Genomic DNA, 57,197 nt, shown 5'->3' on the forward strand with positions numbered 1-57,197 from the left:
AGTCGATCCGTGAGCGTATCGTTCCGGTGATGATCACCGTGGATCTCGAGCGCGATACGCTGGCACGACTGCGCGAGTACGTCAGCGCCTTTGGCGACGAGTTCATTGGCCTGGTCGGCACGCCCGACGAGCTTGAAGATGTCGCCAAGCGCTACGGCGTGGTGTGGCAGCGAAAGGAGGCGACTGATTCCACCATGGCCTACACCGTGGATCACACCGCCGGGCTCTTTCTCGTCAATCGGGAGGGAGTGATTCTTGAGCGAGTGCTTTATTCACCCACGCCGTCGGCGCTGGTGTCAGCACTGGATCGCGAGCTCGAGCGGGGCACGGGTTAGCCTGCGGCGTTGACTGAGCCTTCAGCCATAAAAGCGCCGCCCGAGGGCGGCGCAGTGCGGTCAAGGCGCGGAAGGGATCACTCGATGCCTAAAAGCTCGACGCGGAACGTGAGCATTTCGTTGGGACCGATCGGACCCTGGCCGTTTTCGCCGTAGGCGAGCTCGGAGGGGATGTAGATCATCCACTTATCGCCGACGCTCATCATTTGCAGTGCCTCCTGCCAACCTTCGATGACCTGGTTGACCTGGAAGGTGACCGACTCGCCGCGCTCGAAGGAGCTATCGAACACGGTGCCATCGAGCAACATACCTTCGTAGTTCACCTCGACGGTGTCCTCGGGGCCGGGCGATTCGCCGTCGCCGGACTCGAGCACTTCGTACTGAAGGCCAGACTCGGTGACTTCGACATCGTCACGCTCGGCGTTTTCGGCCAGGTACTCCTCGCCTTCCTGCTGGTTCATCTCGGCAATTTCCGCCGCCTGCTCTTCACGCTCCTGCATGGAGCGCTGCTGGAAGGCGACCAGGGTTTCCATCATCTCTTCTTCGGAAAGCGCCAGCTCGTTGCCTTCGAACACGTCGCGCATGCCGCTTGTGAAGGTATCGATATCGAGATCCTCAATATCCGCCTGCATGCTTTCGCCAAGCGTCACCCCAAGGCTGTAGGCCAGGCGCTGTTCGTCGGTTTCCGGCTCGGCGGCGGCGAACGGCGCCACCAAAAGAAGCCCGGTCAAAGCCGCGGTTTTGAACGTTGTAGAGACCATTGCTTTCATATGTAAACCTTCTTCAAGACGCTGTGCGCCGGCTGGAAAATTCTGGGTCGCAAACGCGTACGCGACGCCTGTCTGGCTAAGACCCCGTTGCGGGCCAAAGGTTTAAGACTGCAGGTTCAAGATTACACCACCAGGGTGGGACAGTGCGATGCCCCGGCAACGCGCTGTGACACGCTGCCCAGCAGCAGGTTCTTGTCGCCGTTGGTGCCCTGGGCGCCAATCACGGTCAAATCGCACTCGCGCTTTCGCGCAAAGCGCACGATGGTGCGCGATGGGCGCCCACCCTTGACGAAAGCGCGCACTCGGGTGGCGTCGGCACCAAGCTCCACCGCGAGCGCCTTGGCGTAGACGGCGATTTCCGTGGCGTACTCCTTGAGCGCGTCGTCGGGAATATCGAGCTTGCTCGGGCGCACCATGGAAAGCGACGCCTCGAGCAAGCTGTGATGTTTGAAGACGCAGAGCATGTAGAGCTCCGCGCCGGTCAACAGGTGCAGGCTTACCGCTTTCTCGAGCGCCTTGACCGCGCCCTTCGAGCCATCCACCGGTACCAGAATACGATGAAACATGGGTTTTTCCCCTTTTTATGACCCGGTCACCTAGCGAAAGGCCACGTCGCGCAGAAACAGCGCGATCTGCGGGAACATGATCAAAAGCGCCGCGGCGAGGATCAAAATCAGGATGAATGGCGGCGTGCCCTTGATCACGTCCCAGTATGGGCGCTTGAAGATCGCGATCGCGGTAAAGATATCGCAGCCAAACGGTGGCGTCGCCGAACCGATCGCCACCTGCAGCGTGATCAGAATACCTACCAGCACCGGGTCGAGGCCGGTCGCGGCTACCGCCGGCGCGAAAATCGGCGTAAGCACCAGAATCACGACGATCGGATCGACGAACATGCAGGCGACGAAAAACGATACGCAGATAGCGATCAGAACGCCGGTCGGCCCGGCGTCGTTGACGCCCACCGCCTCGAGAATGGCCTGGGGAATCTGGGCAAACGAGATGACCCAGGAGAAGCCGTTACCCACCGCCACCAGAATGAACACCACCGCCGTGATCAGCCCGGTGGACTTGGCGATGGTGTAGATATCGCTCATTTTCAGCGAGCGAAACACTACGAACTCCAGAAGCACCGCATAAAGCACGCAGGCCGCCGCCGCTTCCGTGGGGCTGAACACGCCGCCGTAGATACCGCCGACGATGATGACCGGAAAGCCCAGCGGCCAGAGCGCATCCTTCACCGCCAGCGCCCGAGCCTTCCAGCTCGAGCGCGGCTCGGTGGGGACGTCCTTGACGATGGCATAAACGATGCAGTACGCCGAAAACATGAAAAGAATCAAAAGTCCTGGCCCGATACCGGCAATGAAGAGCTCGCCGATCGACGTGCCGGAAATAACGCCATAAATGATCATGCCGATACTCGGCGGAATCAAAAACGCGATATCGCTTGCGTTGATGATCAGCGCCAGCGTAAACGAGTCCGAGTAGCCCGCTTTCAGCATCCTGGGGCGAAGCGGCGAGCCCACCGCCACGACCGTTGCCTGGGTCGAGCCGGACACCGCGCCAAACAGCGTGCACGACGCCGCGGTGCTGACCGCAAGCCCGCCCTTGATATGGCCGATGAAGGACATCACCATTTCGATCAAGCGGTTGGCGGACTGGCCGCGGGTCATGATATCGGCGGCGAGAATGAACATCGGCACCGCAATCAACGAGGCTGGCCGGATACCCGCCATCATCTGCTGAATCAGCGTATCCATCTGGCCAAAGCCGTTGAACATCATGTAAAAGCCAATCACCGCGGCGGTGATCAGCGGAATCATCATGGGAAAGCCCAGCAGCAGCAGGGCGATCATGGTCACTACCATTATCGTCGTCATCGTGTTCCCCTAAGCTCGCGTGGCCCTGGTTAAACTTCCGTTTCCGTATCCTTGTACCCATCCACCACGCCGGTCGAGAGATAGACATCGTGGCTGGTCAGGTTCTTGATGGCGGTCAGCAGGTATTGAATGGCGGTGATCAAAAACCCCATCGGCACCCACACATAGATCATCCACACCGGCAGGCTGAGCGCCGGCAGCACCCGCCCCTTGCTGTAGAGATCGAGGATGTAGATCACCGAGTAGTAGAGCAAAAAGAACATCACAAGCGAGGTGAACAGCGAAATCACGACCATTAGCACGCGGCGCCCGCCCACCGGCAGCGCATCGTAAATGGCCGACATGCGGATATGTCGACCGTGGCGAGCGGCGTAGCCGATCCCTGCGAAGGTGATCATGATGATGAGAATCCGGTTGAGCTCGCCGGAAAACATGATGCTGTTGCCGAACACGAATCGGGCAACGACGTTGATGACCGTATTCAGCGCCATTAGCAAAACCCCCAGCGCCAGAATCACTGATTCGACTTTGCTAATTGCGGTGTCGACCACCCCCAAAACGCCGGGCAGCCCCGAGCGGTAGTTGGCTTCTGCTTCCTCTTCGGTCATGGCTATTCTCCTGTCAGCGCCGCGCTTCGCTCGCTAAAACGAGCGGCATTGCGGTCAAAAGGCGCGGATAAAGTGCATGCAAAAAACGCATCCCCAAGGGCACTAAAAAGGGCAGCCGTGGCTGCCCCTTGCGTTACTCGAGATAGGCGTGCGGCGAGGCCGGTGGGATCATCGTCCCACCGACGACGACGCGCTTACTCGTTTTCAACGTTTTCAAGGTCGGCCTTGAACTGCTCGAGTAGCTCGCTGCCGCGCTCGCCGGTCATTTCGAGGAAGGCTTCCTCGACCTGCGGGGCACGCTCGCGAAACGCTGCAATCTGCTCGTCGTCCAAACGCGTCACGGTGACTTCGTCGGACGCCTCCTGAATTTTCTCCAGCGACGCCTCGGCCAAGCCCTGAACGTGCTCCATGGTTTGTTCGTAGGCGGCGTCGGTGGCGTCCTGAACCAGCTGCTGGTCCTCTTCGGACAGACCGTCGTAGAAGTCCTGGTTGGCCATCATCGCGGTGGTGAACCAGCCGTGGCCGGTGAAGGTCAGATGGGGCGACACTTCATAAAGACCGCCGGACTCGATCCAGAAGATCGGGTTTTCCTGGCCGTCGATGATGCCGGTCTGCAGGCCGCCGTACACTTCGCCCCAGGGCAGCGGCGTGGGCGTTGCGCCAAACGCGCTGTAGGTCTCGGAGAGCAGCGGATTGGTCATGGTACGGATTTTCTTGTTATCCATGTCCTCCGGCGAGCTGATCGGCTCGTCGGTGGTGATGACCATTTCGCCTTCCGGATACATCTGGAGAAGTTCGAGCCCCTGCTCGGCGTAGAGCTCGGGGAACATCTCATTGATCGCCTCACTTTCATCGAAGAACGTCAGAACGGTCTCTTCGTCGGTAGGCAGCAGGTAGGGAATGAAGAAGATTTGCGCTTCGGGAATCAAGGCGCCGGTGAAGCCGGGGGACTGGTTGACGAACTGCAGGATGCCGTTCTGGGTCTGCTCCATGATGTCGTCGGACTCGCCCAGCTCGCCAAAGCGATACACCTGAACGGTATGATCGGAGTTCTCTTCGATGTACCCCTTGAACGCTTGGGCAAACACGTCCTGAACGTCGCCTTCGTACTCTTCGTGGGCGTAACGCCAGTTATCTGCCTGGGCCGCGGCGCTCATGCCGAACAGCAGCGCGCCAACGCTTGCCGAGGTAAGAAGTTTGGACGTAACCGAACGCGTCGATAAAGCCTTGTAAGCTTTCATGCAGAGTTCCCCTTGAAGTGGTAAGCGCGTCACATAAAGCGCACAAATCCATTTTTAAATAACGGCTAGCGCAGCGTTGATGCCTTACCCGCTACGTTTGAAGCGGGCACGGTCGGATCACACGCCATGCGTTATTCAAAAATAGCTTAATTTGAGGCTAGCGCGCTGACTTGACCGGGTCAAGACGGGTGCCAATCACCGCCCAGGCGTTTTCGACCTCAATACAAGGCTTGTCAAAAACAGGGGCATCGGCCGCCAAATCACTCGAAAAGAGCTGATACTGCAGCCAAACGCTCGCGTTCCGCGATTCTTTATCGATCTCTTCAAGCGTTGAAATATCGCTTTGAGGCGCAAGCGCGAACGCCTGCCAGGCGTCAAGATTTTCTTTCTCGGCGGCAAGCTCGGCGTGCTTTATGGTGTCGCGCAGCGCCTTGATCGAGGCACTTCGTTGAGCCTGGCCCTTGAGCGTTTGGCGCAGCGCGCGAAGCGGCTGGGTGATCTCGCGCTGCCAGCGCAAGCGCGAGCGCCGCTCGTGGGCAAGCGCTGCCGGGGTCGCCATGAGCCCATGACGGTAGAGCCAGGCGTGGAACAGAAGCTCGCAGACATCGACGCCGGCCTGATCCTGCAGCGTCAGGCAGGCAGGTGTCACATCGTCGAGGGCGTAGAAGGCGCAGGCGAAATCCCAAAGCGGTGTCTGCTGCAGGCGCCTTGATCGGTTAGAATCACTCATCACGTTCGCCTCATTCGGGAGAAAGCATGATCGCACTGCGCCAGGTGGCCCTGCAACGGGGCACGCAAACGCTGCTGGAGGGCGCCGATCTGACGCTACACAATGGCGTCAAGGCCGGCATCATCGGCGCCAACGGCGCCGGCAAGTCGAGTCTTTTCAAGCTGCTACTCGGCGAGCTGGGCCCGGACCAGGGCGATATCGAAATGAGCGGCGGCCAACGCGTGGCCCACATGGCTCAGGAGGTCGAGGCGCTCGACCGTTCGATCATCGAGTACGTGCTGGATGGCGACGTGGCCCTGCGCCAGGCGCAGCAGGAGTTGAGCGATGCCCAGCGCGCCGACGACGCCCACCGCGAGGCGGAGCTTCACGGGCTGATCGAGACGCTCGACGGCTACACTGCCGAGTCCCGCGCCGCCCAGCTGCTGGTCGGCCTTGGCTTTTTGCAGGCCAATCTGACCCAGCCGCTGTCGAGCTTTTCCGGCGGCTGGCGCATGCGCGTGAACCTGGCGCGCACGCTGTTCATGCCCTCTGACCTGTTGCTGCTCGACGAGCCGACCAACCACCTGGACCTCGACGCGCTGCTCTGGCTCGAAAACTGGCTGACCCGCTACCCGGGCACGCTGCTTCTGATCTCTCACGATCGCGACTTTCTCGATGCGGTGTGCGATCACATCGTCCACATGCATCAGCAAAACGTCGAGCTTTACCGCGGCAACTATTCGCGCTTCGAGCGCACCCGCGCCGAGAAGCTCGCCCTGCAGCAGGCCCAGGCCGCCAAGCAGCAGGCGCGGCGCGAGGAGATCGAGCGCTTCGTCGCTCGCTTCAAGGCCAAGGCGACCAAGGCGCGCCAGGCGCAGAGCCGGGTGAAGATGCTCGAGCGCATGGAAGAGATCGCGATCGCCCACGTCGATTCGCCCTTTCACTTCACCCTGCCCGCCGCCGACAAGACCTCGCACCCGCTGCTGGTGCTCGACGACGCGCGGCTGGGCTATCGCGGTGACGCCGGAGAAACCGTTCAGCTCGACAAGGTCAACCTGACGCTACTGCCCGGTAGCCGCATCGGCCTGCTGGGCCCCAACGGCGCGGGCAAGTCGACGCTGATCAAGACGCTGACCGGCGAGCTTTCGCTGCTGGCCGGCAAGCGCGTGCCCGGCGAGCACCTGGCGATCGGCTACTTCGCCCAGCACCAGCTCGAGGGGCTCGACGTCACCGCCACGCCCTTCGTTCACGTGCAGCGCCTCTCCCCCACCGCCAGCGACCAGGAGATCCGCAACTTTCTTGGCGGCTTTGGCTTCAAGGGCGACGACGCCTTCGCCACGGTCGCCCACTTCTCCGGCGGCGAGAAGGCGCGCCTGGCGCTTTCGCTGGTGGCTTGGCAAAAGCCGAACCTGTTACTGCTCGACGAGCCCACCAACCATCTGGATCTGGAGATGCGCGAGGCACTGACCCAGGCGCTGTCGGCGTTCGAGGGCACGGTGATTCTGGTGTCCCACGACCGTCATCTCTTGCGTGCCACGGTGGACGAGTTCTGGCGGGTGGCGGATCACCGGGTCGAGCCCTTCGACGGCGATCTGGATGACTACCGCGCCTGGCTCAAGACGCGCCTGGAAGAGAGCCGCCGTGAGGAGCGCGTCGAAAAGAGCGAGCGCCAGGCGCAGCAGCCAAGAGACCGCAAGGCCTCGCGCAAGGCCGCCGCAGCGCTACGCGAAAAGCTGCGGCCGCAGAAAAAAGCGCGTGACCAGGCCGAAAAAGCCATGGAGGCCGCCCAGAGCGCGCTCGAGAACGTGGAAGAGACGCTGGCGGAGCCGGCGCTCTACACCGACCCGGCGCGCAAGGCACAGCTGACCGAGGCGCTGGCCGAGCAGGCGCGCTGCAAGGAGCGCGTGGACAGCGCCGAGCAGCAGTGGCTCGCCGCCGAGGAAGCGCTGGAAGCGATGGAGGCGGAAATCCTCGAAAGCGAGCGCTAGCGGCTTTTCACCTTGGGCTTTTAACCCTGGGCTTTTAAACCTGGCGACTTTCGAGCATGAAGGTGACCGGCCCGTCGTTGGTGAGCGTCACCTGCATGTCGGCGCCGAAGCGGCCGGTCTCGACCAACGGCCAGGCCGCGCGGGCGCACTCGACGAGATAGTTAAACAGCCGCTCGCCCTCTGCCGGGACGGCGGCACTGGAGAAGCCCGGCCGCAGCCCCTTGCGGGTATCCGCGGCCAGCGTGAATTGCGACACCAGCAGCAGCCCGCCGTCGACCTGTTGCAGGTTGTCGTTCATCTTTCCCTCGGCGTCGCTGAACACCCGATAATGAAGCAGCTTGTGCAGAATTTTCTCCGCATCCGCTTCACTGTCGCCACGCTCGACGCCGATCAGCGCCAGAAGCCCCTGGTCGATGGCGCCGATACGCTCGCCGTCCACGCTCACGGCGGCGTGCGTCACCCGCTGAATCAGTGCTTTCACAGGCTACCACCAGCGATGAAAGTGATGGACCGGCCCGCGCCCGTGACCGACCTGCAGCCGCTCGCTGGCCTCGAGGGCTGAGTGAAGCCACTGTTTGGCCTCGCGGATCGCCTCTACCGGGGCGTGCGCGTCGGCCTCCAGAGGGAGTCTTGCCAGACACGCGGCAACCGCTGCGGAGAGCGCACAGCCGGTGCCGTGCAGGTTCTGCGTATCAATGCGCGAGGCGGGAAGCCAGGCGTGCTCGGTGGGCGTGGCCAGAAGATCCGGGCAGGTCTCGCCGGTCAGGTGGCCGCCCTTGAGCACCACGAAGGGCGCACCAAGCGCGGTGAGCCCTGGCAGCATCGCCTCCATCTCATCCGGCGTTTTGGGCGAGGCGGTGTCGAGCAGCACCGCAGCCTCGGGCAGGTTCGGGGTGATCACGTGGGCCAGTGGCACCAGCACGTCGCGCACCGCGCGAATGCCTTCGTCATCGACCAGGATATCGCCGCTTTTCGCGACCATCACCGGGTCGAGCACGATCCAGCGCGGGCGATGCTTCTCCAGCACCGCCTTGATCACCTCGGCGACCTCGCGACTGCCGACCATGCCGATCTTCACCGCGTCGATGGTCACGTCCTCGAGCAGATTCTCAAGCTGCACGCGAATCATTTCCGGCGAGACCGGCTCGACCCGGGCCACGCCCTGGGTGTTCTGGGCGATCACCGCGGTGATCACGTTGGTGGCGTAGACGCCGAGGGCCGAAAACGTCTTCAGATCGCCCTGCAGCCCCGCGCCACCGGAGGGGTCGGAACCGGCAATGGTCAATACCTTCGCGATATGCGTCATGGTCAATGTTACCCCGTGCTTACATGACCGAGGGAAGCCAAGTGGCGATCCCCGGGAATAGCGACAGCGCCAGCAGCATACCCAGCTGCAGCAAAATGAACGGAATCACGCCCTTGTAGATGGCCGAGGTCGGCACACTCGGGGGGGTGACGCCGCGCAGGTAGAACAGCGCAAAGCCGAACGGCGGGGTCAAAAACGAGGTCTGCAGGTTCACCGCGATCATGATGCCGAACCAGATCGGGTCGACGCCCATGGCCAGCAGCACCGGGCCAACGATCGGCACCACCACGAAGGTGATCTCGATGAAATCGAGAATGAAACCGAGCAGGAAGATCACCAGCATGACGATGATCGTCGCGCCGACCACGCCGCCGGGCATGGACTCGAACAGGCTCGTGACCAGCTCCTCGCCGCCATAGGCGCGAAACACCAGTGAGAACAGCGCCGCGCCGATCAAAATCAAAAACACCATGCTGGTGACCTGGGCGGTAGAGTAGAGCGTCTCCTTCAGCATGGTGAAGCTCACGCGCCGGTTGGCCACCGCCAGTACCAGCGCGCCAAAGGCGCCCACGGCAGAGGCCTCGGTGGGTGTTGCGAAGCCGCCTAGAATCGAGCCCAGCACCGCCACGATCAGCAAAATGGGCGGCACCAGCCCCTTGAGCAGCAGCGGCCAGATCGAGCCCTGGTGATTCAGCTCCGCCTTGAGCTCCTCACGATCCACCGCCGGCGCCGATGACGGCTTGAGCCACGCCAACACCAGCAGATAAACGATGTAGGTTACGACCAGAATCAACCCCGGCACTAAAGCGCCGATGAATAGATCGCCGATGGAGAGCGTCTTTGGGCTCCACACGCCCATGGAGAGCTGCGCCTGCTGATAGGCGTTGGAGAGCACGTCGCCCAGCAGCACCAGCGCGATCGACGGCGGAATGATCTGGCCAAGTGTACCGGTGGCGCAGATGGTGCCGGTGGCCAGCGCCGGAGAGTAGCCGCGCTTGAGCATGGTCGGCAGCGACAAAAGCCCCATGGTGACCACGGTGGCCCCGACGATGCCGGTAGAGGCCGCCAGCAGCATACCGACGATGATCACCGACAGCCCCAGCCCGCCGCGCAGCGAGCCAAAAGCCATCGCCATGGCGTCGAGCAGCGTTTCGGCGACGCGAGATTTCTCCAGCAGCACGCCCATCAGCACGAACAGCGGCACCGCCAGGAGCGTCGTGTTGGTCATGATGCCGTAGAGGCGGTTGGGCATGGCGCCCATCATGTGGGGCTCGAAGGGCACGTCCACGCCCAGTGATGTGAGCGCGTAGCCGATACCGGCAAAGCCAAGCGCCGTGCCGGCCAGCGACAGCGCCACCGGATAGCCCAGCATCAACACGCCGCACACGGCGGCGAAGAGCACCAGCGGCATGAAGTCCAGTATGACGGCCACTAGACGACCTCCTCGTGCTCATGAGTGGGATTGGGAAGCGCGCCGCGAATGATCAGCGTCTGGCGAATCAGCTGCGCCACCGCCTGCAAGAGCAACAGCGCCACCATGGCGAGAATCAGCGACTTCAACAGATAGACCGCCGGGATGCCGGCGTTGGGCGAGCGCTCCATGATCGCCCAGCTGGTCAACACGTAGTGGAAGCTGCCGATGGCGATGAACAGCGACACGGGGACGAGCAGAAACAGCGTGCCCAGCAGGTCGATCCAGGCCCGGGCTCGGCTGGAGAGCTTGCGGTAAAAGATGTCTACCCGCACGTGGCCGTCGTGCTTGAGCGTCCAGGCCGCGCCGAGCATGAACACCGCAGCGTGCATGTACATCACCGACTCCTGCATGACGATGCTGTTGGCCCCGATCACGTAGCGCAGCACGACGATGGCGAACTGCACCAGCATCATGATGATGATCAGCCAGGCGACCGCTCGCCCGACGCCTTCGGTCAGCCCATCGAGCCAGCGTAAAAGCCGCGGCTCAAAAGAATTTGCACGCATGGAGGTGTCCTGCCTTCTGAAAACGACTCGAAATGATCGCCGATTCTATCCCCTGCGTCATCCCCTGCGACCTCAAGCCCCCCTTTTTACGACCATTTACCGAGCAAGGGCCATCGAAGAGCTGCTTCAAGCGCGATGGTCAGGCCAGAGGCGCCGGGCGATGAGCGGCTTCGAGTGATCGTAGGCAGGCGGCAGGCAGCGGCAATTCCACCGCCACCGGCAGGTGATCCGAAAAGAGATGGTCGAGCACGCTGACGTCGGCGGCTTCCAGGGTTTGCGACAGCAGAATGTGATCCAGCGCTCGGCGCGGCTGCCAGGAGGGGTAGCTCAAAAGCGGCTTGACCGGATGCAGCGGCAGCGAAGCGCTAAAGCGCTCGTGGGCGTGAAGCTGCTCCGGGGTGCAGTTGAGATCGCCCATCACCACCACGTGGCGAAGCGGGGCGATGATGTCGCTTAGATAGTTGAGCTGGCGCACCCGGCCGCGATGACTCAGCGCCAGGTGCGCCACGAAGATATGCAGCGCGTCCGGGCCGTTGCCGAAACGCACGTGGATCGCCCCGCGCCCGGGAAGCGTGCCGGGCAGCCGGTGCTCTTCGATACGGCTGGGGGTGAGTTTCGATAAAAGCCCGTTGCTGTGCTGGGCGATACGCCCCAGATTGCGGTTGAGCTGCTGAAAATGGTGGGGAAACCCGGCCTGAGCGGCCAGGTATTCGACCTGATTGATACGGCTGGAGCGAAAGCTTCCGCCGTCGACTTCCTGAAGCCCCACCACGTCGAACTTGCCCAACACCTCGCCCATGACGTCGAGGCGCTTGACGCGGCGCGGATGGGGCAAAAAGTGCTGCCAGCTCCGGGTGAGGTAGTGATGGTACGCCGAGGTTTGAATGCCGACCTGCAAATTGAAGGTCAGAAGTCTCAGCGTACCGCTCTCCCAAAACGGACTTTGCGCTTGCTGCGCGGCGTCGTCGGCGGAGAAGCCCGACACGATTACTCGGCGCGCTCGCTGCGAACCTGCTCGATCAGCGCCTCGGCGACGACCGGCATGTTGTCCGCGCCGCCGGCAGTGCTCGGGGTCACCACGAAGCGGCCATCGACGACCAGCGCCGGCACGCCCATCAGGCGCATTTCGCGCATGCGGCTGTTGGCGCGATTGGTTTCGCTGCGTACCGGGAAGGCGTTGAGCGCCTTTTTGGCCTCGTCTTCGGTCACGCCGTAGTTGGCGAAAAACGCGGCGATGTCATCCTCGTCGGTCAGTTGCTGACCGTCCTGATGGATCGCATCGAAGAAGTCCTGATGAAGCTCCTCCTCGATTCCGAGCGACTGGGCGGCGTAGAAGGCGGTGGCATGGGTATTCCAGTTGCCGCCCATGGTCGCAGGCATTTTGACGACTTCGACGTCGTCGTCGAGGGTGTCGTACCACTCGTTGACCGTGTCCTGCAGGCCGTAGCAGTGCGGGCAGCCGAACCAGAACACCTCGGTGACCTCGATGTGATCGTCATCGGCGACGGTCGCGACCGGGTTCTCCAGCAGCGTGTAGTCCTGGCCTTCCACTACCGTCTGGGCACTGGCGGCGGTCGAGAGCGCAAGGCCGGCCACGGCCGCAACGAATACTTTAAACATTATCGACATTCTCCAAAGTTGAGCGAAGCCTATGACTATCAAAACGTTCGACCGGTTCCCGGGGTGCGTTCAACGCCGCCGGGCAGGTTCTCGGGATGCGTTGTAACGCATACTTGCCCGCTTTTTCATCGCCGTCCAGTGTTACACTAGCGTTTTCAGCAAGCCTACCCGCCCCACCGAGTGTAACGAATCCCGTCACCGGCTTAAATGGCCGCCGCCTGGCCGGGGCCGTTTGCCCTCGACCTCGAAGGCAAACGGGTAGCCTTGACGTATGACTCAAGCGTTCAGGATTTTTTCCATGTCGACTCAAGACCGCCAAAGCCCGCGCCTCAACTACGCCACGGCCCAGTTCATGATCAGCGCGCCGAAGCTTTCGCTCTGCCCGGACGACACCGGCGCCGAGGTGGCCTTCGCCGGGCGCTCGAACGCAGGAAAATCCAGTGCGATCAACGCGCTGACCCAGCAAAAGGCGCTGGCGCGCACCTCGCGCACCCCCGGGCGCACCCAGCTGATCAATTTCTTCAGCCTGATGAACGACCCGGCCACGCGGATGGTGGACCTGCCCGGCTACGGCTACGCCAAGGTACCCGAGTCGGTGAAGCTCGAGTGGCAGCGCCACCTCTCCGAGTATCTGCTGCACCGCTTCAGCCTGAAAGGCGTGGTGCTGCTGATGGACGTGCGTCACCCGCTGACCGAGTTCGACCTGACCCTGCTCGATGTCGCCGACCAGCGCGGCATGCCGGTGCACATTCTGCTGACCAAGGCCGACAAGCTGAAAAAGGGCCCGGCGAGCGCGGCGCTGCAAAAAGTGCGCTCGCGGCTAGTCGAGTGGGAAGACCTGGTCACGGTGCAGCTCTTCTCGTCGCTCAAGCGCGACGGGGTAACGACGCTATGCCAAACCCTGGACCGCTGGCTGGACGCGCCGGAACCCGAGTAACGCGGCCCGCCCAATAGCGCCCGTTTCAGCCGGGCGCGCGCTCCAGCTGCGCGATCAGCGCCGGCAGCTCTCGCACGTGGCTCAGCCGGTAGACGCGGCTCGGAAGCGCCCGGTCGCTTTCACCGGCGATCCACACCGCGTGCATGCCGAGCTTGTTTGCCGGCAGTACGTCCTCCTCCCAGGAATCCCCCACGTGCATGGCGCACTCCGGCGCCACGTCGAGGCGCTCGAGCACGTTCAAAAACGCGTGGGGGTCGGGCTTGGGCGTGAACAGCTCGCCAGCGGCCACGGCGATGGGAAAGTAGGCCGCCAGCGGCTGTCGTTTCAAGTGGATATTGCCGTTGGTGATGGCGGCCAGATGAAAGCGCTGGCCCAGCGCTTCGAGCAGCTCAAAAGCTTCCGGGTGCGGGGTGACCTGCACGCGCAGCCGGTGAAACTCGTTCATCGCCGCCGCCGCCCACAAAATCGCGGCGCTGCGGTCAAGCCCTGCCGCTTCGAGCTGGGCCTCCAGCGCGCGAAGCCGCAGCCAGGTGAAGTCGCCCCGGCGCTCGGGCGTCGCCTTGGCCAGCGCCTGGCGTTTGACGAGATAGTCCGCCAGGCCCGCCTCCTGCTCGATTGAAAGCGCAGCTTCGCCCCGCTTTGAGCGCCACTCGTTGAGTGCGCTCAAAAGCCACTGGTAGTGGCCCTGCTCGGTTTTGAGCATCACGCCGTGGTTGTCCCAGAGCGTGTCGTCGAGATCGAAGGTGATGGCTTTTAGCTCGGCTGCGGGTTGGGTCATGAGTCGCTCCGGGGGCGGCGTTTGGCACGGGGGTGGGCGGCATCGTAACTCGTGGCCAGATGCTGCCAGTCAAGGCGAGTGTAAACCTGGGTGGTCGAGAGATTGGCGTGGCCCAAAAGCTCCTGCACGGCGCGCAGGTCCTGGCTCGACTCCAGCAGGTGGCTGGCAAAGGAGTGGCGCAGGCGGTGCGGATGCAGGTGTTCGGCCAGGCCGCGCTCGACACACAGGTGCGCCAGGCGCTTTTGGATGGCGCGGTGGCCAAGGCGTGCGCCGCGGCGCCCGACGAACAGCGCCGGCTCTGCGCCTGCGGTCAGACACCCGCGCACCGCCAGCCACTGGGTTAACGCGGCGCGGGCGCGCCGGCCCACCGGCACCTGGCGGGGCTTTCCGCCCTTGCCCACTACCCGCACGTAGCCGCCTTGCAGGCTCGTTAGATCGAGCGCGGCAAGCTCTGCCAGGCGCAGGCCGCTGGAGTAGAAAAGCTCCAGCATGGCCTGGTCGCGGCAGGCCAGCGGCGAGTCGTCATGGGGCGTATCCAGAAACCGGGCGAGGCTGTCCACGTCCAGCGGCCGCGGCAGGTGGCCGGGCTGCTTGGGCGTGCGCACGAGCCGGACCGGGTTGTCGGCAAGCTGGCCCTGACTTACCAGCGCATCGGCAAAGCGTGAAAGCGCGGCGCGTCGGCGCGCCAGGCTTCGCGGCGAGAGCCCGCGGCTGCGCTCGGCGCCGAGAAACGCGCGGGCAAGCGGCGCATCCAGGCGCTCGGCCAGCACCACGTCGCGCGTCTCGGCGAAGCGGGCGAAAGCGGTGAGATCCTGCCGGTAGCCCGCCACGGTCGCCGGGCTTGCGCGCTCGGCAAGCCGGCCAAGATAGGCGTCGATCGCCTCCCACATCGCGCTGGCCCCGGCTACGTTAACCACCGCTGCCCAAACGCTGCAGGAGTCTTGCGACGATGTCGCCCAAATATTCGGTGAACAGCGTATCCATGCTCGCCCGATAGCACTCAACGTCAGGGCTTGCGAGCAGCAGATAGCCCATCGGCTCGCCGGCGGAGAGCCGCGTGATCGCACATGACCCCGCCTTGCGCGGTGCCTTGGTATGGGGCAGCAGGCGCTTCCAGTCGCTGGCGCTGAGTTTGGCGCAGCGGCTGGTGCGCCCGTCCAACAGCGCCGTCAGCCGCGACGTCGCGTGCTGGTCGAGCACGTGGCGTGGCGGCTGGGGCGGCGTCGGCTCCTCGTCGCTCACACTCGATGGGCACCAGAGCGCCATCGCCGGCGTGTCGAAACGCTCATTGAGCTGGGTCGCCAGCGCCTGGGCCAGCGCGTCGCGGTCCTCGGCATCGATCAGCACCAACAGCGTTTCGCGCAGGCGCCGGTACTGCGCCTCGTTATGGCGCGCGGTTTCCAGCAGGTGCTCGAGACGCCCCTCGGCGCTCTCGGCGCGGTGGCGAAGATCGGCCACCAGCCGCTCCAGAAGCGACGTGGCCCCGTCGATGTTCGGGTGAGGCACCTTGAGCTGCTGTAAGAGCCCTTCCCGGCCGACGAAAAAGTCCGGGTGGCGGGCTAGCCAAAACGCGACCTGGTCCGGGTCGAGCGTCTTGCGCGGCTCGGGGGCTTGCGACATCGCCGTTCTCCTTGGAGTGGTTGAGCGTGCTGGATTAGTTGAGCGTCACGCGGCCATCGAACACCCTGGTCGCCGGGCCAACCATGATCAGTGCGGCATCTTCGCTCGGCCACTCGATGGTGAGCTGGCCGCCGGGCAGGTGCACCGTGACCGGGCTTTGCAAAAGCCCCTGGCGAATGCCGCTGGCCACCGCCGCGCAGGCACCGGTACCGCAGGCAAGCGTCTCGCCGCTGCCGCGCTCGAAAACGCGCAGGCGAATCTCGTGTTTTGACACCACCTGCATGAAGCCGACGTTGACCCGCCGGGGAAAGCGCGGGTGGGCCTCCAACAGCGGGCCCAGCCGCTCGACCGGCGCGGTGTCGACGCTGTCGACCGTGAGCACCGCGTGGGGGTTGCCCATCGATACCGCGCCGACCTCGAGGCGCTGCCCGTCGACCTCGATGGCGTGCAGCACCGCCTCCGCCGGCGCATCGAACGGAAGCCGCTCAGGGGCGAAGCGCGGCCGGCCCATGTCGACCCGCACCTGACCGTCGCTTTGCACGTGCAGCGTGAGCGGCCCGCCGGCGGTCTCGACGCAAATCTCGTGCTTGTGGGTCAGGCGCTGCTCGCGCACGAAGCGTGCAAAGCAGCGCGCGCCGTTGCCGCAGTTTTCGACTTCGCTGCCGTCGGCATTGAAAATCCGGTAGCGAAAGTCCATGTCCGGGTCGCGCGGCGGCTCGACCACCAACAGCTGGTCGAAGCCGATGCCAAAGCGTCGGTCAGCCAACTGGGCGATCGTTTCGTCGGTCAGCCGGGCACGCTGGGTGACCAAATCGATCACCATGAAATCGTTGCCCAGCCCGTGCATCTTGGTGAAGTGAAGCAGCATTACGTCGTCTCGTTTGGCAAGAGCGTTTCGCCGGCCCAGAGGCTTTCAAGCGACTCCCGGGCGCGCACCACGTGGACGCGGTCGCCGTCGACCATCACCTCGGCCGGGCGCGGGCGGCTGTTGTAGTTCGAGGCCATCACGAAGCCGTAGGCCCCCGCCGAGCGCACCGCCAGCAGATCTCCTGCGGCGATGGCAAGCTCGCGCTCCTTGCCGAGAAAATCGCCGGTTTCGCACACCGGGCCGACCACGTCGAACGTGGCGGTATCACGGCGCTCACGAGTATCGACGCGTACGATCGCCTGCCAGGCCTGATAAAGCGCCGGGCGGATCAGATCGTTCATGGCCGCATCGACGATGGCGAAGTTTTTCGTCTCGCCGGGTTTCAAGAATTCGACCCGGGTGAGCATGACGCCGGCATTGGCGGCGATGGAGCGGCCGGGCTCGAACAAAAGCGTCAGCGCCTCGCCGCCTTCCCAGCGCGACAGTCGTGCCAGCAGCTGGCTTGCGTAGTCGAAGGGCTGCGGCGGGGTTTCGTCGCGATACGGCACGCCAAGCCCGCCGCCAAGATCCAGATGCTCGATTTCGATACCGCGCTCGCGAAGCCGCTCCATGAGCAGCAACAGCCGCTCGAGGGCATCGAGAAACGGCGCGGTTTCGGTCAGCTGCGAGCCGATATGGCAGTCCAGGCCCTTGATGGCGAGGTGCGGCAACTTCTGGGCGAGCGTGTAGACCTCGAGCGCATCGTCGATGGCGATGCCGAACTTGTTGTCCTTGAGCCCGGTGGAGATGTAGGGGTGCGTGCCCGCATCCACGTCCGGGTTGACGCGAAGCGACACCGGCGCGATGACGCCGAGTTCACCGGCTACGGCGTTCAGACGCTCGAGCTCCGGCGCGGACTCGACGTTGAAGCACTTGATGCCGACCTCGAGCGCCCGGGCCATCTCGTCGCCGCGCTTGGCCACGCCGGAGAACACCACCTTCTTCGGATCGCCGCCGGCCTTGAGTACGCGCTCGAGCTCGCCCACGGAGACGATATCGAAGCCCGCGCCCAGGCGTGCCAGAAGCCCCAGCACCGCCAGGTTCGAATTCGCCTTCACCGCGTAGCAAATCAGGTGCGGATGAGTGCCGAGCGCCTCGGTGTAGGCGCGAAAGTGGCGCTCGAGCGTGGCCTTCGAGTAGACGTAGCAGGGCGTGCCTACCTCGTCGGCAATGCGCGTAAGCGGCACCTCTTCGGCGAACAGCACGCCGTCCTGGTAGTTGAAGTGATCCATCAGGACTCCTCGGCGGCGGTCTGGGCGTTGTCATCCGGCAGGTAGAGCGGGCCTTTTTGGCCGCAGCCGGCAAGCAGGAGTGCGACGAGCGCGATCAGGACGAGCGCCTTCATGGTGCCTCCCGGTGCGCCTTGAGCGCCTCGAGTGCGCGGCTCGCCGCGGCGCGTACCTGGTCCGGGGCGGTGCCGCCGATATGGTTGCGCGCGGCGACCGACCCTTCCAGCGTCAAGACCTCAAAGACGTCCGCCTCGATGGTGTCGGAGAACTGTTGAAGCTCCTCGAGGGTCATTTCAGACAGATCCTTCTTCTCCTTCAGACCAAACGCCACCGACTGGCCGACGATCTCGTGGGCGTCGCGGAAGGCCACGCCGCGGCGTACCAGGTAATCCGCCAGATCCGTCGCCGTGGAGAAGCCGCGCCGCGCCGCCTCGAACATGCTCTCTTTTTTTGGCTCGATGGCGGGCACCATGTCGGCGAAGGCCTTGAGGCAGTCCAGCACCGTATCGACGGTGTCGAACAGCGGCTCCTTGTCCTCCTGGTTGTCCTTGTTGTAGGCCAGCGGCTGCGACTTCATCAGCGTGAGCAGACTCATCAAGTGGCCGTAGACGCGCCCGGTCTTGCCGCGAACGAGCTCCGGCACGTCCGGGTTCTTCTTCTGCGGCATGATCGACGAGCCGGTGCAGAAGCGATCCGGCAGGTCGATGAAGTCGAACTGGGCGCTGGTCCAGAGCACCAACTCCTCGCTCATGCGCGACAGATGCATCAACAAAATGCTGGCGAAGCTGGCGAATTCGATAGCGAAGTCACGATCCGAGACCGCGTCCAGTGAGTTCTCCGCCGGGCGGGAAAAACCCAGAAGCTCGGCGGTAACGTGACGGTCGATCGGGTAGGTGGTGCCGGCCAAAGCCGCCGCGCCCAAGGGCATGACGTTGACACGCTTGCGAGTGTCCAAGAGGCGCTCGTGGTCGCGGGCGAGCATCTCCTGCCAGGCCAACAGGTGGTGGCCGAAGGTGACCGGCTGAGCGGTCTGCAGGTGGGTGAAGCCCGGCATGATGGTGTCGGCTTCGCGCTCGGCAAGCCCAATCATGCCTTCGCGCAGACGCATTAGCTCCGCGTCGATCGAGTCGATGGCGTCGCGCATGAACAGGCGAATATCGGTCGCGACCTGGTCGTTGCGCGAGCGCCCGGTGTGCAGCTTCTTGCCGGTGATGCCGATCTTTTGCGTCAGCCGCGCTTCGATGTTCATGTGCACGTCTTCAAGCGGCACCGACCACTCGAACTCGCCGCGCTCAATCTCGCCCTGAATCTCGGTCAGGCCGTCGATGATGGCGTCGCGCTCCTCGTCGCTGAGCACGCCGACGCGCGCCAGCATGGTGGCGTGGGCGATCGAGCCCTGAATGTCCTGACCGGCCAGGCGCTGGTCGAAGCTCACGGAGGCGGTGAAGCGGGCAACAAAGGCGTCGGTGGGCTCGCTAAAGCGTCCGCCCCAGGACTGATTCGTAGCTTGGCTCATCAAGAATTCCTACTGACAAAACGAAGGTGGCAACAAGGGTGACAACATAAGGAAATCGTTGGCCCAGAGTGTACCAGAGTCGGCCCGGTTCGCGGCACGCGGTTTTGCACGCCCGCTCAGGGCGAATCGATGCCGGCGTCCTTGAGCGCGCGAGGCCAATCGAATCGCGACAGGTAGTCGTCGAGCCCGGCCAGCGGCATGGGCCTGGCGAAGTAGTAGCCCTGCATGAAGGTGGAGTGGCGCTGGTGCAGGTAGCGAAACTGCTCGGCGGTTTCGACGCCTTCGATGAGCACCTCGAGCCCCAGCTTCAAGGACATGGTGATCACCCCTTCCACGATCGCCGCGTCGTGCTCGTCGTGGGTGACGTCGCTTATGAAAGAGCGGTCGATCTTGAGCCGGTTGATCGGCAGGCGCTTTAAATAGCTCAAGCTGGAAAAACCGGTGCCGAAATCGTCCAGCGCGATGTGAACGCCCAGCGCGCTGAGCTTCTTGAGCGCCTCGATGGCGTTCTCCAGACTCTCCATCAGCACGCCTTCGGTGATCTCGATCTCCAAAAGCGCCGGGGCCAGCCCCGTCTCCTTGAGCACGCGCTCGATCGAGGCGACAAAGCCCGGCCGCTGAAACTGGGTAGGCGAAATATTGACCGCCATGACGAGTGGGCGCCGGGCGCCGTCGTTGATATGCACCGCATCGCGACACGCCTGATTCAGCACCCACTCGCTGATGGGAATGATCTGGCCAGTCTCTTCCGACATGCCGATGAACTCCGCCGGCGAGATCGCGCCGCACTCCGGATGGTGCCAGCGAATGAGCGCCTCGACCCCGACCACCTCGCCGCTCGCGCCGTCGATCTGCGGCTGATAGTGAAGCTCGAACTGCTCCTGCTCGATGGCCGTTTGCAGTGCGTGACGCAGGCTCACCCGCTCGCTCACCCGATGGTTGAGCTCGTCGGTGTACCATTGATAGGTGTTGCGCCCGCGGCGCTTGGCCTTGTACATGGCCAGATCCGCCTGCTGCACCAGCGACCGGGGCTTGGCCATACTGCCGTTGTCGGTACCGATGCCGATACTGGCGGTGATGTGAAGCGCCTTGTCCTGATACCAGTAAGGTTCGGCAATCCGCCTGAGCAAACGCTCCACCACCTGGATCACGTCCTGCTCCATCGCCAGGTCCGGCAGCAGCACGATAAACTCGTCGCCCCCGATGCGCGCCACGGTGTCCCAGGGGCGCAGCTCCTCCTCGAGGCGCCGGGCGACGCTGATCAAAATGAAATCGCCGACATCGTGACCCAGCGAATCGTTGATCGGCTTGAAGTCGTCAAGATCAATGAACAGCACCGCCACGTGGCGCCGATAGCGCTTGGCCAACATGCATCCCTGGGACAAGCGCTGGTTCAAGAGCTGGCGATTGGGCAAGCCGGTCAGGGCATCGTGGTTGGCGTTGTGTCTCAACTGCGCCTGGTACTCGCGCTGGGCGGTAACGTCGTTTTGCACGCCGATGAAATGCGTGACTCGCCCCTGCTCGTCGCGCACCGGCGAGACGTACAAGTCGTTCCAAAAGGACGTGCCATCCTGGCGGACGTTGCGCAGCATTACGTGCACATCGCGCTGTTCGCGTATGCCCCGGCGCAGTTGCTTGACGGTGGAGGCGTCGGTTTCGTCGCCCTGCAGGATACGGCAGTTGCGCCCGAGCGCCTCATCCCGGGTGTAGCCGGTGATGGTCTCGAAAGCCTTGTTGACGTATACCATGGGCAAATCGTCGGCCAGCGCATCGACGATGACGACACCATTGGTGCTCGACTCCACGCTGCGCTCCAGAAGCACCAGCTGCTGCTCGGAGGTCTTGCGCTCGGTGATATCGCGGGCGATCACGTAGATCACCTCGCCGTCGGCGAAGGCGCTCACTTCGAGCCAGGTGAGTGCATTGGTCTGGCTTTTGGCGCGCACGTCAAAAGGCTCGATCTGCTCGCCCTGATGTATGCGCGCAAGCGCGCGCTCTATAATGGGGTGGTCATCGGGCTCGACGATCACCCCGCACGGGCGGCCGATGAGCTCTTCGGCGCGGCGGCCCAGCATGCGCTCGAAGGCCGGGTTAACATTGAGTAGTGCCCCTCGGAAATCGATGCAACAAAGCATATCCTGCGAGAGCAGAAAAAAGTGGTCCAGCTCACCTTGTTGATCGGCAGAGGGCATGGGCGTTACCTGCACGTGACAATAGAGTTTAGGGTCGGCCAATCAAGAGTGATCGATTTTACGGCGCAAGCGTTTTTACTGCGTAAGCGCGTGCTTTATGATGAGATTTATCATAGTTCGACACGCCGTGTCTGCGGCATAGGGAGAATAACGTGTCATCCATCACCAAATTACGCATTGCCACGCGCAAAAGCCAGCTGGCGCTGTGGCAGGCAGAGCACGTCCGCGAGCGCCTGATGGCGGCGCACAGCGGCCTCGACGTCGAGCTGGTCGCCCTGTCCACCAAGGGCGACAAGATCATCGATACCCCGCTTTCCAAAATCGGCGGTAAGGGCCTGTTCGTCAAGGAGCTCGAAGAGGCAATGCTCGACGGCCGCGCCGATATCGCCGTGCACTCGATGAAAGACGTGCCGATGCACTTTCCCGAGGGGCTCGGACTTTCCGTCATTCTGGAAGGCGCCGAGCCCACCGACGCCTTTGTCTCCAACCGGTTTCAAAGCGTCGATGAGCTGCCGGAAGGCGCGCGCATCGGCACCGCGAGTCTGCGCCGGGGCCTGCAGCTGCGTGAAGCGCGCCCGGATCTCGAGATTTTGAACCTGCGCGGCAATGTACAAACACGCCTGGCCAAGCTCGACGACGACGAGTTCGACGCCATTATACTCGCGACCTCCGGGCTCAAGCGGCTGGGGCTGGCCGCGCGCATCGCCCAGGAGCTGCCGCCGGAGATCTGCCTGCCCGCCTGCGGGCAGGGCGCGCTTGGCATCGAGTGCCGGCTGCACGACCCGGAGCTGATCGCGCTGCTGGCCCCGCTCGATGACAACGATACCGCCACCCGCGTGCGCGCCGAACGCGCCATGAACACCCGCCTGGAAGGCGGCTGCCAGGTACCGATCGCCGGCCATGCGGTGCTCGACAAGGCCAACGAGACCATCTGGCTGCGCGGACTGGTGGGCAACCCGGAAGGGACCGAGGTGCTGCGCGCCGAGGGCCGCGGCTCGATCCACGAGCCCGAAGCGCTGGGCATTCGCGTGGCCGAAGACCTGCTCGACCAGGGCGCTGGCGATATTCTCGCCGAGGTATACGGCGACAACGTATGAGCACGCGCTGCCCATGAAGGCGACCCAGACCGCGCCAATGACCGCGCCCGTACTGATCGGCCGCCCCGGCGAGCGCGGCGAGGCCCTGGCCTCGGCGCTGGCCGCCGACGGCGCCTGGGTCGAGCCGCTCGAGGTGATGGCGCTGGAGACGCTCGAGGAGGACGCCGCGCTCAGAAGCGTCTGGCTCGATCTCGACCGCTTTCATAAAATCGTGGTCACGAGCCCCTTTGCCGCGCTGCAGCTGATCGAGGCGGTCGACCGCTACTGGCCGCAGCTGCCGGTAGGCATCGATTTCTACGCGCCGGGCGCGGGCACTGCTAAAGCGCTCGAAGACGCGCTCGACGTACGCGTAGAGCGCCCCCCGGTCAGCGCCGGGGAGGACACCAGCGAAGCGCTATTGACGCTCGATTCGCTTTCACACTTGGCGCATCAGCGCGTGCTGATCGTGGCCGGTGAAGGCGGGCGAACGCTTTTAGCCGAGACGCTCACCGCGCGCGGCGCCGCCGTGACCCGTGTGGCGACGTATCGACGCGTTTATCGCGCGCCCGGTCCGGAATTGCAGCGGCGCCTGGCAGAGGGCCGTTTTCACGCATTGATCGTGACCAGCGGCGAACTGCTCGAATATCTGTCAAACTGGTGCCATCAAGCAGCGTTGAAACAACCCCTAATCGTTTCCAGCCGCCGTTTGGCCGCCTTGGCCGGCACGCTGGGTTTTTGCGACCTCAAGGTGGCGTCAGGCGCATCGACGGCCGCGCTGGCAGCGGCGTTGAACGCGCTCAGCTCCCCCGGAGATGCCGATGTCGATTAAAGAACTTAACAAGGGCTAACGACAGATGAGCAAACAACCATTTGATCAACAGGGCGACAACAAGACGCCTGATGATGCTACCCCCCGCCAAGGCGCAAGCGACACGCCCCCGAGCGATGCGACATCGAGCGTTTCGCCTTCGACCCCGGCGGCGGATAAAAACGCCGAGGCGTACGCGGCGAAAAACAGCCGCTCACGCCGGCGTAACAAGGGCGGCAGTCAGAGTCAGCCGGCCAAAACCGACGCCAGCGCTAACGCCAGTACGACGACCGGTACCCACGCCAGTACCAGTTCTAATACGAGCACTAGCGCTGACAGCACCAGCGCAAGCCCGGACAAGACGCCCGCTGGCGCCGCGAGCGCATCGAACAAGCCCGCCCCCTCCAATAGCAAGCCCAGCGCCACGACGCCGCCGCCCAAAACGCCTGCCTCCAGCACCCCAACCCCGCCGTCCGGCGGTGGTAAAAGCGGCGGCAAGGGTGGTGCGGTCGCGATCGTACTGGTCCTGATCGTCGCTCTGATACTCGGCGTGATCGCCTGGCAGCTTTGGCAGCGCACGGACGCCCAACAGGCGCGCATCGACGAGCTCGCCCAGCAAACCCAATCAAGTGCCACCCAACAGAGCCTCGACGAGCTTCAGTCGCGCATCGAAAGCGGCGAGAGCGAGCGTAACGAGACGCTCGACAGCACCGTGAGCGAGCTGCGAGGCGAGCTCGAAAGCGTTCAGGCGCGCGTCGACGAGACCGTGTCTGACGTGCTCGATCAGCTCTCCCAGGCCCAGGACACCGACGAGCGCGACTGGCTTCACGCCGAGGCCGCCTATCTTCTGCGCCTGGCCAACCAGCGCCTGCAGCTCGAAGGCGACGTCGAAGGCGCTTCTGCCCTTTTGCGCACCGCCGACGCTCGCCTGGTCGATGCCGATAACCCGGCGCTGACGCCGATACGCCGCGAGATCGCCAATGAGCTTGCCGCTCTTGACGCCGTACCGCGGGTCGACCGCACCGGCATTTACCTGGCGCTGAACGCTCAGCAGGAGCAGATCGCCGGGCTTCGCCTGTCCCAGGAGATCGAAGAGCGGGCGATCAGCGAAGGCATGGAGCAGCCGCCGAGCGGCTCCTTCGAGCGCCAGCTGGCGAAATTCGGCGCCGAGCTTCGCGATCTCGTCGTGGTGCGCCATCACGACGAGGCGCTGGAAGCGCTGATCACCCCGGAGCAGGAGTCTTACCTGCGTCAAAGCCTGCGCCTGATTCTCGAACAGGCTCAGCTTGCGCTGCTTCGAGAAGAGCAGCCGCTGTTCGAGGCGAGCCTCGACAAGGCGCTGGATCTGCTCGAGCGCTACTACGACACCGAGCGCGACGAGACCCAGAGCGTGATCGCGCGTCTTGAAGAGATCAAGCAAAATCAGGTCGAGCCGGAGCTTCCCGATATCAGCGGTTCGCAGCAGGCCATGGCCGATTTCATCGACAACCGCTTTCAGGCGCGCCGCCAGGGCGGAGGTGACGAATGAGAAAGCTGCTGCTGTTAATCGTCGCCGGCCTTGCCGTCGGCGCCCTGTTCGGCCACCTGATGATGTCGGTGCCGGGCTACTGGCTGATTCGCGTCGGCGACACCTCCGTGCAGACCTCGTTCTGGTTCGGTTTGGTGCTGCTGTTGGCCGCCTTCATCGTGGTGCACTTCGCGCTGCGCCTTCTTTCCGGCATCGTTCGCCCGGTGGGCCGCTATCGCACCTGGAACGCCCGGGCACGCAATCGCCGCGCCATGAAGCGCACGGTGCGCGGGCTGGTCGCGCTGACCGAGGGCCGCTTCAAGCGCGCCGAGCGCACGCTAGCGGGCGCGGCGGACGACTCCAGCACGCCGATGGTCAACTACCTTTCGGCGGCGCTGGCGGCTCACTACCAGGGCCACCACGAGCGTTCTCAGGAGCACCTGAACCAGGCCCAGCTCACAACCGATGGCGCCGACACCGCCGTAGGCCTGATGCAGGCGCAGCTGATGATCGATCGTCAGCAGCCGGAAGAGGCGCTGGCGATTCTCAACCGTCTTGACCAGAAGCTGCCCAACCACCCGCAGGTGCTGAAGCTCTTGAAGCAGGTCTATCTCAGCGTCAGCGACTGGGAGGGGCTTCGCCATCTGGTCCCGCGGCTGGTGGCCAAAAAGCTGATCACCCAGCAGGAGCGCGAGCAGCTCGAGTTCAAGGCTTACCGCGAGCTGATTCTGTTCGAAGCCGCCAACCCGGCCAATATCGAACGGGTGCGCGGGCTGTGGGCGGACATGCCGGACTATCTGCGCGGCAACACCGAGCTGATCGTGCTTTACGTCGAGGCGCTGTTGCAGGCGAATGAAGAGGCGATCGCCGAGCGGCTTTTGAGCCAGTCGCTGGACACTCACTGGGACGCACGGCTGGTCAAGCGCTTCGGGCTTTTGGGCGTCGACGCGGCGCGCCAGCTCGCCCGCGCCGAAAAATGGCTGCAGGAGCGCCCCAACGACCCGGAACTGCTGCTGGCCTGCGGGCGCCTGTCGCTGCGTACCGGCCAATGGGAGAAAGCGCTCGAGTATTTCGAGGCCAGCCAGCGCCAACGCCCGAGCGGCGAAGTGTGCGCCGAGCTTGCGCGCCTTTACGCAAGCCTTGGCGAGCATAACAAGAGCCAGCTCTACTACCGCCAAAGCGTGGAGATGATGGCCCAGTCGCTGCCCTCCCTGCCTCAACCTAGCGATGCAAACGACAGCGACGGCCCACAAAAGGGTGGAAAAAAACGCCGCTGACCTATTGCCTTGCGATTTTCACCTGATGAATGGGCGCCTTTGGGCGCCCTTCTCTTTTCTACGACTTTGGTCTAAATCGACGGCGTTCGATGTTTTTCGCGCCATATCATCTCAATACTTTACATAAATATTCGGATGTACAGCATTTGTCGCAAATATATTTAAACAAATCGAATGGTCTAGCGAATTTTAAGCGCTTTTTTTACTAATTTTTCGATACTAAGATAGCTGCATGGTTTGAGGCGCTCTCGCCCAACAAGCCCTAAAAAAACATTCAAATCGACTAATCAGGTACGCCACCATGAAAAAACTGACCGCCACCGCCGCTATCGCCCTTGCCCTCGTTTCCGGTTCTGCCTTCGCCGCAATTGACAGCGCCGATCAACCGAACAGCTCGAGCGTTTCACATATCGAGTCGCGCAACGCCTCCGTCGAGCAGGTCATCGCCAAGAACAGCGGCGTGGGCCTGCCGATCACCAGCGCCGACTCTCACATCGCCAACACCCACAACGCGATCTCGCTTGACCAGCTACACGCCCGCAACGGCGCAACCGGTGAGCAGACCATCAACGCCGATCTGGACGCCACTGGTACTGCCAGCGTCAAACAGAGCCACAACGCTGCGCTGACCAAGGATCTGCTGCAGGCGCGTAACGGTGCCACTGGCGAGCAGACCATCAATGCCGACACTCAGCGTACCCTGTAAGCACTGTTTTTAAAGACTGTTTTAAAGATTGCTTTCAGGTACAAAAAACCCCACCGATCGGTGGGGTTTTGCGTTGATCAGGGTGCCCCACGGGGCACCCTTTTTCATGGCTTACTTTTCATGACTTTGTTTTCATGACTTGGAAAAACCGGTCAGTCGTCGATGACCGGCGCGCTGGTCACGCGGTCTTCCGGCAGCTCGTCGCGCACCTCCGCTACGGCGCTGGCGCTCACCGCTCCCGCGTCGTTGCCCCAGGCCCCGCGCACGAACGTGGCAAGCTCGGCCACCTCGTCGTCGGACAGGCGCCAGGCGAAGTCCGGCATGGCCAGCGCTTCCGGGCGCTGCTCCGTGGAGGGCAGCCGGGCTCCGGCGAGGATCACCCGGATCATGCCGGTTGGGTCGTCGGCGTTGACCATCGAGCTTCCCGACAGGCTCGGGAACACCTGGGAGGCGCCGCGGCCGTTGGAGAAGTGGCAGGCGTTGCAGTTATCCAGATAGAGCCGCGCGCCCAGATCGTTTTCCACGTCCGCCCGCGTGAGCATGGCATCGGTTTCGTCGACCTGCGCGTCGGTGATCAGAGGGCGGTCGCCGTGACTTCCCAGTCCGTTCAGGTAGGCGGCGATCGCCTGCAAATCGCTCTCATTGAGGTGCGAGGTGCTGTGCGCCACCACCGACGTCATCTCGCCGGCCACGGCGCTTTCGTCGTTACGCCCGGTGGCGAGGTAATCGACGATGGCCTGATCGTCCCAGCGCTCGATGGCGCTGCCGCCGTCGCCGCTGCCGCGCAGGCTCGGCGCGTACCAGCCCTCCAGCACCTCGCCGGCAAGGAACGCGTCGTCGCTATCATCCAGCGCCTTCTCCTGGAAGAAGAGCCCGCGCTCGGTGTGGCAACTGCCGCAGTGGCCAAGCCCCTGAACCAGATAGGCGCCGCGGTTCTGCTCGTCGCTGCGCTCGGGGTCCGGTGAGAACGTCTCATCGTTGGTAAACAGCCAGTCCCAAAGCCCGATGCCCCAGCGCTGGTTGAACGGAAAGCTCAGGTCCGTGCGCTCAGGGGTATGCTCGACCGGCGCCACGCCTTCCATGAAGTAGGCGTAGAGCGCGTCGATATCCTCATCGGTGATCAGCGAATAGGAGGGGTACGGCATGGCCGGATAAAGGTGCTTGCCATCGGCGCGCTCGCCCTGCCTGAGGGCGGCGGCGAACTCGTCGCGGCTATAGTTGCCGATGCCGGTTTCCGGGTCTGGGGTGATGTTGGTCGAGTAAATGGCGCCAAAGGGGCTCTCCACGCCCAAACCGCCGGCGAAGGGCTCACCGCCGGGGGCGGTATGACACGCCACGCAGTCGCCGGCGCGCGCCAGATATTCGCCGCGGCTGATCACGTCGTCATCGAACGCGAGGCTTGCGGTGGTGACGCTCAAAAGGCCAACGCCGACCAGCCCCTGGCGCCATTTTACGGTGTGCTTCATGGTCGCTCTCCTTAGGCTTGAACCAGCGGGCCGGGGTTGGGCAGGTACTGCTCGCGGATTGCCTTCGCCGACCAGTAGGTCAGTGCACCGACCAGCCCCGTCGGGTTGTACTGCAGGTTCTGCGGAAAGGCGCTGGCGCCCATCACGAACACGTTGTGTACGTCCCAGCTCTGCAGGTAGCGGTTGAGCGCGCTGGATGAGGGATCGGTGCCCATGATCGCTCCGCCCACGTTGTGCGTGGTCTGGTAGGGGCGAACGTCGTAGCGCGTATCGAAGTCCTTGAAGGAGAGCCGATAGTCGTCCGGGCCCAGCGCCTTTGAAAGCGTATCGATCTTCTGTTTCATGAACTGGGTCATGCGCACATCGTTGGCCTTCCAGTCGAAGGTCATGCGCATCAACGGCCGGCCGTGATCGTCGGTATAGTTGGGGTCGAGATCCAGGTAGCAGTCGCGGTAGGCCATGTTGCTGCCGTGGGAGCCAATCGACATGACGTGGCCGTAGGTCTCCTGCACCGCCTGCTTCCACCCTTCGCCCCAGCTTGGCGCGCCGGCACGCAGCGGCATGTTGCGAATCGGCTGGCCGTTAGTCATCGCGGCGTTGATGTAGGAGCCGCCGATGAAGCCTTCCTGAGCGAAGTCGATCTGCTCGACGCCGAAGTCGTTGATCACCTCGCCGTTGCCACCGGCACCGATGAAGGGGTTGAACTCCTTGTCGCGGAAATAGAGCGAAGAGCCGCCGTTCATCTGATAGGCGTAGTTCTTGCCGACTACGCCGTCGCCGGTTTCCGGGTTGTAGGGCGTGCCGATACCGGACACCAGCATCAGGTGCACGTTGTGCAGCGAGTACGCGCCCAGTATCACCAGATCCGCCGGCTGGAAGACCTCGTTGCCTTCCGGGTCGATATAGGTCACGCCGGTGGCGCGCTCTTTGTTGCTGTCGAGCTCCACGCGCAGCACTTCGCTCTGGGTGCGGTAGGAGAAATTCTCGCGGCGCTTGAGCGCGCCCAGAATGCAGGTCTGCGGCGAGGACTTGGAGTAGTTCAAGCAGCCGTAGCGCTCGCAGAAACCGCAGAAGTTACACGGGCCGAGCTGCATACCGTAAGGGTTGGTGTAGGCAACAGAGGCATTGGCGGCGGGCAGCGGGAAGGGATGATAGCCTTCGCTTCGTGCGACATCGGCGAACAGCGTATCGTTATAGGTCCGCGCCAGCGGCGGCATGGGGTACTCGTCGGAGCGCCAGCCTTCGAACGGGTTGCCTCCCGCCTGAATCTCGCCGTTCAGGTTGCCCGCCTTGCCGGAGATACCCGCCACTTTCTCGAAGAAGTCGAAAAAGGGCTCGAGCTCATCGTAGCTGACGCCGTAGTCCTGAATCGTCATTTCATCGGGAATGATGTCAGCGCCGAAGTTCTCCTCGACGTAGCTTTTCAGGCGCAATTCCTGGGGCTGGGGCCGCCAGGTGTGGCCGTTCCAGTGGGTGCCGGCGCCGCCGACGCCGTCACCGGGCAGAAACGAGCCCAACTGACGATAAGGCACCGCCATGTCGCCCACGTTGTGGCGCACGGTCAGCGTGCTTTTCGCCGGGCGCTGCATCAGCTTGTAGCGCACCCCGTAAGTGAGCTCGTCGGCCATTTTCGGGTAGGCGAAATCCGGTACCGTGTCGCGGTCTTCGCCGCGCTCGAGCGCCAGCACGTTCAAGCCTGCGTCGGTCAATTCCATGCCCATGATCGCACTGGTCCAGCCAAAGCCGACCAGCACGACGTCTACGGGTGATTCTGTACGTGCCATGCTTATCCCCTCTCGCCGTTAAGGCTGACCGGCCCCAGCGGGTACTCGACGTTGTGCTGGTCCACCCATTCGCGATACGACGCGCGTGCCCCGGGGAAACCGATGAACTTCCAGGACGCCATGTGTTTGTTGCCGCCGTGGATGGGGTCGGCAAAATAGCCTTCCTTGGTGTTTTGCAGCAGCATGTCGAAAAAGTAGCTGCCCCGCATCGACGCCATCTCGATCTCGCCGTCCTGGAGCTGGGTCAGAACCTGGTCGCGGGCGGCGTCATCGAGCGCGGCGAATGCGGCGTCGTGGCGGTCCTGGCAGAAGTCGTTCACCGCCGCGATCCCTTCGCGATACATCTCACGCGGGGTCAGCGGGATCTGATGGCCAAAGAGCGCCGGCACGTCATCGGGGAAGGGCCCCTTCATGTACCAGTCGGCGGCGTGGCCGAAGCCCCCTTCCATCTGGCGGTCGATGAAGATCGGTACGTTGGTATCGAGCGCGCCGGGGCCGGGGCCTTGACCTGGAATCAAGCGATCGCAGGCGGCGATGATGAAATCCCATTCGGCGGCCTCGAAAAAGGCGGGTTGGTAATCGGTTAGCTGCTGCGGGGGCTCATCGGCAAAAGCGGTCAGCGATACGCCGCTGCCGATGGTGACGGCGGGGATCCCCGTCAGCGCTCCCTTCATGAACCGACGTCGCGATGCGTCTTTTAGGCTCACGGTCTCTCCTTGCTCATTGCGTCGTGGGTCAGCGGTATTCTGGTTCTTTTAATAGCCCCATTTTAATATAGATCTTGCTAATTAGCTTATTAACCAAGTCGTGATTGCCCTGCGCCCGCCCGCCCAAACGGGTGCTTTGAACGTAAAACGCCCGGCTGGCACCGGGCGAACAATGGATTACAACTTTAGTCTAATACCGAAAAATACTACCGAACATGTGGCAGGGCGTTACGGGCCAGCCGTCTCGCACTGATGGGCATAATCATTCAATCCACCCTTTTTTATGGCGCCATCGACTCCGGGGCGGGGCTTTCATCAGGCGCTTTCAACGAGGAGGTGCAGTGCCCACAGCGGCTCGCCTTGATCGGTACGGTCATGAAGCAGTAGGGGCAGGACTTCTCCACCGGGCTTTTGGGCGCTTCGACCTCTTCGCGCTTGAGCCGGTTGATGGTGCGCACCAGCATGAAGACCACGAAGGCGACGATGGTGAAGCTGATCACCGCGTTGAGAAACAGCCCGATGTTGAGCGTCACCGCCCCCGCCTGCTGAGCGGCGCTTAACGTAAGATACGGCCCGGCCACCGCGCCTTCGCGCAGCACGATAAAGATATTGGAGAAGTCGATGCCGCCGACCAGCAAACCAATGATCGGATTCATGATATCCGCCACCAGCCGCTGAACGATGAGCGTAAACGCGCCACCGATGATGATCCCCACCGCCATATCGATCACGTTGCCTTTAACGGCGAACTCGCGAAACTCCTTGAAAAATCCCGACATTTCAGCACTCCCTTTTTTGATGACTTATGAGCATATAACTTTTCGAGCCTAAAACCTGCAGGCTCAATAACTTACGAAAGCGACATGCGGTGTTCAAAATACGTTGCATTTTTTCTGCAAGTGCGAGAAAACCTTATTTTTACGCTTTCAAAGCGACACCGAGCGTTTCATTTACGACAGCTCGCGCATCGTATACAAGATTGCTTTGTCAGTATAAGTGGCATTCGTGCCACTATGCAGATTGGTGGCTTAAACGCTCATTCGGGGAGCATAACAACACGCCAGTAACCCATACCTATAACAAGAAAAACTCCAGACGTTTCGGTGATAGAGGTACCAGACCATGACATCCGATCAAATCACATCCTGCGCCCCCGCAGGTCGCCCCAGAGCACCGCAAACACTGGGTTTTCTGCTGTTGGACAACTTTACCCTGATCTCTTTGGCCTCGGCGATCGAACCCTTGCGCATGGCCAACCAGTTGGCCGGCCGCGAACTCTATCGCTGGTATACGCTGACTCAGGACGGCGCCTCGGTACGCGCAAGCGATGGCCTCAACGTGACGCCGGACGCCGCCATGCAGGCGCCGCTCGCCTTCGACTGGGTCATCGTTTGCGGCGGCGTTGCCCCTCAGCATAGTGTCAGCCGCGAGCACATCCACTGGCTACAGACCCAGGCGCGTCAGTTAAAGCATCTGGGGGCGATCTGCACCGGCAGTTGGGCGCTGGCCAAAGCGGGGCTTCTGGATCACTACGAAACCAGTATTCACTGGGAGTGTCTGGCCTCTGTTCAGGAAGCCTTCCCGAAAATCGTGCTCACCACCAAGCTCTTCTCCATCGACCGCGACCGTTTCACCGCCTCCGGCGGCACCGCGCCGCTCGACATGATGCTCAACCTGATCGCCCACGATCACGGCAAGGCGCTCTCGGCGGGCATTTCGGAGATGTTCATCTACGAGCACATGCGCAACGAACAGGACCAGCAGCGCGTGCCGCTCAAGCACGTGCTCGGCACTACCCAGCCCAAGCTTCTGGATATCGTGGCGCTGATGGAGTCCAACCTCGAGGAGCCCCTGGAGCTCAACGAGCTGGCAAGCTACGTGGACGTCTCAAGGCGTCAGCTCGAGCGGCTTTTCCAGCGCTACCTGCACTGCTCGCCGTCGCGCTACTACTTGAAGCTTAGACTGGTGCGCGCGCGCCAGCTTCTGAAACAAACGTCGCTTTCGATCATCGAGATCGCCTCGGTATGCGGCTTCGTCTCGACGCCCCACTTCTCCAAGTGCTACCGCGAGTGCTTTGGCATTCCGCCCAGAGACGAGCGCCTGGGCTCGCAGTCGCGCCAGACGCCGCAGATCAAGAACGCGCCTCTGATGCAGCACTGGGGCGTGGAACCTGCCGGGAGCGAGCCTACCTCGAGCGCGCTTCTGGCGCTGGCCTACGCCCAGGGCGAACCGACGTTTGCCAGCGTGCCGCTTGTGAACTGATCCACCCCGAAAACTTTTAAAACTTCGCAAGAGCGGCCCGCGCGGCCGCTTTTTTGTGCGCGCCCGTTGGCTTGGAGCCGCGCGGTTTCCTTCTGGCGACAGCACGCCATACCGTTTAATCGCCCACTTTGCTACGCGCGCGACGCGCTCATGACGCAGCGTGACGCTTTTGGAATTTTCGTCGTCGTTTCCAGGAGCAGCGCGACCCCGGCCCAGCGCTATGCTCCCCGTCATGGACAACCCTGGAGCCTCGTTATGACCCCTTCTGAATTGCACCAAGACGCCATCGTCATCGACGGTCTGATCATCGCCAAATGGAACCGCGAGCTGCTGGAAGACATGCGCCGTGGCGGCCTGACCGCGGCCAACTGTACCGTCTCGGTGTGGGAAGGGTTCAAGGCCACCGTCGATAACATCGTCGCCTCCAACAAGCTGATGGACGAGTGCAGCGACCTGGTCCGCCCGGTGCGCACCACGCGCGACATCACCCGCGCCAAGGAAGAGGGCAAGACCGGCATCATCTATGGCTTCCAGAACGCCCACGCGTTCGAGGACCAGATCGGCTACGTCGAAGTGTTCAAGCAGCTCGGCGTGGGCATCGTACAGATGTGCTACAACACCCAGAACCTGGTGGGTACCGGCTGCTACGAGCGTGACGGCGGGCTATCGGGCTTTGGTCGCGAGATCGTCGCCGAGATGAACCGCGTGGGCATGCTGTGCGATCTTTCCCACGTCGGCGCGAAAACCTCCGAGGAAGTCATTCTCGAGTCCAAAAAGCCGGTGTGCTACTCCCACTGCCTGCCGTCGGGCCTCAAGGAGCACCCGCGCAACAAGTCCGACGAAGAGCTCAAGTTCATCGCCGACCACGGCGGCTTCGTCGGCGTGACCATGTTCACCCCGTTCTTGAAGAAAGGTGTCGACTCCACCATCGACGACTACTGCGAGGCGATCGAGTACATCATGAACATCGTCGGCGAAGACGCCATCGGCATCGGCACCGACTTCACCCAGGGCCACGACCAGAACTTCTTCGAGTGGCTGACCCACGACAAGGGCTACGCCCGCCGCCTGACCAACTTCGGCAAGATCATCAACCCGGAAGGCATCCGCACCATCGGCGAGTTCCCCAACCTGACCGAGGCGCTCTTGAAGCGTGGCCTGAGCGAGTCCCAGGTGCGCAAGATCATGGGCGAGAACTGGGTGCGCACGCTGAAGGACGTGTGGGGCGAGTAACGATTTCAAACGGGGCGAGTCGATTCAAAAAAGCGCCGCCCCCATGACCCTCTCTTGTTTGAACAAGTACAAGTTTTAAGGATGACCACCGTGACCAAGACAGCCCCTGAACTTCCGATCGACGTCGACAGCGAAACCGGTATCTGGACGACCGACGCCCTGCCGATGCTGTACGTGCCGCGCCACTTCTTCGTCAACAACCACATGGCCGTCGAAGAGGCGCTGGGCGCGGAGAAATATGCCGAGATCCTCTATCACGCCGGCTACAAGAGCGCCTGGCACTGGTGCGAAAAAGAGGCCGAACTGCACGGCCTGGAAGGCGTTGACGTCTTCGAGCACTACATGAAGCGCCTTTCCCAGCGCGGCTGGGGGCTTTTCAAGACCGAAGAGATCGACCTGGACGCCGGCACCGCTCGCGTTCGTCTGGAGCACAGCGCCTTCGTTTATCAAATGGGCAAGGTCAACCGCAAGATCGAGTACATGTTCACCGGCTGGTTCGCCGGCGCCATGGATCAGATTCTGGCGGCGCGGGGAAGCGACCTTCGTACGGCCGCCGAGCAGACGCAAAGCGGCGCCGAGGAAGGCTGTGACCACGGCCTGTTTGTTGTAACGCCCAAGCACTGAGGGTCGACGTCATGGCATTCGATGCACTGTTCAAGCCGATTCAGATCGGCAAGCACACTATCCGTAACCGCGTGGTCAGTACCGCTCACGCCGAGGTGCACGCCACCGACGGCGGCATGACCACCGAGCGTTACGTCAAGTATTACGAAGAGAAGGCCAAGGGCGGCTGCGGGCTATGCATCTGCGGCGGCTCGTCGATCGTCTCGATCGATAGCCCCCAGGGCTGGTGGAGCTCGGTGAACCTCTCCACCGACCGCATCATTCCGCACTTCCAGAATCTGGCGGATGCCGTGCACAAGCACGGCGGCAAGATCATGATCCAGATCACCCACATGGGCCGGCGCTCGCGCTGGGATGGCTTCGACTGGTCGACGCTGGTCTCGCCGTCCGGCATCCGCGAGCCGGTGCACCGCTCGACCTGCAAGACCATCGAGGAAGAGGAGATCTGGCGCATCGTCGGCGATTTCGCCCAGGCCGCGCGCCGGGCGAAGGAAGGCGGTCTCGACGGCGTCGAGCTCTCCGCGGTGCACCAGCACCTGATCGACCAGTTCTGGAGCCCGCGGGTCAACAAGCGTACCGACGAATGGGGCGGCACGTTTGAAAACCGCATGCGCTTTGGCATGGAAGTGCTCAAGGCGGTGCGCGCCGAGGTCGGCGACGACTTCACGGTCGGCATGCGCATCACCGGCGACGAGTTCCACCCGGACGGCCTCGACCACGAGGAAATGAAGCGCATCGCGGCGTACTACGACGCCACCGGCAAGGTCGATTTCTTCGGCGTCGTCGGCTCGGGCTGCGATACCCACAACACGCTCGCCAACGTCATTCCCAACATGTCCTACCCGCCGGAGCCGTTTTTGCACCTGGCGTCGGGCATCAAGGAAGTGGTCAGCGTGCCGGTCATCCACGCTCAGAACATCAAGGACCCCAACCAGGCCCAGCGAATTCTGGAAGGCGGCTACGTCGACATGGTCGGCATGACCCGCGCCCACATTGCCGACCCGCACATCATCGCCAAGATCAAGAACGACCAGGTCGACCAGATCAAGCAGTGCGTCGGCGCGAACTACTGCATCGACCGCCAGTACCAGGGCCTGGACGTCCTCTGCATTCAGAACGCCGCGACGTCGCGCGAATACATGGGCCTTCCGCACATCATCGAGAAAACCGAAGGCCCCGTGCGTAAGGTCGTGGTGGTCGGCGGCGGCCCTGCCGGCATGGAAGCGGCGCGCGTGTGCGCCGAGCGCGGCCACGACGTGACGCTGTTCGAAGCGAAAGAGCAGATCGGCGGGCAGATCACCATCGCCTCCAAAGCGCCGCAGCGCGATCAGATCGCCGGTATCACTCGCTGGTACCAGCTCGAACTCAACCGGCTCGGGGTCGATCAGCGCCTGGGCACCAGGGCGGACGAAGCCACCATCAAGGATCTGCGCCCGGACGTGGTGCTGCTGGCCACCGGCGGCCAGCCGTTTCTCTCCCAGGTACCGGAGTGGGGCTATGACGCGGACAGTGGCAAGAGCCTCGTGGTCAGCACCTGGGACATCCTCGAAGGCCGCGTCAAGCCTGGCAAGAACGTGCTGATCTTCGACACCATCTGCGAGTTTTCCGGCGTCTCCGCGGCGGACTACCTGGCCGACAAGGGCTGCAAGGTCGAGATCGTCACCGACGACATCAAACCGGGCGCAGCGGTAGGCGGCACCACCTTCCCCACCTACTACAGAAGTCTGTACGAGAAGGAGGTCATCATGACCTCGGATCTCGCCCTGCATAAGGTGTATCGCGAAGGCGACTCTCTGGTCGCGGTGCTCGAAAACGAGTACACCGGGGCTTTAGAGGAGCGCGTGGTCGACCAGGTCGTGGTCGAAAACGGCGTGCGTCCGGACGAGGCGCTCTACTACGCGCTCAAGCACCAGTCGCGTAACAAGGGCCAGACCGACATCGAAGCGCTCTACGCGATCAAACCCCAACCCAGCCTCTCGCAAAGCGGCGACGGCTTCGCGCTGTTCCGCTTGGGGGATTGCACCGCGCCACGCAACACGCATGCAGCCATTTATGACGCGCTGCGGCTGTGCAAGGACTTCTGACACAATAACGCTGTAAGCCGACCACCGCGGGCCCTTGGGCCCGCGGTGTAGTCCTTACGGTGTCTCTGAGAGGAGAGACGCCATGCTCGATACCCTGTTACCCATCCTGCTGTTTTCTGCGCTGGCGCTTGCCGCCATCGGCGCGGTTCGCCGCGTTCGTTTATGGCGCCAGGGGCGGCCCTCTTCCGTGCCCGTACTCAAGGGCCTGATGCAGGTGCCCAGACGCTACCTGGTCGACCTGCACCACGTCGTCGAGCGCGACAAGTACATCTCCCATACCCACGTCGCCACCGCCGGCGGCTTCGTGCTGGCCGCTTTGCTGGCCATTATCGTCCACGGCTTTGGCCTGGACAGCGCGATTCTTGCTTGGGTGCTGCTGGCCGCCACCACCAGCATGTTCATTGGCAGCATTCTGGTCGCCAAACGCAGAAGCCCGCCGCCGTCACGGCTATCGAAAGGGCCGTGGATGCGCCTGCCGAAAAGCCTGATGGCGTTCTCGATCGGCATGTTCGTGGTCACGCTGCCCACCGCCGGTATTCTGCCGGAAGGCGTGTTCCAGGAAGGCCTTGGCTGGATAGCAGCGCTCGTGCTCGCGGCCATCATCGTCTGGGGTCTGGGCGAGATGTTCTTCGGCATGACCTGGGGCGGGCCGATGAAGCACGCCTTCGCCGGCGCCCTGCACCTGGCGTACCACCGCCGCCCGGAGCGCTTTTCCGATAAAACCGGCGGCGAGCACCGCTCCACCGGCCTGAAAGCGCTGCATTTGGGCGACGATAACGCCAAGCTCGGCGTCGAAAAGCCCGCAGACTTCACCTGGAACCAGCTTTTGGGCTTCGACGCCTGCGTGCAGTGCGGGCGCTGCGAGGCGATGTGCCCGGCCTTTGCCGCCGGCCAGCCGCTCAACCCGAAAAAGCTGATTCAGGACATGGTCGTCGGCATGGCCGGCGGCAGTGACGCCCACTATTACGGCTCGCCCTACCCCGGCAAGCCGGTCGGCGAGCACCAGGGCGACCCTCATGGGCCGATCGTTGCCCGCCAGGGCACCGCGCTGGTGGATCCGGAAACGCTCTGGTCCTGCACCACGTGCCGCGCCTGCGTGGAAGAGTGCCCGATGATGATCGAGCACGTCGACGCCATCGTCGATATGCGCCGCTTTTTGACCCTGGAGCACGGCAATACGCCCAACAAGGGCGCCGAGGTGCTCGATAACCTGATCGCCACGGACAATCCCGGCGGCTTCGATCCCGGCTCGCGCCTGCACTGGGCGGCGGATCTGAACCTGCCGCTGATGGCGGACAAGAAGGAAGCCGATGTGCTGTTGTGGCTCGGCGACGGCGTGTTCGACATGCGCAACCAGCGCACCCTGCGCGCCTTCATCAGCGTACTGCGGGCGGCCAATGTTGACTTCGCCGTACTGGGCAACGAGGAGCGCGACAGCGGCGACGTCGCGCGCCGCCTGGGCGATGAGGCCACCTTCCAGACGCTGGCCCGCCGCAATATCCAGACCATGAGCCGCTACCGCTTTGATCGCATCGTGACCTGCGACCCGCACAGCTTCCACGTGTTGAAAAACGAGTATGGCGAGCTGGGCACGGCGGATACCCCGGCGGATTATCACGTGCAGCACCACAGCACGTTCATCAGCGAACTGGTCAGCGCCAACAAGCTCAGCTTCAAGGCGTGGAAAGGTGGCAGCGTTACCTACCACGACCCGTGCTATCTGGGCCGCTACAACGGCGAGTACGAGGCGCCGCGCGACGTGCTCAAGGCACTCGGCATCGAGATCAAGGAAATGGCTCGCTCCGGCTACCGCTCGCGCTGCTGCGGCGGCGGCGGCGGCGCGCCGATCACCGATATTCCCGGCAAGCAGCGAATTCCTGACATGCGCATGGAAGACGTGCGCGAAACCGGCGCGGACCTGGTCGCCGTGGGCTGCCCGCAGTGTACCGCCATGCTCGAAGGCGTGGTGGAGCCGCGCGCCGGCATCAAGGATATCGCCGAGCTGGTCGCCGACGCACTGATCATCGACACCACCGCCGAGAAAGCGGCGCCGGCCCAAGCCGCCCCCGCCCCTGCGCTGGAGGAAACCTCATGAGCGACATTCTGCGCCGCGACCCCCGCAAGGAGTGGATCGCCCGTAATCGTCTGCATCCGCAGCACTTGAGCGTGATGGCCGAACTCGGCGGCGGTGCCAAAGCCACCGAGTGGATGGGCCCCAACGGCGTGATGCGCCGCGACCCGCGCGCGGTTGGCTTCATCGGCCCCAACGGCATACGCCGCATCGATAGAAGCGGCGTCCAGCAGGCCGCTCAGGCCCCGGCGCACAGCGCCGCGGCCAAGGATACCCGCCAGAACGTCACCATCGACGCCCCGGCCTTTATCGTGGCCGTGGTGCCGGACATGGCCGGCGGGCGCCTGTCGGCCCATGACCGTGATCTGCTGGGCCTGGCCCGTCAGCTCGCCGACGCCGACCCGGCAAGCCCGGGGGCGGTACTCGCCGTGGTGTTTGGCGAGCACAAGGAGAGCGCCTTCGGGGAGGCCGGCATCGACCGACTGCTGCATCTGGGCGGCGAGCGCTTCTCGGGCTATCTGCCGGAACTCAAGGTAGCCACGCTTCAAAGCGTGGAGCGCGAGCTGGCCCCGCGCTTTTGGCTGCTGCCCGACTCCGCCCTGGGCGGCGGCGAGCTTGGCCGGCGCCTGGCCGCCAGGCTTGGCGAGCGCCCCGCCGCTCAGGTGTGGCAGGTCGAGGCCAATAACGATAGCGCGACCGGCTGGCGGGCCACCGCCCGCGCCGGCGCCGGTCGCCACGACGTTCACCGCGAGCTGCCCCGGGTCGTGCTGGCACTGGCCGAGTGCGCCGACCCGGTCAGCGAAACCCGCCACGCCTGTGATCCCGTCGCGCTTGGCCAGGGGCTTCCCGACGTGCTCGGGCGCATTGAGGATCTCGGCGAAGTCGCCGTGGATCCGGCCAGCGTCTCGCTTGCCGAAGCCGAGTTCATTCTCTCCGCCGGCAACGGCGTCAAGGATTGGGACGGCTACCACCACGCCGCCGACGTGCTCGGCGCGACCAAAGGGGCCTCGCGCGTGGCGGTAGACGATGGCTACATGCCCCGTGACCGTCAGGTCGGCGCCACCGGCACCTGGGTCTCCGCCCGGGTCTACGTGGCGGTGGGCATTTCCGGCGCCATCCAGCACCTTCAGGGCATTCAAAGCTGCGACAAGGTCGTCGCCGTCAACCTCGACGAAGGCTGTGACATGGCCAAACGTGCCGACCTGACCGTGATTGGCGACGCAAGCGCGGTCCTCGCCGCGCTGGTCGCGCGGGTCGAGCAGTACCGCGCCGAGCAACAGGAGAATCGCGATGCCGCCTAACGCCCCCGCCCAACGAGGCGCGCAACTCAACGTGGCCGTACTGGTGTCGATCGGCCGCCATCCATTGACCGCCCGCGCCCGGCGCGCCGACCAGGACGCCCGCGCGGTGGAAATGGCGCTCTCCCTGGAGAACGCGTCTGTGCGCCTTCTGCACGCCGGCCAACACGAAAGCGAGCAGGAAGAGGCCCTGCGCGGCTATCTCGGTATGGGTATCGACCATATCGGGCTGATCGAGCAAGACGAGCACGCCGACGTGATCCCGGCGCTCACCCAGGCGCTTCGCGACGATGCCCCGCAGCTGATTCTGACCGGCAGCCGCGCGGAAACCGGCGAGGCCTCGGGGCTTCTGCCCTACCAGTTGGCCGAAGCGCTGGGCTGGCCGATCATCACAAGCCTGGCCGCGGTCGAGAAGGTCGAGCAGGGCACGGCGGTGGTGCTTCAGGCGCTGCCCCGCGGCAAGCGTCGTCGCCTGCGCATTCGCCTGCCGGCGATCGCCACGATCGACACCAGCGCCCCGGCGGCGCGTCAAAGCGCTTTCGGCCCGGCCCGGCGCGGCGAGCTGAGCTTGAGCGAGGCGCAAAGCGAAATGGACGAAACGCTCGCCGGTTGGCAGTTCCATCCGGCGCGCAAGCGCCCGAAACGCCTCAAGATCGTCAAATCCTCTTCGGCACGGGACCGCTTCAAGGCCGCCGCCGCCAAGGCGGACGGCGGCGGCGGGCAGACGCTAACGGACGTCACCCCGGAGCAGGGCGCCGAGGCGATCTTCAAACTGTTGAAAGAGGAAGGCGTGCTGCGCTAGTTGCGCATCCGCCCCCATCCAACACGAATCGCCCACCCCAGCGACGCGTTGCGCCGCGTCGCTGGCTAAAGCCTGCTCCTACGGAAGATGAATCACACTGCACGAATGGCCACAGGGTTTCGTAGGAGCCCGATTCATCGGGCGATGGCGCCGACAGGCGCCCCGGATGAGGCCGCCGTGCAGCTTTGCGCCGCGTCACGGGCCAAGGCACCCTGTCACAAGATCAAACCGCGTTCGTTGAACAACGATTCGAGGGGCTTATTTTACGGCCACCCCCGGTTCTAACCTCAGCCTCTGACGCTCGCGCCGTAAGCCAATACCGGCGTGTATCACCAGCACCGTAATTACCACCACCCCGCCGGCAAGCGTCGAGGCGGTGGGCTCTTCACCCAGAAGCCACCACACCCAGAGCGTACCCAGCGCGGTTTCCACCAGATAAAACAGCGCCACCTCGGTCGAGGGCAGATAGCGCGTGGCGCTGTTGATCAACACGGTCGCCAGCGGCATCTGAACGAGCCCCATCAGCGTCAGCACGCCAAACTGCGGCGCCTCCAGGGCAAACGGCGAGGCCATCGGCCAGGCAATCGCCGAGGACAGAAGCCCACCGCCGGCGATCACGGTGATCGTGTCGATGCCGGGGTAGCGGCGCAGCAGCGTGAGATTGCCGCCGATCGCAAGCGCCGCGGCCAGCGCGAAGAGGTTGCCCAGAAGCATCCCCGCCGCCCCCTCGCCGAGAAACACCAGCCCCATGCCCAGCATGCACAGCGCGATGGCGATCAGCGTGCGAAGCGCTACTCGCTCGCCGAGAAACACGCGCGAGAAAATCGCGGCGAACAGCGGCGCGGTGCTCAAAATCACCACTACGTTGGCCACGCTTGCGTTCATCACCGCCAACACGAACAGCGCCGAGATCAGGCCCAACAGCGTAGCCGAGACCAGCGAGGCCACCGGATGCACGCGCAGCGTCGAGAGTTTTCGGCGCGCCAAACAGAGTGCGCCCAGCACGCAGAACATCAGAAAACCGCGCCAGAACACGATGGTGAAGCCGTCGGTCGCGGCCAGGCGAATCAACAGCCCGTCGAAGCTCAAAAAAACGACGCCCAGAACGACGATCATCAGGCCGCGCTGGTAGGTACTGGTCTGCATGACACCGCCTCCGGATCAAAAAACGAACCGCCCGCCAAAAGGCGAGCGGTCGCTGAGAACGTTATGACAAGGCGCGGACGCCTCGACGGCTAGCGGCCCTGGGACAGCGCCATGCGCGCCGCGCGCCCCCGGCCTTTCGGGCGCACCAGCCAGAAGCCGACGCCGCCGGCCAGCAATAACATGGCGCCGCAGCCAATGGCCAGACCAAAAGCGCCCTGCACTGCCCCGGCGCTCAGGCCGAACTGCGCGGCGAAGCCGTCGAGGGTCACCGCGTACTGGCGCCACAGGAACACGCCGATGGCCACCCCGGAGAGCATGGTGCACAGCGCAATCAAGCGTGTGCCGGAGACCCAGCCGCTGACGCTTTGGGCGTCGAACGTGTGCAGGAACGCCCGGTACTCGCGCTCGGCCGGGCTTACGCGAGTCATCCGGGAGGCGATGGCGATGGCAATGAGTGCCATCAGCGTGCTGAGAAGCACCGGGTGCAGATAGACCGGAAGCGAGAGCCATTCGGCCTGCACCATCAGCGAGATGATGACATTACCGACAAAGCCCACCGCCAGACCCCAGCCGGCGCCGGCGGCGGTGATGCGCGTGCTCCAGATGCTCAGAAGCGCTACCGGCCCCCAGGAGGAGGCGAAGAGCGTGGCGGCGAACCACACCACCGACATCACCGCCGGCGGCTGAAACAGCGCCAGAATCAGCGCGATCAGGCCGGCGGCGAGCACGGCCAGGCGGCTTTTACGCATCGCCGAGGCCTCGTCTTTCGAGGCGGCCAGAATGTCGTTGGAGATGCTGAAGCCGATGATCGACAGAAACGTCGAGCACGACGAGAGCCCGGCGGCGAACACGCCGGTCAAAATCACCACGCCAAGCCAGGTCGGCAGAATATTGAGCGCCACCCAGATCATCGAGCGCTCCGGGTCGAGGCTCGTGTCGTAAAGATTGATCGCCGCCCCGGTCACCATCATCAGCGCGTAGAACACGGCCAGCGCCACCGCGGTCAGCATCGCCGAGCGCATCACCACGTGCTCGTTGCGCGCCATCAGGTAGCGGCTCGACTGCCAGGGGCTCGCCGCCAGCACCGCCGCCCACACAAGGCCCAGCGTCAGACCCCAGGCCAGCGCTTCGCCGGGCGAGGAGAACGTGGCGTCCGGCCCTTCCAGCACGCCGTGCCACAGCGCGATGCCGGGCTTGTCGGTCTGGGTCAAAAGCCCCTCGACCACGCCGCTCCAGCCGCCCAGGTCATTGATGACGTAGAGCGAGCCGCCGAGGGCGGCCAGCGAGAAGATCACGAACATGATGGTGTCGGTGAGCATGACGCCGGGCGAGCCGGAGTAGAGGATGAAGCCGGTGTAGGTCGCCCACACCAGCACCAGCCCCACCCAGTAGGGCATGCCGGTGAGCTCGGCAAACATGATGCCCGCGCCCTGCATCACGCCCAACAGATACGCACCCAGGCCGATGATGGTGGTCAGCCCCGCAATCACCTGCACCTTGCGCGAGGCAAAGCGCTTGCCAAAAAATTCCGGCACCGTGTTGGCGCCGCTGCGGCGCAAATAGCGCCCGAACACCAGCGCCCCCAACAGGCACCCGGAGGTGCTGACCGCGGCGAAGATCAGCATGACGAACGGATAGCCCTGGTAGGCAAAGCCGGTTTCACCGAGAAAGGCGCTGGTGCTGAGATAGCTTGCCACCAGCGTGCCCAGAATGAAGAAGGTCGGCGCGTTGCGCCCGGCGACCAGATAGTCGTCCAGGCCCTTGACGCGCCGGCCGGCCAGATGGCCGATGACGAAGTAGCCGATCAGGCTCAGCAGTATCGCGACGGTGTAGATCATGAGTGCAGCCGTTAAGTTGTTGATATTTTAGTTGTTGAGATTGTTGAGGCGCAGACAGCGCCTGCGCATTCCCTGCCTGCATGATGCAGCGCTTTATAAGCCGCCTCTTAGCTAACCGCGCCAGCGGATGCCGAAATTACGACACTCGATAACGCCAAAAGGCGCCGAGAAGGCGCCTTTTGGCTCACACTGTCCCGCTGCTATCCCGCCATGCGCGGTACGGCGTTCAACTCCCGCCACTCCTTCTGTAGCCCCATGAACAGGCTTGCGCACATTAGCAAGAGCACCAGCGTAAAGGGCAGGCCCGTGGCCACGGCGCCGGCCTGCAGCGCGGTCAGCGCGGTGCTGCCGCCACCGTAAAGCAGCACGCCGGCGATCACGCCTTCGAGCGCGGCCCAGAACACCCGCTGGCCTTTCGGCGCGTCGGTCTTACCGCCGGCGGTGATGCTGTCGATCACGAGCGACCCCGAGTCCGACGAGGTGATGAAGAACACCAGCACCAGCACGATGGCGAGTGTCGAGGTGATCGACGTCAGCGGCAGCTGCTCGAGCATGTGGAACATGGCAAGCGAAACATCAGAGATACCATTGGAAAGCTCGCCGATACCGTTTTCCGCCTGGAACAAGGCCGTTCCGCCGAAGGCGCTCATCCACACCAGCGTGACCAGCGTCGGCACCAGCAGCACTGCGACCAGAAACTCGCGCACCGTGCGGCCTTTCGATACCCGTGCGATGAACATGCCCACGAACGGTGACCAGGAGATCCACCAGGCCCAGTAGAAGATGGTCCAGCCGTGGTACCAGGTGTCGTCGTCGCGGCCAACCCAGTTCGACAGCGGCAGCAGGTGGCTGGCGTAGTCGACCGCCGTGGTGCCGATGCCGGTCAGGATCGCCAGCGTCGGGCCGGCAGCGATCACGAAGATCAGCAGAATGGCGGCGATCACCATGTTGATGTTCGAAAAGAGCTTCACCCCGCCGTCGAGCCCGCGCCAGACCGAAATCAGCGCGATCACCGTGACCACCACGATGATCGCGAGCTGCGTGCCGATGGTGTTGGGCGTGTCGAACAGGTATGCCATGCCGCTGGCCGCCTGGGTGGCGCCGAAGCCCAGCGACGTCGCCAGGCCGAAGATGGTCGCCAGCACCGCGAGGATATCGATGACGTGCCCTGCCCAGCCGCGGGTACGCTCGCCCAGAATCGGGTAGAACGCCGAGCGCAGCGTCAGCGGCAGCCCTCGGTTATAGGCGAAAAACGCCAGCGACAGCCCGACCACGGCGTAGATCGCCCAGGGATGCAGCCCCCAGTGGAACATGGTCGCGCCCATCGCCGCGCTCGCGCCTTCCGGCGTGTTGGCGGGCGTATTCAGCGGCGTGCCGTACCAGTCGGTGTAGTAGGCCACCGGCTCCGCCACGCTCCAGAACATCAGCCCGATACCCATGCCGGCGGCGAACAGCATCGCAAACCAGGAGGTGCGCGAGTACTCGGGCTTGGCCTCCTGACCGCCGAGGCGAATGCGCCCCAGCGGTAAAAAGATCAGCATCAAGCAGAAGATGACGAAGACGTTGCCCGCGATCATGAACAGCCAGTCGAAGTGCTCGATCGACCAGTTCTTGGCAAGCCCCAGCTGAGCATTGGCCGCGTCGGGATAGACCAGCGCGTAGAGAATGAACAGCAAAATGGCGAGTGCGGAGAGGGGAAAGACGGGGTTATGAAAATCCAACCCCATGACCTGCTTGTTGTCCTGGCCGGGCGCCAGAACAGGTTCCTCGTGGTTCATAGGTTGTCCTCAGGTTTTAATCTTTATTATTTGACGCGGTGCGCCATCGCCGGACACGGCTTGTAAATTCTTGAGCGAGACGGCCCCGTTTGATTGCCCAAAACCGACCTCGACGTAGCTAAAGCCGCGTTCGACAGCCGCTGCGGCGCGCTATTTTGCGTACACTAAGCGACCGACCCGCGCCCCTTCGCGGTTCCTCACAAAAGGAGTGCAGCCATGATGATTGTCGATTTGGTCGATGGGGATGATTTTCGCGCGCGCCTCATTGCGCTGGGGATCGACCTTCCCGCTAACGCCGACCCGGACGAAAGCGCGCGGCTGGCCGCCAGTGCGCACAAGGCCGTGCCCGTCGACGGGCTCCCGGCGCTCGTCGACGAGCTCACACGCCTCCAGGACATCGTGCTGCCCGCGGTGCGAGAGGCCATCGAGCGCCACCTGGCACATCTTTAGACGCGCCGTTTGTGCCCATTGAAGGCAAAAAAACGGGCCGTGTGAGTGATCACACGGCCCGTTGGGGTGCCGGCCGCCTAACGCGGCGGCCGGTGGCCAGACGCCTTAGCCCTGCGCCTTGGCAAGCGTCAGCGACGCGCCTTCGCTTCCCAGATTCTCCAGCAGGCGATCGGCGTACCAGTTGACGAAGTCGATCACGCCGAACTCGTAGGTTTCGGAGTACGGGCCGGGCTGGTAGGCCTTTGAGTTGATACCACGCTGGTTCTCTTCGGCAAGCTTGCGGTCCTGATCGTTGGTGGCGTCCCACACGCGGCGCATATTCTCCGGGTCGTAATCCACACCCTCGACCGCGTCCTTGTGCACCAGCCACTTGGTGGTGACCATGGTCTGCTGCGGCCCCAAGGGCAGCACGCGGAATACGATCGAGTGATCGCCCATGAAGTGGTTCCAGGAGTTGGGCAGGTGCAGGATACGAAGCGAGCCCATGTCCGGGCTGGTCAGTCGGCCCATCAGCTTGTTGCAGGCGGGCTTGCCGTCCATGGTCATGGAGACCACGCCGTCGAGCAGCGGTGTGCGCGTAATGCGGTTGCGGCTACCAAAGCGCTTGAGCTGCCAGGGCACCTGCTCGCCGTTCCAGTCGTTTTGCTTGCGGGCGACCAGGTCCTTGTACTTGTCGGTGGCGCGCGGGTCTTCGGTGTCGTCGAACTCCATCAGCGAGTTCAGAAGCTCCGGATGCGAGCCGTTGCAGTGATAGCACTCGCGGTTGTTCTCGATCACGAGCTTCCAGTTCGCCTGCTCGACGATGCTGGACTCCACCGCCACCTTGACGTTGTCCATCTGGTAGGGCTCGAGGTAGTGCTCGAGCGTGACCAGGAAATCGTCGATCGACGACGGGTTCTCGGAGAGATTGATGAACACGAAGCCGCCAGCGGTGCGCACGTGCACCGGCTTCAGGCCGAACTGGTTCAGATCGAAGTTGGTGCCCATGTCGCTGCCGGCAAACAAGAGCCGCCCGTCGAGCTCATAGGTCCACTGGTGGTAGGGGCACACGAGCTTGGCGACCTTGCCCTTGTCGGTGGTGCAAAGCCTTGAGCCGCGGTGGCGGCAGACGTTATGAAAGGCGTGAATCTGACCTTCGCCGCCGCGCACGATGACGATCGGGTTGTTGCCGATCTCGAGGGTCATGAAGTTGCCCTTGGCCGGAATCTCGCAGCTCATGCCCGCGAACAGCCACTCCTTCTCGAAGATCTCTTCCATGTCGAGCGCGAACAGCCGCGCGTCGTTGTAAAACGGCTGCGGCAGGGAGTAGGTGCGCGCCCGTGACTCGAGCATCTCGACCGTCTCTTCACGCATGGCGGCCAGCGGATCGTTTTGGGTGTAGTCCGACGAATTGTTCATACCAGATATCCTTTTAAACCCGCCGGCCTCGAGGGCGGCGACACAGTCATTGACCAAACTACGTTGTCTTGTTGTTAAGTGGCGTCACCAGGCGTTGTACGGGCGCGCAGCGATGGCGTCATTATGGGGTGGATTGTGGTGCAGGGTGTCGATGCCGAGTTATCTGCCGACGACATCGCTAAGCGTGCCGACGACGTGAAAACCGATTTGTAACGCCCGCGGGGTGGCGCAAGACAAGTGCGTGTCGCTAACAGGTAAGCCGTCGCCCAAACGCGTACCCAGAATGCAGGGGAATGGTGCTGGACCGTGCCAGCAAGGACGGACCCGGTGAAGGCAACGTGCAAGCTCGGCCATATTGAGATAACGATGACAATGAATTTCTACAACCCCGTCACGACCCAAACCTGGACCAACGGCCGCCACCACGTGCGCTGTGTAAAAATGATCCAGGAGACCTGGGACGTTCGCACGTTCTGTTTCATGGCCGAACAGCCCGTGCTGTTCTTCTTCAAACCGGGCCAGTTCGTGACCCTGGAGCTCGAGATCGACGGCCAGCAGGTCATGCGCTCCTACACCATTTCGAGCTCGCCTTCGATTCCCTACAGCTTCTCGATCACGGTCAAGCAGGTGCCCGGTGGCTACGTCTCCAACTGGCTGCACGCCAACCTGAAGGTGGGCGACGAACTGGTGGTCCACGGGCCGGTGGGCAACTTCAACTCCATCGACTACCCGGCCGAGAAGGTGCTGTTCCTTTCCGGCGGCGTGGGCATCACGCCGCTGATGTCGATGACGCGCTGGTTCTTCGATACCAACGCCAACGTCGACGTCGAGTTCATCCACAGCGCCCGCGCGCCGCGCGATGTCATCTATCACCGCGAGCTGGTGCACATGTTCTCGCGTATCCCCGAGTTCAAGCTGCATATCGTCTGCGAGAAAAAGGACGACATCGGCGAGGCCTGGGCGGGCTATCGCGGCTTTTTGACCCAGCCGATGCTCGAGATGATGGCGCCGGACTACCTCGAGCGCGAGATCTTCTGCTGCGGCCCCGTGCCCTACATGAACGCCATCAAGGAGATCCTGCGCGCCAACAACTTCAACATGGATCACTACCATGACGAGGTGTTCGGCGCGACCCCGGCGGACGTCAAGGAGGACGTGCTCGAGCTTGCCGAGCAGGCCGAGGTAGAGGCCGAAATGGCCGAGCCGGAAGACCTGCTCAACGTCGAGTTCGCCCAGTCGAACAAGAGCGTGCGCATCCAGCCCGGCGAAACCGTTCACGCGGCGGCGGCCAAGCTCGGCCTGCACATTCCCAAGGCGTGCGGTATGGGCATCTGCGGCACCTGCCGCGTGGCGCTCAAATCCGGCGAGGTGGAGATGGAGCACAACGGCGGCATCACCGACGAGGACATCGAAGAGGGCTACATCCTCACCTGCTGCAGCCGGCCCAAGAGCAGTTTGGTCATCGATTTCTAAATTCTACTAACCACCGGCTTCTCAAGCGGATACCGCCACGCGGTGTCCGCTTTTTTGTGTCGCATTTCAGGCCCTTGAGATATTGGCTTTGACGCAATGAAAAACGCCCGGGGCGTGAGCCCCGGGCGTCGTTGTCACCGCACGCGTGCAGTTTGGCGCATCAGGCGGCGCCGAGCAGCCCGTGCGGGTCGAGGACGAACTTGCTCGCCACGCCCTGGTCGAACTGCTCGTAACCGCTGGGCGCGTCTTCAAGCGAGATCACCTGAGCGTTGACGATTTCGGCGATGTTCAGGCGCCCGTGCAAAATCGCCTGCATCAGCTGGCGGTTGTACTGCACCACCGGGGTCTGGCCGGTGTGGAAGGAGAGCCCTTTCGCCCAGCCTTGGCCAAAGCGCAGACTGAGGCTGCCGGTTTGCGCGGCCTTCTCTGCCGCACCCGGGTCTTCGGTGACATAGAGGCCGGGAATGCCGATGGAGCCGCCTTCGCGAGTCACTTCCATCATCTGGTTGAGCACCACCGCCGGCTGCTCCTTGCCGCTATGGCCCACCGCCTCGAAGCCTACCGCGTCGATGGCGCTGTCCACGCTCGGCTCGCCGACCACCGCGGCAATCATTTCGCCCAGGCGATCGTGCTGGGAGAGATCGATCGGCACGAAGCCCATCTTGCGCGCATGCTCGAGGCGCGCCTTGTTGAAGTCGCCGATCATGACGACCGCCGCGCCGAGAAGACGCGCCGAAGCCGCCGCGGCCAAACCCACCGGGCCGGCACCGGCGACGTACACCGTGGAGCCCGCACCGACGCCGGCTTTCAACGCGCCGTGGAAGCCGGTGGGCAGAATGTCGCTCAACATGGTCAGATCGCGAATCTGGTTCATGGCCTGGTCGCGGTCCGGGAATTTCAGCAGATTGAAATCGGCGTAGGGCACCATGACGTAGTGCGCCTGGCCGCCGACCCAGCCGCCCATGTCGACATAGCCGTAGGCGCCGCCGGCGCGGTCGTCGTTGACGTGCAGGCAAAGGCCGGTGTGGCCTTCCTTACAGGTACGGCAGCGCCCGCAGGCGACGTTGAACGGCACGGAGACGATGTCGCCGATACTCAGAAACTCGACGCCCTTGCCCTTCTCGATCACCTCACCGGTGATCTCGTGGCCCAGCACCATGCCTTTCGGGGCGGTGGTGCGCCCGCGCACCATGTGCTGGTCGGAGCCGCAGATATTGGTCGATACGACTTTCAAAATGACGCCGTGGTCGATGGGCTTGCCGTTGGGGGTTTCCATTTTCGGGTAGTCGATGTTCTGGACCTCGACCTTGCCGTCACCGACATAGACAACACCGCGATTGTTGGACATGGATAATCCTCTCTTCCGGGTGCGGCCGCGATTATGAGTCGCGCTGCATCGTTATTCTTGAGTGAAACTGGCGTGTTTGACGCAATCCCGACGGCAAGCGCCGACGATCCGCCAAACGGCATCAGGTGCCGCTTCAGCATGGTTGATTCGCGCGCGGATAAGTTACCCACAGACGACATCGAACGGCGGATGGGCGACCTGTTTCGGCACGCGTCACGATTTTGTCGTAAATGTCGCAAATACGCCGAGCGGTGACGTGGGCAAGCATCTTGGGGGCAAGGCCCGGCGATACTATCGCGGCATGATAGCGTCGCAAGCCCATCCCAACGCGCGGCGCTAACAAACGCCTGGACCGGATACAGACCGATCGATCTCAGACAGAACAACGCGACTAGCCTGGAGACCCAGATGTCACACAACAATTTTTCTCCCGATGCCCGCCTGGCCAGCTACGACACGGCCCTCGCCTCCGCCATTGCCGAAGAGACGTCGCGCCAGGAAGACCATATCGAGCTGATCGCTTCCGAAAACTACACCAGTAAGCTGGTCATGGAAGCTCAGGGCAGCCAGCTGACCAACAAGTACGCCGAAGGCTACCCGGGCAAGCGCTACTACGGCGGTTGCGAGTTCGTCGATAAGGTCGAGGCGCTTGCCATCGAGCGCGCCTGTAGCCTGTTCGGCGCCAACTACGCCAACGTTCAGCCGCACTCCGGCGCCCAGGCCAACGCTGCGGTGTTCATGGCGCTGGTCAGCCCTGGCGACACCATTCTGGGCATGAGCCTGGCCCACGGCGGCCACCTGACCCATGGCGCGGCGCCGAACTTCTCCGGCAAGCACTACAACGCCGTGCAGTACGGCCTGGTCGAGGGCACCGGCGAGATCGATTACGAGGAAGTCGAGCGTCTGGCCCGCGAGCACCAGCCGAAAATGATCATCGCCGGCTTCTCCGCCTACTCGCGGGTGATCGATTGGCGCCGTTTCCGCACCATCGCCGACGAAGTGGGCGCTTACCTGATGGTCGACATGGCCCACGTCGCGGGTCTGGTCGCCGCCGGCCTCTACCCGAGCCCGCTGCCCTACGCCCATGTGGTCACCACCACTACCCACAAGACGCTGCGCGGCCCGCGGGGTGGTCTGATCCTCTCCGCCGACGGCGACGAGGCGCTCTACAAGAAGCTCAACGGCGCGGTATTCCCGGGCCAGCAGGGCGGGCCTCTGATGCACGTCATCGCCGCCAAGGCCGTGGCGTTCAAGGAAGCGATGAACCAGGACTTCGTCAACTACCAGCGCCAGGTGATCGCAAACGCCCGCGCCATGGCGAAGGTGTTCATCGAGCGCGGCTTCGACGTCGTCTCCGGCGGCACCGACGATCACCTGTTTTTGCTCTCGCTGATCAAGCAGGGTGTGACCGGCAAGGACGCGGATGCCGCCCTTGGCCGCGCCCACATCACGGTCAACAAGAACAGCGTGCCCAACGACCCGCAGAGCCCGTTCGTCACCTCCGGCCTTCGCATCGGCACCCCGGCGGTGACCACGCGCGGCATGGTCGAGGCGGACTGCGAGCAGCTTGCTGGCTGGATTTGCGACATTCTCGACGTGCTGGCCGACGAGCAGGACACCACCGAGATCGAAAACCGGGTGCGCGACCACGTCGCTGATCTGTGCGCGCACTACCCGGTTTACGGTCAGGCCCAAACCCAGGCAGAGCCGGTCGAAGACGCCACCGTCGCGTAACGACCGCCGCCCGCGGGCTCCACGGAGTCGATTCAGGAGAGATTTCATGCAACGTTATTCCGGCTTCGGATTGGTTAAACATGCGCTCGGTCATCACGAGAACTGGGAGCGCCAGTGGCGCAACCCCACGCCCAAGAAGCGCTACGATGTGATCATCGTGGGCGGCGGCGGCCACGGTTTGGCCACCGCCTACTATCTGGCCAAGGAGTTTGGCGTCAAGAACGTCGCCGTGGTCGAAAAAGGCTGGCTGGGCGGCGGCAACACGGCGCGTAACACCACCATCGTGCGCTCCAACTACCTGTGGGACGAGGCCGCGCGCCTTTACAACCACTCGCTGGATCTGTGGAAGGGGCTGTCTCAGGATCTGAACTACAACGTCATGTTCTCGCAGCGCGGCGTACTGAACCTGGGCCACACCCTGCAGGACATGCGCGACATCCAGCGCCGCGTGCACGCCAACCGCTTGAACGGCGTGGATAGCGAAGTGGTCACGCCCCAGCAGATCAAGGAGATCGAGCCGGAGCTTGATATCTCCAACCGCGCGCGCTACCCGATCATGGGCGCCTCCTGGCAGAAAAGCGCGGGCGTTGCCCGCCACGACGCGGTGGCTTGGGGCTACGCTCGCGGCGCCGACGCCCTCGGCGTCGATCTTCTGCAAAACACCGAAGTCACCGGCTTCAAGATTCGCGACGGCAAGGTGCTCGGCGTTCACACCAACCGTGGCGACATCGAAGCGAACACCGTGGGCTGCGTGGCCGCGGGTAACTCCGGGGTACTGGCCAACATGGCGGGTATCAAACTGCCGCTCGAGTCGCATCCGCTTCAGGCGCTCGTCTCCGAGCCGCTCAAACCGGTGCTCAACACCGTCACCATGTCGAACCACGTGCACGGCTACGTGAGCCAGTCCGACAAGGGCGACCTGGTCATCGGCGCGGGCATCGACGGCTATCTCGGCTACGGCCAGCGCGGCAGCTACCCGACCGTCGAGCACACCCTGCAGGCGATCGTCGAGATGTTCCCGATGTTCTCGCGGGTGCGCATGAACCGCCAGTGGGGCGGCATCGTCGACACCTGCCCGGACGCCTGCCCGATCCTCTCGAAAACGAAGGTCAAGGGTCTTTATTTCAACTGCGGTTGGGGCACCGGCGGCTTCAAGGCCACCCCCGGCTCCGGCCACGTGTTCGCGGCGAGTCTGGCCAAGGGTGAAATGCACCCGATCGCCGCGCCGTTCTCCATCGACCGTTTCCACACCGGTGCGCTGATCGACGAACACGGCGCCGCCGGCGTTGCGCACTGAGGAGAGCTGACATGTTCTATATTCACTGCCCCTACTGCCAGGAGCACCGCGAGGAAGAGGAGTTTCATCCGCGCGGCGAGGCTCACCTGATGCGCCCGAAGGATCCGGACAACACCACCGACGAAGAGTGGGGCGACTACCTGTTCTTTCGCAAGAACCCGCGCGGCGTTCACCACGAAATGTGGGTCCACTCCGTGGGCTGTCGCAAGTTCTTCAACATCACCCGTAACACGGTGACCTACGAGATCCTCGAAACCTACCGGATGGGCGAGCAGCCGAGCATCACCGCCGAAACGGAAAAGGTCCGTAAGGAACAGGGCGTACAAACCGCCGACGGCGGCTGGCAAACCATCGGTGCCCAGCCCGAATCCAAGGCCTTGAACGAGGAGACCTCGTCATGACGCAGACCAATCGTATCGATGCCGGCGGCCGTGTCGATCGCTCCCAAACGCTCGAATTCACCTTCAACGGCCAGCGCTACAAGGGCCTGAAGGGCGACACCCTGGCCTCGGCCCTGCTCGCCAACGGCGTGGACATCGTCAACCGCAGCTTCAAGTACTCGCGGGCCCGCGGCATCGTTGCCGCCGGCGCCGAAGAGCCCAATGCCGTGGTCCAGCTCGGCGCCCGGGAAGAGACCCAAGTGCCCAACGTGCGCGCCACCCAACAGGCGCTCTACAAGGGCCTGGTCGCGCGCAGCACCAACGGCTGGCCGAACGTCCAGCGCGACGTGATGAGCTGGGTCGGCCGGCTGGGCGGCGGCTTCATGCCGCCAGGCTTCTACTACAAGACCTTCATGGCCCCGGCCTCGATGTGGATGACGTATGAGAAGTACATCCGCAAGGGCGCGGGTCTTGGCCGCGCGCCTCACGAGTCCGACCCGGACATCTACGACCACATGCACCACCACTGCGACGTGATGGTCGTGGGCGCGGGTCCGGCGGGCCTTGCCGCTGCGCTGTCGGCGGCTCGCGCCGGCGCCCGCGTGATTCTCTGCGACGAGCAGGAAGAGATGGGCGGCTCGCTTCTCGATAGCCGCGAAACCCTGGACGGCGTCTCCGCCGCGCGCTGGGTCGAGGCGACCATCAAGGAGCTTTCAAGCCTTGAAAACGTGACCCTGCTGCCGCGCACCACCGCCAACGGTTACCACGATCACAACTTCGTCACGCTGCACGAGCGGCGCACCGAGCACCTGGCCGACACCGCCAGCGAGGCGGGCTTTGCCGGCCAGGCACGCGCGCGGCTGCACCGCGTGCGCGCAGGCCAAGTGGTGCTCGCCAGCGGTACCCACGAGCGCCCGCTGGTGTACGCCAATAACGACCTGCCGGGCAACATGCTCGCCGGGGCCGTGTCGACCTATATCCGTCGCTACGCCGTGGTGCCGGGCAAGAAGCTGGTGCTTTCGACCAGCAACGACCACGCCTACCGCGCCGCGCTCGACTGGAAAGAGGCCGGCCGCCAGGTCGTGGCGATCGTCGATGCCCGCGCCAACCCGGACGGCGACCTCGTTCGCCAGGCCCGCGACAGCGGCATTCGCGTGATTACCGGAAGCTCCGTTATTGAGGCCCGCGGCGGCCAGCGCGTCACCGGCGCCCGCGTCTGCGCGATCGATCTTGAGCGCTTCGTGGTCACCGGCAAGGTCGAGGAGCTCGAGTGCGACACCATCGCAAGCTCCGGCGGCTACAGCCCGGTGGTGCATTTGTCTTCGCACACCGGCACCCGCCCGCAGTGGAACGAGGAGCTGCTTGGTTTTCTGCCCGGCGAAGTGAAAGGCATGATCTCCGCCGGCGGCGTCGCCGGCCATTTCGGGCTTGACGAAACCCTGGCCGACGGCGAACGCGCCGGTCGCCAGGCCGCCCAGGCCACGGGCTTTGAAGACGCTCAGGCGATCACCCTGCCCGCCACCCGCGGTCGCCGCGACGGCAAGGCTTGCGCGCTCTACCAGGTACCGCACGAAAAAACCGCGCTGCGCGCACCGAAGCAGTTCGTCGATTTGCAAAACGACGTGACCGCCGCCGGTATCGAACTCGCCACCCGCGAGGGCTTCGAGTCCATCGAGCACGTCAAGCGCTACACCGCGCTCGGTTTCGGTACCGACCAGGGCAAGCTTGGCAACATCAACGGCATGGCCATCGCCGCGCGCTGCCTCGACCGCTCGATTCCGGACGTCGGCACCACGGTGTTCCGCCCCAACTACACGCCGATCACCTTTGGCGCCATCGTTGGCCGTCACTGCGGCGAGCTGTTCGACCCGAAACGCTACACCGCGCTTCACCAGTGGCACATGGAAAACGGCGCCGAGTTCGAGGACGTGGGTCAGTGGAAGCGCCCCTGGTACTTCCCGCGCACGGTCAACGGCAAAAAAGAGACCATGCACGAAGCGGTGGCCCGCGAGTGTCTGGCGGTGCGCGAAAAAGTCGGCATTCTGGACGCCTCGACGCTGGGCAAGATCGACATTCAGGGCCCGGACGCGCGGGAATTTTTGGGTCGTGTCTACACCAACAAGTGGGCGCAGCTCGCCCCGGGCCGCGTGCGCTACGGCTTGATGTGTAAAGACGACGGCATGCTGATGGACGACGGCACCACGAGCTGTCTGGCCGACAACCACTTCCTGATGACCACCACCACCGGCGGTGCGGCGGGCGTGCTGGAATGGCTGGAGCTTTGGCACCAGACCGAGTGGCCGGAGCTTCAGGTCTACTTCAACTCCGTGACCGACCACTGGGCGACCATGACCGTGACCGGCCCGGACGCGCGCAAGCTGCTGTCCGAGCTGACCGACCTGGATCTGGATAAAGAGTCGTTCAAGTTCATGGACTGGCGCGACGCCACCGTGGCTGACGTGCCGGCGCGCATCTTCCGTATCTCGTTCACCGGCGAGCTGGCCTTCGAGATCAACGTGCAGGCCAACTACGCGCTGCACGTCTGGAAGAAACTCTTCGAGCACGGCGAGAAGTACGATCTTACGCCCTACGGCACCGAAACCATGCACGTGCTGCGCGCCGAGAAGGGGCTGATCATCGTCGGTCAGGACACCGACGGTTCGGTCACCCCGGAAGATCTGGGCATGCAGTGGGCGATCGGCTACGACAAGCCCTTCCCGTGGATTGGCAAGCGTGCGCTGAGCCGCCCCGACACCCTGCGCGGCGATCGCAAGCAGTTCGTCGGCTTGAAGCCGAAGGACCCGAGCGTCGTGCTGGAAGAGGGCGCACAGGTCGTTTTCGATAAGGAGCAGAGTATCCCGATGGCCATGAAAGGCCACGTGACCTCGAGCTACTACAGCCCGTCACTGGGCCACGGCTTCGCCCTGGCAGTGGTGGTCGAAGGCCGCGATCGCATGGGCCAAACCGTTTACCTGCCGATGACCGACGGCACGATGCATGAAGCCGAGATCGTCAGTCCCGTCTTCATCGACCC

Annotated in this window: 50 protein-coding genes (2 of these 50 only partly in view); 21 read left to right on the plus strand and 29 right to left on the minus strand. The window is 63.6% G+C overall.

Going from position 1 to position 57,197, the window contains the following annotated elements:
• Nucleotides 1–335 carry the 3' portion of an SCO family protein gene (locus OCT39_RS16470; RefSeq protein WP_263585516.1) on the plus strand. Its footprint begins 274 nt before the window's first position, so 335 of the gene's 609 nt are visible here — the last part of the coding sequence; its start codon lies beyond the left edge, outside the window; the stop codon is at nt 333–335.
• 77 nt (nt 336–412) lie between these two features.
• On the opposite strand, the gene OCT39_RS16475 is transcribed toward OCT39_RS16470, so the two are convergent.
• The 6 genes from OCT39_RS16475 to OCT39_RS16500 form a co-directional block, all read right to left on the minus strand.
• Entirely contained in the window at nt 413–1,105 is a 693-nt protein-coding gene (locus OCT39_RS16475) for an FKBP-type peptidyl-prolyl cis-trans isomerase (RefSeq protein WP_263585517.1), read from the minus strand.
• Between the two features lie 122 nt (nt 1,106–1,227).
• On the minus strand, nt 1,228–1,671 hold the full coding sequence (locus OCT39_RS16480; protein WP_263585518.1) for a universal stress protein: 444 nt from the start codon (nt 1,669–1,671) through the stop codon (nt 1,228–1,230).
• A 30-nt stretch (nt 1,672–1,701) separates the two neighbouring features.
• Nucleotides 1,702–2,985, minus strand: a complete 1,284-nt coding sequence (locus OCT39_RS16485) for a TRAP transporter large permease (protein ID WP_263585519.1) — start codon at nt 2,983–2,985, stop codon at nt 1,702–1,704.
• A gap of 29 nt (nt 2,986–3,014) precedes the next feature.
• Nucleotides 3,015–3,593 carry a TRAP transporter small permease gene (locus OCT39_RS16490; protein WP_263585520.1) on the minus strand — a complete coding sequence of 193 codons (579 nt, stop codon included), beginning with the start codon at nt 3,591–3,593 and terminating at the stop codon, nt 3,015–3,017.
• 194 nt (nt 3,594–3,787) lie between these two features.
• Nucleotides 3,788–4,834 (minus strand): TRAP transporter substrate-binding protein DctP, encoded by a 1,047-nt coding sequence (gene dctP / locus OCT39_RS16495; RefSeq protein ID WP_263585521.1) that lies wholly within the window; start codon nt 4,832–4,834, stop codon nt 3,788–3,790.
• Between the two features lie 157 nt (nt 4,835–4,991).
• Entirely contained in the window at nt 4,992–5,564 is a 573-nt protein-coding gene (locus OCT39_RS16500; protein ID WP_263585522.1) for a TIGR02444 family protein, read from the minus strand.
• A gap of 26 nt (nt 5,565–5,590) precedes the next feature.
• Here OCT39_RS16500 and OCT39_RS16505 point away from each other — a divergent pair, with 26 nt between their 5' ends.
• Nucleotides 5,591–7,531 carry an ABC-F family ATP-binding cassette domain-containing protein gene (locus OCT39_RS16505; protein WP_263585523.1) on the plus strand — a complete coding sequence of 647 codons (1,941 nt, stop codon included), beginning with the start codon at nt 5,591–5,593 and terminating at the stop codon, nt 7,529–7,531.
• A 34-nt stretch (nt 7,532–7,565) separates the two neighbouring features.
• On the opposite strand, the gene dtd is transcribed toward OCT39_RS16505, so the two are convergent.
• The 6 genes from dtd to OCT39_RS16535 form a co-directional block, all read right to left on the minus strand.
• Complete coding sequence (dtd, locus tag OCT39_RS16510; RefSeq protein ID WP_263585524.1) at nt 7,566–8,012, minus strand: D-aminoacyl-tRNA deacylase; 447 nt, start codon at nt 8,010–8,012, stop codon at nt 7,566–7,568.
• Between the two features lie 3 nt (nt 8,013–8,015).
• The gene (gene thiD / locus OCT39_RS16515) at nt 8,016–8,837 is read right to left on the minus strand and encodes a bifunctional hydroxymethylpyrimidine kinase/phosphomethylpyrimidine kinase (RefSeq protein WP_263585525.1); all 822 of its coding nucleotides are present in this window, start codon (nt 8,835–8,837) and stop codon (nt 8,016–8,018) included.
• 19 nt (nt 8,838–8,856) lie between these two features.
• Nucleotides 8,857–10,260 carry a TRAP transporter large permease gene (locus OCT39_RS16520; protein WP_263587363.1) on the minus strand — a complete coding sequence of 468 codons (1,404 nt, stop codon included), beginning with the start codon at nt 10,258–10,260 and terminating at the stop codon, nt 8,857–8,859.
• Nucleotides 10,261–10,268: 8 nt separating this feature from the next.
• The gene (locus tag OCT39_RS16525) at nt 10,269–10,817 is read right to left on the minus strand and encodes a TRAP transporter small permease subunit (RefSeq protein WP_263585526.1); all 549 of its coding nucleotides are present in this window, start codon (nt 10,815–10,817) and stop codon (nt 10,269–10,271) included.
• A 139-nt stretch (nt 10,818–10,956) separates the two neighbouring features.
• A complete protein-coding gene (locus OCT39_RS16530) occupies nt 10,957–11,802 on the minus strand; it encodes an endonuclease/exonuclease/phosphatase family protein (RefSeq protein WP_409335776.1) in 846 nt (281 codons plus the stop codon).
• Nucleotides 11,803–11,804: 2 nt separating this feature from the next.
• Entirely contained in the window at nt 11,805–12,437 is a 633-nt protein-coding gene (locus tag OCT39_RS16535) for a thiol:disulfide interchange protein DsbA/DsbL (RefSeq protein WP_263585527.1), read from the minus strand.
• Between the two features lie 298 nt (nt 12,438–12,735).
• Between OCT39_RS16535 and yihA the strand changes: the two genes are divergently transcribed.
• The gene (yihA, locus tag OCT39_RS16540; protein ID WP_263585528.1) at nt 12,736–13,374 is read left to right on the plus strand and encodes a ribosome biogenesis GTP-binding protein YihA/YsxC; all 639 of its coding nucleotides are present in this window, start codon (nt 12,736–12,738) and stop codon (nt 13,372–13,374) included.
• Nucleotides 13,375–13,399: 25 nt separating this feature from the next.
• On the opposite strand, the gene OCT39_RS16545 is transcribed toward yihA, so the two are convergent.
• From OCT39_RS16545 to OCT39_RS16580, 8 genes are all read right to left on the minus strand, one after another.
• Nucleotides 13,400–14,152: an HAD family hydrolase gene (locus tag OCT39_RS16545; RefSeq protein WP_263585529.1), complete on the minus strand. Its 753-nt coding sequence runs from the start codon at nt 14,150–14,152 to the stop codon at nt 13,400–13,402.
• A complete protein-coding gene (locus tag OCT39_RS16550) occupies nt 14,149–15,042 on the minus strand; it encodes a tyrosine recombinase XerC (RefSeq protein WP_263587365.1) in 894 nt (297 codons plus the stop codon). Before OCT39_RS16550 ends, OCT39_RS16545 begins: the two co-directional genes overlap by 4 nt.
• A gap of 19 nt (nt 15,043–15,061) precedes the next feature.
• Nucleotides 15,062–15,772, minus strand: a complete 711-nt coding sequence (locus tag OCT39_RS16555; RefSeq protein ID WP_263585530.1) for a DUF484 family protein — start codon at nt 15,770–15,772, stop codon at nt 15,062–15,064.
• 34 nt (nt 15,773–15,806) lie between these two features.
• On the minus strand, nt 15,807–16,640 hold the full coding sequence (gene dapF, locus OCT39_RS16560) for a diaminopimelate epimerase (RefSeq protein WP_263585531.1): 834 nt from the start codon (nt 16,638–16,640) through the stop codon (nt 15,807–15,809).
• On the minus strand, nt 16,640–17,911 hold the full coding sequence (gene lysA, locus OCT39_RS16565) for a diaminopimelate decarboxylase (RefSeq protein ID WP_263585532.1): 1,272 nt from the start codon (nt 17,909–17,911) through the stop codon (nt 16,640–16,642). Before lysA ends, dapF begins: the two co-directional genes overlap by 1 nt.
• On the minus strand, nt 17,911–18,024 hold the full coding sequence (gene lptM, locus OCT39_RS16570) for an LPS translocon maturation chaperone LptM (RefSeq protein ID WP_263585533.1): 114 nt from the start codon (nt 18,022–18,024) through the stop codon (nt 17,911–17,913). The genes lysA and lptM overlap by 1 nt, the downstream gene beginning before the upstream one ends.
• Nucleotides 18,021–19,424: an argininosuccinate lyase gene (argH, locus tag OCT39_RS16575; RefSeq protein WP_263585534.1), complete on the minus strand. Its 1,404-nt coding sequence runs from the start codon at nt 19,422–19,424 to the stop codon at nt 18,021–18,023. Before argH ends, lptM begins: the two co-directional genes overlap by 4 nt.
• Before the next feature lie 116 nt (nt 19,425–19,540).
• The gene (locus tag OCT39_RS16580) at nt 19,541–21,616 is read right to left on the minus strand and encodes a putative bifunctional diguanylate cyclase/phosphodiesterase (RefSeq protein ID WP_263585535.1); all 2,076 of its coding nucleotides are present in this window, start codon (nt 21,614–21,616) and stop codon (nt 19,541–19,543) included.
• A gap of 152 nt (nt 21,617–21,768) precedes the next feature.
• Here OCT39_RS16580 and hemC point away from each other — a divergent pair, with 152 nt between their 5' ends.
• The 5 genes from hemC to OCT39_RS16605 all read left to right on the plus strand — a co-directional run bounded on the left by hemC (nt 21,769) and on the right by OCT39_RS16605 (nt 26,990).
• Complete coding sequence (gene hemC, locus OCT39_RS16585; RefSeq protein WP_263585536.1) at nt 21,769–22,713, plus strand: hydroxymethylbilane synthase; 945 nt, start codon at nt 21,769–21,771, stop codon at nt 22,711–22,713.
• A 37-nt stretch (nt 22,714–22,750) separates the two neighbouring features.
• Nucleotides 22,751–23,521: a uroporphyrinogen-III synthase gene (locus tag OCT39_RS16590; protein WP_263587366.1), complete on the plus strand. Its 771-nt coding sequence runs from the start codon at nt 22,751–22,753 to the stop codon at nt 23,519–23,521.
• Nucleotides 23,522–23,546: 25 nt separating this feature from the next.
• Nucleotides 23,547–25,028, plus strand: coding sequence for a uroporphyrinogen-III C-methyltransferase (locus OCT39_RS16595; protein WP_263585537.1), 1,482 nt, complete (start codon nt 23,547–23,549; stop codon nt 25,026–25,028).
• Nucleotides 25,025–26,284, plus strand: coding sequence for a heme biosynthesis HemY N-terminal domain-containing protein (locus OCT39_RS16600; protein ID WP_263585538.1), 1,260 nt, complete (start codon nt 25,025–25,027; stop codon nt 26,282–26,284). The genes OCT39_RS16595 and OCT39_RS16600 overlap by 4 nt, the downstream gene beginning before the upstream one ends.
• Nucleotides 26,285–26,585: 301 nt before the next feature.
• A complete protein-coding gene (locus OCT39_RS16605; protein WP_263585539.1) occupies nt 26,586–26,990 on the plus strand; it encodes a hypothetical protein in 405 nt (134 codons plus the stop codon).
• Between the two features lie 152 nt (nt 26,991–27,142).
• Here the strand turns inward: OCT39_RS16605 and OCT39_RS16610 are convergent, their stop codons facing one another.
• From OCT39_RS16610 to mscL, 4 genes are all read right to left on the minus strand, one after another.
• On the minus strand, nt 27,143–28,456 hold the full coding sequence (locus OCT39_RS16610) for a cytochrome c (RefSeq protein ID WP_263585540.1): 1,314 nt from the start codon (nt 28,454–28,456) through the stop codon (nt 27,143–27,145).
• A gap of 11 nt (nt 28,457–28,467) precedes the next feature.
• On the minus strand, nt 28,468–30,240 hold the full coding sequence (locus OCT39_RS16615) for a GMC family oxidoreductase (RefSeq protein WP_263585541.1): 1,773 nt from the start codon (nt 30,238–30,240) through the stop codon (nt 28,468–28,470).
• A 2-nt stretch (nt 30,241–30,242) separates the two neighbouring features.
• On the minus strand, nt 30,243–30,947 hold the full coding sequence (locus OCT39_RS16620; RefSeq protein WP_263585542.1) for a gluconate 2-dehydrogenase subunit 3 family protein: 705 nt from the start codon (nt 30,945–30,947) through the stop codon (nt 30,243–30,245).
• A gap of 281 nt (nt 30,948–31,228) precedes the next feature.
• The gene (gene mscL / locus OCT39_RS16625) at nt 31,229–31,726 is read right to left on the minus strand and encodes a large conductance mechanosensitive channel protein MscL (protein ID WP_263585543.1); all 498 of its coding nucleotides are present in this window, start codon (nt 31,724–31,726) and stop codon (nt 31,229–31,231) included.
• Nucleotides 31,727–32,069: 343 nt separating this feature from the next.
• On the opposite strand from mscL, the gene OCT39_RS16630 reads away from it, so the two are divergent.
• The 7 genes from OCT39_RS16630 (at nt 32,070) to OCT39_RS16660 (ending at nt 41,321) form a co-directional block, all read left to right on the plus strand.
• Nucleotides 32,070–33,209 carry a GlxA family transcriptional regulator gene (locus tag OCT39_RS16630; protein WP_263585544.1) on the plus strand — a complete coding sequence of 380 codons (1,140 nt, stop codon included), beginning with the start codon at nt 32,070–32,072 and terminating at the stop codon, nt 33,207–33,209.
• 255 nt (nt 33,210–33,464) lie between these two features.
• Entirely contained in the window at nt 33,465–34,442 is a 978-nt protein-coding gene (locus OCT39_RS16635) for a dipeptidase (RefSeq protein WP_263585545.1), read from the plus strand.
• Between the two features lie 90 nt (nt 34,443–34,532).
• Nucleotides 34,533–35,066 carry a 4-vinyl reductase gene (locus OCT39_RS16640; protein WP_263585546.1) on the plus strand — a complete coding sequence of 178 codons (534 nt, stop codon included), beginning with the start codon at nt 34,533–34,535 and terminating at the stop codon, nt 35,064–35,066.
• An 11-nt stretch (nt 35,067–35,077) separates the two neighbouring features.
• The gene (dgcA, locus tag OCT39_RS16645) at nt 35,078–37,150 is read left to right on the plus strand and encodes a dimethylglycine demethylation protein DgcA (RefSeq protein WP_263585547.1); all 2,073 of its coding nucleotides are present in this window, start codon (nt 35,078–35,080) and stop codon (nt 37,148–37,150) included.
• An 82-nt stretch (nt 37,151–37,232) separates the two neighbouring features.
• The gene (locus OCT39_RS16650) at nt 37,233–39,245 is read left to right on the plus strand and encodes a (Fe-S)-binding protein (RefSeq protein ID WP_263585548.1); all 2,013 of its coding nucleotides are present in this window, start codon (nt 37,233–37,235) and stop codon (nt 39,243–39,245) included.
• Complete coding sequence (locus tag OCT39_RS16655; RefSeq protein ID WP_263585549.1) at nt 39,242–40,522, plus strand: electron transfer flavoprotein subunit alpha/FixB family protein; 1,281 nt, start codon at nt 39,242–39,244, stop codon at nt 40,520–40,522. Before OCT39_RS16650 ends, OCT39_RS16655 begins: the two co-directional genes overlap by 4 nt.
• Nucleotides 40,512–41,321 (plus strand): electron transfer flavoprotein subunit beta, encoded by an 810-nt coding sequence (locus OCT39_RS16660; protein ID WP_263585550.1) that lies wholly within the window; start codon nt 40,512–40,514, stop codon nt 41,319–41,321. Before OCT39_RS16655 ends, OCT39_RS16660 begins: the two co-directional genes overlap by 11 nt.
• A 258-nt stretch (nt 41,322–41,579) precedes the next feature.
• Here the strand turns inward: OCT39_RS16660 and OCT39_RS16665 are convergent, their stop codons facing one another.
• The 3 genes from OCT39_RS16665 to OCT39_RS16675 form a co-directional block, all read right to left on the minus strand.
• The gene (locus OCT39_RS16665; protein ID WP_263585551.1) at nt 41,580–42,467 is read right to left on the minus strand and encodes a DMT family transporter; all 888 of its coding nucleotides are present in this window, start codon (nt 42,465–42,467) and stop codon (nt 41,580–41,582) included.
• Nucleotides 42,468–42,556: 89 nt separating this feature from the next.
• A complete protein-coding gene (locus tag OCT39_RS16670) occupies nt 42,557–44,305 on the minus strand; it encodes a sodium:solute symporter family protein (protein WP_263585552.1) in 1,749 nt (582 codons plus the stop codon).
• 200 nt (nt 44,306–44,505) lie between these two features.
• A complete protein-coding gene (locus OCT39_RS16675; RefSeq protein WP_263585553.1) occupies nt 44,506–46,083 on the minus strand; it encodes a BCCT family transporter in 1,578 nt (525 codons plus the stop codon).
• Between the two features lie 216 nt (nt 46,084–46,299).
• Here OCT39_RS16675 and OCT39_RS16680 point away from each other — a divergent pair, with 216 nt between their 5' ends.
• On the plus strand, nt 46,300–46,533 hold the full coding sequence (locus OCT39_RS16680; protein ID WP_263585554.1) for a hypothetical protein: 234 nt from the start codon (nt 46,300–46,302) through the stop codon (nt 46,531–46,533).
• A gap of 105 nt (nt 46,534–46,638) precedes the next feature.
• Here OCT39_RS16680 and OCT39_RS16685 read toward each other — a convergent pair whose 3' ends face one another.
• Complete coding sequence (locus OCT39_RS16685; protein WP_263585555.1) at nt 46,639–47,931, minus strand: aromatic ring-hydroxylating oxygenase subunit alpha; 1,293 nt, start codon at nt 47,929–47,931, stop codon at nt 46,639–46,641.
• A 366-nt stretch (nt 47,932–48,297) separates the two neighbouring features.
• Between OCT39_RS16685 and OCT39_RS16690 the strand changes: the two genes are divergently transcribed.
• Entirely contained in the window at nt 48,298–49,404 is a 1,107-nt protein-coding gene (locus OCT39_RS16690; RefSeq protein ID WP_263585556.1) for a hybrid-cluster NAD(P)-dependent oxidoreductase, read from the plus strand.
• 160 nt (nt 49,405–49,564) lie between these two features.
• On the opposite strand, the gene fdhA is transcribed toward OCT39_RS16690, so the two are convergent.
• Nucleotides 49,565–50,752, minus strand: a complete 1,188-nt coding sequence (gene fdhA / locus OCT39_RS16695) for a formaldehyde dehydrogenase, glutathione-independent (protein ID WP_263585557.1) — start codon at nt 50,750–50,752, stop codon at nt 49,565–49,567.
• A gap of 408 nt (nt 50,753–51,160) precedes the next feature.
• Between fdhA and glyA the strand changes: the two genes are divergently transcribed.
• The 4 genes in view from glyA to OCT39_RS16715 are tightly spaced (at most 46 nt apart) and all read left to right on the plus strand, a layout consistent with a single transcriptional unit that may run on beyond the window.
• Nucleotides 51,161–52,486: a serine hydroxymethyltransferase gene (gene glyA, locus OCT39_RS16700; RefSeq protein ID WP_263585558.1), complete on the plus strand. Its 1,326-nt coding sequence runs from the start codon at nt 51,161–51,163 to the stop codon at nt 52,484–52,486.
• Between the two features lie 46 nt (nt 52,487–52,532).
• A complete protein-coding gene (locus OCT39_RS16705) occupies nt 52,533–53,783 on the plus strand; it encodes a sarcosine oxidase subunit beta family protein (RefSeq protein ID WP_263585559.1) in 1,251 nt (416 codons plus the stop codon).
• An 11-nt stretch (nt 53,784–53,794) separates the two neighbouring features.
• The gene (locus OCT39_RS16710; RefSeq protein WP_263585560.1) at nt 53,795–54,184 is read left to right on the plus strand and encodes a sarcosine oxidase subunit delta; all 390 of its coding nucleotides are present in this window, start codon (nt 53,795–53,797) and stop codon (nt 54,182–54,184) included.
• Nucleotides 54,181–57,197: the 5' portion of a sarcosine oxidase subunit alpha family protein gene (locus OCT39_RS16715; RefSeq protein ID WP_263585561.1), read on the plus strand. Its footprint extends 25 nt past the window's final position; only the first 3,017 of its 3,042 coding nucleotides appear in the window; it begins with the start codon at nt 54,181–54,183; the stop codon falls past the right edge of the window. Before OCT39_RS16710 ends, OCT39_RS16715 begins: the two co-directional genes overlap by 4 nt.

It is taken from the genome of Halomonas sp. GD1P12, assembly GCF_025725645.1.
Lineage (GTDB): Bacteria > Pseudomonadota > Gammaproteobacteria > Pseudomonadales > Halomonadaceae > Vreelandella.

Coding starts and splice junctions, on each gene's coding strand:
- OCT39_RS16475 (WP_263585517.1), bottom strand. CDS start 1,105: ATGAAAGCAATGGTCTCTACAACGTTCAAAACCGCGGCTTTGACCGGG.
- OCT39_RS16480 (WP_263585518.1), bottom strand. CDS start 1,671: ATGTTTCATCGTATTCTGGTACCGGTGGATGGCTCGAAGGGCGCGGTC.
- OCT39_RS16485 (WP_263585519.1), bottom strand. CDS start 2,985: ATGACGACGATAATGGTAGTGACCATGATCGCCCTGCTGCTGCTGGGC.
- OCT39_RS16490 (WP_263585520.1), bottom strand. CDS start 3,593: ATGACCGAAGAGGAAGCAGAAGCCAACTACCGCTCGGGGCTGCCCGGC.
- dctP (WP_263585521.1), bottom strand. CDS start 4,834: ATGAAAGCTTACAAGGCTTTATCGACGCGTTCGGTTACGTCCAAACTT.
- OCT39_RS16500 (WP_263585522.1), bottom strand. CDS start 5,564: ATGAGTGATTCTAACCGATCAAGGCGCCTGCAGCAGACACCGCTTTGG.
- OCT39_RS16505 (WP_263585523.1), top strand. CDS start 5,591: ATGATCGCACTGCGCCAGGTGGCCCTGCAACGGGGCACGCAAACGCTG.
- thiD (WP_263585525.1), bottom strand. CDS start 8,837: ATGACGCATATCGCGAAGGTATTGACCATTGCCGGTTCCGACCCCTCC.
- OCT39_RS16525 (WP_263585526.1), bottom strand. CDS start 10,817: ATGCGTGCAAATTCTTTTGAGCCGCGGCTTTTACGCTGGCTCGATGGG.
- OCT39_RS16535 (WP_263585527.1), bottom strand. CDS start 12,437: ATGTTTAAAGTATTCGTTGCGGCCGTGGCCGGCCTTGCGCTCTCGACC.
- yihA (WP_263585528.1), top strand. CDS start 12,736: ATGTCGACTCAAGACCGCCAAAGCCCGCGCCTCAACTACGCCACGGCC.
- OCT39_RS16545 (WP_263585529.1), bottom strand. CDS start 14,152: ATGACCCAACCCGCAGCCGAGCTAAAAGCCATCACCTTCGATCTCGAC.
- OCT39_RS16550 (WP_263587365.1), bottom strand. CDS start 15,042: ATGTGGGAGGCGATCGACGCCTATCTTGGCCGGCTTGCCGAGCGCGCA.
- OCT39_RS16555 (WP_263585530.1), bottom strand. CDS start 15,772: ATGTCGCAAGCCCCCGAGCCGCGCAAGACGCTCGACCCGGACCAGGTC.
- dapF (WP_263585531.1), bottom strand. CDS start 16,640: ATGCTGCTTCACTTCACCAAGATGCACGGGCTGGGCAACGATTTCATG.
- lysA (WP_263585532.1), bottom strand. CDS start 17,911: ATGGATCACTTCAACTACCAGGACGGCGTGCTGTTCGCCGAAGAGGTG.
- lptM (WP_263585533.1), bottom strand. CDS start 18,024: ATGAAGGCGCTCGTCCTGATCGCGCTCGTCGCACTCCTGCTTGCCGGC.
- argH (WP_263585534.1), bottom strand. CDS start 19,424: ATGAGCCAAGCTACGAATCAGTCCTGGGGCGGACGCTTTAGCGAGCCC.
- OCT39_RS16580 (WP_263585535.1), bottom strand. CDS start 21,616: ATGCCCTCTGCCGATCAACAAGGTGAGCTGGACCACTTTTTTCTGCTC.
- OCT39_RS16590 (WP_263587366.1), top strand. CDS start 22,751: ATGACCGCGCCCGTACTGATCGGCCGCCCCGGCGAGCGCGGCGAGGCC.
- OCT39_RS16595 (WP_263585537.1), top strand. CDS start 23,547: ATGAGCAAACAACCATTTGATCAACAGGGCGACAACAAGACGCCTGAT.
- OCT39_RS16600 (WP_263585538.1), top strand. CDS start 25,025: ATGAGAAAGCTGCTGCTGTTAATCGTCGCCGGCCTTGCCGTCGGCGCC.
- OCT39_RS16605 (WP_263585539.1), top strand. CDS start 26,586: ATGAAAAAACTGACCGCCACCGCCGCTATCGCCCTTGCCCTCGTTTCC.
- OCT39_RS16610 (WP_263585540.1), bottom strand. CDS start 28,456: ATGAAGCACACCGTAAAATGGCGCCAGGGGCTGGTCGGCGTTGGCCTT.
- OCT39_RS16615 (WP_263585541.1), bottom strand. CDS start 30,240: ATGGCACGTACAGAATCACCCGTAGACGTCGTGCTGGTCGGCTTTGGC.
- mscL (WP_263585543.1), bottom strand. CDS start 31,726: ATGTCGGGATTTTTCAAGGAGTTTCGCGAGTTCGCCGTTAAAGGCAAC.
- OCT39_RS16630 (WP_263585544.1), top strand. CDS start 32,070: ATGACATCCGATCAAATCACATCCTGCGCCCCCGCAGGTCGCCCCAGA.
- OCT39_RS16635 (WP_263585545.1), top strand. CDS start 33,465: ATGACCCCTTCTGAATTGCACCAAGACGCCATCGTCATCGACGGTCTG.
- dgcA (WP_263585547.1), top strand. CDS start 35,078: ATGGCATTCGATGCACTGTTCAAGCCGATTCAGATCGGCAAGCACACT.
- OCT39_RS16650 (WP_263585548.1), top strand. CDS start 37,233: ATGCTCGATACCCTGTTACCCATCCTGCTGTTTTCTGCGCTGGCGCTT.
- OCT39_RS16655 (WP_263585549.1), top strand. CDS start 39,242: ATGAGCGACATTCTGCGCCGCGACCCCCGCAAGGAGTGGATCGCCCGT.
- OCT39_RS16660 (WP_263585550.1), top strand. CDS start 40,512: ATGCCGCCTAACGCCCCCGCCCAACGAGGCGCGCAACTCAACGTGGCC.
- OCT39_RS16665 (WP_263585551.1), bottom strand. CDS start 42,467: ATGCAGACCAGTACCTACCAGCGCGGCCTGATGATCGTCGTTCTGGGC.
- OCT39_RS16670 (WP_263585552.1), bottom strand. CDS start 44,305: ATGATCTACACCGTCGCGATACTGCTGAGCCTGATCGGCTACTTCGTC.
- OCT39_RS16675 (WP_263585553.1), bottom strand. CDS start 46,083: ATGAACCACGAGGAACCTGTTCTGGCGCCCGGCCAGGACAACAAGCAG.
- OCT39_RS16680 (WP_263585554.1), top strand. CDS start 46,300: ATGATGATTGTCGATTTGGTCGATGGGGATGATTTTCGCGCGCGCCTC.
- OCT39_RS16685 (WP_263585555.1), bottom strand. CDS start 47,931: ATGAACAATTCGTCGGACTACACCCAAAACGATCCGCTGGCCGCCATG.
- OCT39_RS16690 (WP_263585556.1), top strand. CDS start 48,298: ATGACAATGAATTTCTACAACCCCGTCACGACCCAAACCTGGACCAAC.
- fdhA (WP_263585557.1), bottom strand. CDS start 50,752: ATGTCCAACAATCGCGGTGTTGTCTATGTCGGTGACGGCAAGGTCGAG.
- glyA (WP_263585558.1), top strand. CDS start 51,161: ATGTCACACAACAATTTTTCTCCCGATGCCCGCCTGGCCAGCTACGAC.
- OCT39_RS16705 (WP_263585559.1), top strand. CDS start 52,533: ATGCAACGTTATTCCGGCTTCGGATTGGTTAAACATGCGCTCGGTCAT.
- OCT39_RS16710 (WP_263585560.1), top strand. CDS start 53,795: ATGTTCTATATTCACTGCCCCTACTGCCAGGAGCACCGCGAGGAAGAG.